Source organism: Gordonia sp. p3-SID1431, assembly GCF_025143765.1.
Classification (GTDB): domain Bacteria; phylum Actinomycetota; class Actinomycetes; order Mycobacteriales; family Mycobacteriaceae; genus Gordonia; species Gordonia hongkongensis.
Genome location: NZ_JAMBDT010000031.1, coordinates 1 through 51,772, shown reverse-complemented (window position 1 = coordinate 51,772; position 51,772 = coordinate 1). Strand labels below are relative to the sequence as shown.

At 69.4% G+C, this 51,772-nt stretch carries 41 protein-coding genes and 1 pseudogene; 35 read left to right on the top strand and 7 right to left on the bottom strand.

The annotated features are described in order from the left end of the window. Nucleotides 1-85: 85 nt before the first annotated feature. The 5 genes from secD to M4D77_RS10315 all read left to right on the top strand — a co-directional run bounded on the left by secD (nucleotide 86) and on the right by M4D77_RS10315 (nucleotide 7,819). On the top strand, nucleotides 86-1,801 hold the full coding sequence (gene secD / locus M4D77_RS10335; RefSeq protein ID WP_396266573.1) for a protein translocase subunit SecD: 1,716 nt from the start codon (nucleotides 86-88) through the stop codon (nucleotides 1,799-1,801). Then, nucleotides 1,798-2,991 carry a protein translocase subunit SecF gene (gene secF / locus M4D77_RS10330; RefSeq protein WP_226513207.1) on the top strand — a complete coding sequence of 398 codons (1,194 nt, stop codon included), beginning with the start codon at nucleotides 1,798-1,800 and terminating at the stop codon, nucleotides 2,989-2,991. Before secD ends, secF begins: the two co-directional genes overlap by 4 nt. A 10-nt stretch (nucleotides 2,992-3,001) precedes the next feature. Continuing rightward, nucleotides 3,002-4,735 carry an ABC transporter substrate-binding protein gene (locus M4D77_RS10325; protein ID WP_259936148.1) on the top strand — a complete coding sequence of 578 codons (1,734 nt, stop codon included), beginning with the start codon at nucleotides 3,002-3,004 and terminating at the stop codon, nucleotides 4,733-4,735. Nucleotides 4,736-4,751: 16 nt separating this feature from the next. After that, on the top strand, nucleotides 4,752-5,327 hold the full coding sequence (locus M4D77_RS10320; protein ID WP_058250276.1) for an adenine phosphoribosyltransferase: 576 nt from the start codon (nucleotides 4,752-4,754) through the stop codon (nucleotides 5,325-5,327). 107 nt (nucleotides 5,328-5,434) lie between these two features. Beyond that, a complete protein-coding gene (locus M4D77_RS10315; protein ID WP_259936147.1) occupies nucleotides 5,435-7,819 on the top strand; it encodes a bifunctional (p)ppGpp synthetase/guanosine-3',5'-bis(diphosphate) 3'-pyrophosphohydrolase in 2,385 nt (794 codons plus the stop codon). Nucleotides 7,820-8,004: 185 nt separating this feature from the next. On the opposite strand, the gene M4D77_RS10310 is transcribed toward M4D77_RS10315, so the two are convergent. After that, nucleotides 8,005-8,925: a peptidylprolyl isomerase gene (locus tag M4D77_RS10310; RefSeq protein ID WP_058250323.1), complete on the bottom strand. Its 921-nt coding sequence runs from the start codon at nucleotides 8,923-8,925 to the stop codon at nucleotides 8,005-8,007. 186 nt (nucleotides 8,926-9,111) lie between these two features. Between M4D77_RS10310 and M4D77_RS10305 the strand changes: the two genes are divergently transcribed. Together M4D77_RS10305 and hisS are read left to right on the top strand one after the other, a co-directional pair. Further along, a complete protein-coding gene (locus tag M4D77_RS10305) occupies nucleotides 9,112-9,852 on the top strand; it encodes an MBL fold metallo-hydrolase (protein ID WP_205334345.1) in 741 nt (246 codons plus the stop codon). Then, on the top strand, nucleotides 9,849-11,114 hold the full coding sequence (gene hisS / locus M4D77_RS10300; protein WP_205334344.1) for a histidine--tRNA ligase: 1,266 nt from the start codon (nucleotides 9,849-9,851) through the stop codon (nucleotides 11,112-11,114). The genes M4D77_RS10305 and hisS overlap by 4 nt, the downstream gene beginning before the upstream one ends. Nucleotides 11,115-11,202: 88 nt before the next feature. On the opposite strand, the gene M4D77_RS10295 is transcribed toward hisS, so the two are convergent. Next, on the bottom strand, nucleotides 11,203-12,891 hold the full coding sequence (locus M4D77_RS10295; RefSeq protein ID WP_226513212.1) for a DUF885 domain-containing protein: 1,689 nt from the start codon (nucleotides 12,889-12,891) through the stop codon (nucleotides 11,203-11,205). Continuing rightward, the gene (locus M4D77_RS10290; RefSeq protein WP_226513213.1) at nucleotides 12,888-13,745 is read right to left on the bottom strand and encodes a neutral zinc metallopeptidase; all 858 of its coding nucleotides are present in this window, start codon (nucleotides 13,743-13,745) and stop codon (nucleotides 12,888-12,890) included. The genes M4D77_RS10295 and M4D77_RS10290 overlap by 4 nt, the downstream gene beginning before the upstream one ends. 142 nt (nucleotides 13,746-13,887) lie before the next feature. On the opposite strand from M4D77_RS10290, the gene aspS reads away from it, so the two are divergent. From aspS to aroB, 14 genes and pseudogenes are all read left to right on the top strand, one after another. Continuing rightward, a complete protein-coding gene (aspS, locus tag M4D77_RS10285; RefSeq protein ID WP_226513214.1) occupies nucleotides 13,888-15,705 on the top strand; it encodes an aspartate--tRNA ligase in 1,818 nt (605 codons plus the stop codon). A gap of 169 nt (nucleotides 15,706-15,874) precedes the next feature. Then, a pseudogene (locus M4D77_RS10280) lies at nucleotides 15,875-19,359 on the top strand (DUF2126 domain-containing protein). Then, on the top strand, nucleotides 19,356-22,091 hold the full coding sequence (locus M4D77_RS10275; RefSeq protein WP_226513215.1) for a circularly permuted type 2 ATP-grasp protein: 2,736 nt from the start codon (nucleotides 19,356-19,358) through the stop codon (nucleotides 22,089-22,091). The pseudogene M4D77_RS10280 and the gene M4D77_RS10275 overlap by 4 nt, the downstream one beginning before the upstream one ends. Continuing rightward, nucleotides 22,088-22,993, top strand: coding sequence for a transglutaminase family protein (locus tag M4D77_RS10270; protein ID WP_226513216.1), 906 nt, complete (start codon nucleotides 22,088-22,090; stop codon nucleotides 22,991-22,993). The genes M4D77_RS10275 and M4D77_RS10270 overlap by 4 nt, the downstream gene beginning before the upstream one ends. Nucleotides 22,994-23,140: 147 nt before the next feature. After that, nucleotides 23,141-24,334: a hypothetical protein gene (locus M4D77_RS10265; RefSeq protein WP_068971407.1), complete on the top strand. Its 1,194-nt coding sequence runs from the start codon at nucleotides 23,141-23,143 to the stop codon at nucleotides 24,332-24,334. Nucleotides 24,335-24,341: 7 nt separating this feature from the next. After that, entirely contained in the window at nucleotides 24,342-25,727 is a 1,386-nt protein-coding gene (locus M4D77_RS10260) for a replication-associated recombination protein A (RefSeq protein WP_226513217.1), read from the top strand. Nucleotides 25,728-25,863: 136 nt separating this feature from the next. Beyond that, nucleotides 25,864-28,575 (top strand): alanine--tRNA ligase, encoded by a 2,712-nt coding sequence (alaS, locus tag M4D77_RS10255; RefSeq protein ID WP_226513218.1) that lies wholly within the window; start codon nucleotides 25,864-25,866, stop codon nucleotides 28,573-28,575. After that, the gene (gene ruvX, locus M4D77_RS10250; protein ID WP_226513219.1) at nucleotides 28,575-29,036 is read left to right on the top strand and encodes a Holliday junction resolvase RuvX; all 462 of its coding nucleotides are present in this window, start codon (nucleotides 28,575-28,577) and stop codon (nucleotides 29,034-29,036) included. Before alaS ends, ruvX begins: the two co-directional genes overlap by 1 nt. Beyond that, entirely contained in the window at nucleotides 29,023-30,948 is a 1,926-nt protein-coding gene (mltG, locus tag M4D77_RS10245; RefSeq protein WP_226513220.1) for an endolytic transglycosylase MltG, read from the top strand. The genes ruvX and mltG overlap by 14 nt, the downstream gene beginning before the upstream one ends. Before the next feature lie 17 nt (nucleotides 30,949-30,965). After that, on the top strand, nucleotides 30,966-31,835 hold the full coding sequence (locus tag M4D77_RS10240; protein WP_259936146.1) for a shikimate dehydrogenase: 870 nt from the start codon (nucleotides 30,966-30,968) through the stop codon (nucleotides 31,833-31,835). 87 nt (nucleotides 31,836-31,922) lie between these two features. Further along, nucleotides 31,923-32,327, top strand: coding sequence for an A24 family peptidase (locus tag M4D77_RS10235; RefSeq protein ID WP_259936145.1), 405 nt, complete (start codon nucleotides 31,923-31,925; stop codon nucleotides 32,325-32,327). A 51-nt stretch (nucleotides 32,328-32,378) separates the two neighbouring features. Next, nucleotides 32,379-33,587 carry a chorismate synthase gene (gene aroC, locus M4D77_RS10230; protein WP_259936144.1) on the top strand — a complete coding sequence of 403 codons (1,209 nt, stop codon included), beginning with the start codon at nucleotides 32,379-32,381 and terminating at the stop codon, nucleotides 33,585-33,587. Next, nucleotides 33,584-34,141: a shikimate kinase gene (locus M4D77_RS10225; protein ID WP_259936143.1), complete on the top strand. Its 558-nt coding sequence runs from the start codon at nucleotides 33,584-33,586 to the stop codon at nucleotides 34,139-34,141. The genes aroC and M4D77_RS10225 overlap by 4 nt, the downstream gene beginning before the upstream one ends. A 17-nt stretch (nucleotides 34,142-34,158) precedes the next feature. Next, nucleotides 34,159-35,283: a 3-dehydroquinate synthase gene (aroB, locus tag M4D77_RS10220; protein ID WP_259936142.1), complete on the top strand. Its 1,125-nt coding sequence runs from the start codon at nucleotides 34,159-34,161 to the stop codon at nucleotides 35,281-35,283. Nucleotides 35,284-35,391: 108 nt separating this feature from the next. On the opposite strand, the gene M4D77_RS10215 is transcribed toward aroB, so the two are convergent. Beyond that, nucleotides 35,392-35,898: a B-4DMT family transporter gene (locus M4D77_RS10215; RefSeq protein WP_137808793.1), complete on the bottom strand. Its 507-nt coding sequence runs from the start codon at nucleotides 35,896-35,898 to the stop codon at nucleotides 35,392-35,394. Nucleotides 35,899-36,012: 114 nt separating this feature from the next. Between M4D77_RS10215 and M4D77_RS10210 the strand changes: the two genes are divergently transcribed. The 10 genes from M4D77_RS10210 (at nucleotide 36,013) to pyrF (ending at nucleotide 47,148) form a co-directional block, all read left to right on the top strand. Further along, nucleotides 36,013-37,122, top strand: coding sequence for an aminopeptidase P family protein (locus M4D77_RS10210; protein WP_259936141.1), 1,110 nt, complete (start codon nucleotides 36,013-36,015; stop codon nucleotides 37,120-37,122). Between the two features lie 21 nt (nucleotides 37,123-37,143). Further along, nucleotides 37,144-37,707, top strand: a complete 564-nt coding sequence (gene efp / locus M4D77_RS10205) for an elongation factor P (RefSeq protein ID WP_058250342.1) — start codon at nucleotides 37,144-37,146, stop codon at nucleotides 37,705-37,707. A gap of 3 nt (nucleotides 37,708-37,710) precedes the next feature. After that, on the top strand, nucleotides 37,711-38,196 hold the full coding sequence (nusB, locus tag M4D77_RS10200; protein ID WP_058250343.1) for a transcription antitermination factor NusB: 486 nt from the start codon (nucleotides 37,711-37,713) through the stop codon (nucleotides 38,194-38,196). A gap of 118 nt (nucleotides 38,197-38,314) precedes the next feature. Further along, nucleotides 38,315-38,899: a bifunctional pyr operon transcriptional regulator/uracil phosphoribosyltransferase PyrR gene (pyrR, locus tag M4D77_RS10195; protein WP_058250344.1), complete on the top strand. Its 585-nt coding sequence runs from the start codon at nucleotides 38,315-38,317 to the stop codon at nucleotides 38,897-38,899. Next, the gene (locus M4D77_RS10190) at nucleotides 38,899-39,849 is read left to right on the top strand and encodes an aspartate carbamoyltransferase catalytic subunit (protein WP_159371899.1); all 951 of its coding nucleotides are present in this window, start codon (nucleotides 38,899-38,901) and stop codon (nucleotides 39,847-39,849) included. Before pyrR ends, M4D77_RS10190 begins: the two co-directional genes overlap by 1 nt. Before the next feature lie 31 nt (nucleotides 39,850-39,880). Next, entirely contained in the window at nucleotides 39,881-41,188 is a 1,308-nt protein-coding gene (locus M4D77_RS10185; RefSeq protein ID WP_137808796.1) for a dihydroorotase, read from the top strand. Beyond that, nucleotides 41,185-41,820: a hypothetical protein gene (locus M4D77_RS10180; protein WP_137808797.1), complete on the top strand. Its 636-nt coding sequence runs from the start codon at nucleotides 41,185-41,187 to the stop codon at nucleotides 41,818-41,820. Before M4D77_RS10185 ends, M4D77_RS10180 begins: the two co-directional genes overlap by 4 nt. Beyond that, the gene (gene carA, locus M4D77_RS10175; protein WP_137808798.1) at nucleotides 41,817-42,986 is read left to right on the top strand and encodes a glutamine-hydrolyzing carbamoyl-phosphate synthase small subunit; all 1,170 of its coding nucleotides are present in this window, start codon (nucleotides 41,817-41,819) and stop codon (nucleotides 42,984-42,986) included. Before M4D77_RS10180 ends, carA begins: the two co-directional genes overlap by 4 nt. Next, the gene (carB, locus tag M4D77_RS10170) at nucleotides 42,986-46,321 is read left to right on the top strand and encodes a carbamoyl-phosphate synthase large subunit (protein WP_159370726.1); all 3,336 of its coding nucleotides are present in this window, start codon (nucleotides 42,986-42,988) and stop codon (nucleotides 46,319-46,321) included. The genes carA and carB overlap by 1 nt, the downstream gene beginning before the upstream one ends. Continuing rightward, complete coding sequence (gene pyrF, locus M4D77_RS10165; protein WP_159370727.1) at nucleotides 46,318-47,148, top strand: orotidine-5'-phosphate decarboxylase; 831 nt, start codon at nucleotides 46,318-46,320, stop codon at nucleotides 47,146-47,148. Before carB ends, pyrF begins: the two co-directional genes overlap by 4 nt. 105 nt (nucleotides 47,149-47,253) lie before the next feature. Here the strand turns inward: pyrF and M4D77_RS10160 are convergent, their stop codons facing one another. From M4D77_RS10160 to M4D77_RS10150, 3 genes are all read right to left on the bottom strand, one after another. Beyond that, complete coding sequence (locus tag M4D77_RS10160) at nucleotides 47,254-47,829, bottom strand: hypothetical protein (protein WP_159370728.1); 576 nt, start codon at nucleotides 47,827-47,829, stop codon at nucleotides 47,254-47,256. Beyond that, entirely contained in the window at nucleotides 47,826-48,815 is a 990-nt protein-coding gene (locus tag M4D77_RS10155) for a DUF6973 domain-containing protein (protein WP_259936140.1), read from the bottom strand. The genes M4D77_RS10160 and M4D77_RS10155 overlap by 4 nt, the downstream gene beginning before the upstream one ends. 64 nt (nucleotides 48,816-48,879) lie before the next feature. Further along, the gene (locus M4D77_RS10150; RefSeq protein ID WP_159370731.1) at nucleotides 48,880-49,044 is read right to left on the bottom strand and encodes a hypothetical protein; all 165 of its coding nucleotides are present in this window, start codon (nucleotides 49,042-49,044) and stop codon (nucleotides 48,880-48,882) included. Between the two features lie 615 nt (nucleotides 49,045-49,659). On the opposite strand from M4D77_RS10150, the gene mihF reads away from it, so the two are divergent. From mihF to coaBC, 4 genes are all read left to right on the top strand, one after another. Further along, nucleotides 49,660-49,974, top strand: a complete 315-nt coding sequence (gene mihF, locus M4D77_RS10145; RefSeq protein WP_004021989.1) for an integration host factor, actinobacterial type — start codon at nucleotides 49,660-49,662, stop codon at nucleotides 49,972-49,974. Nucleotides 49,975-50,014: 40 nt separating this feature from the next. Continuing rightward, complete coding sequence (gene gmk, locus M4D77_RS10140) at nucleotides 50,015-50,644, top strand: guanylate kinase (RefSeq protein WP_137808803.1); 630 nt, start codon at nucleotides 50,015-50,017, stop codon at nucleotides 50,642-50,644. 41 nt (nucleotides 50,645-50,685) lie between these two features. Then, the gene (rpoZ, locus tag M4D77_RS10135) at nucleotides 50,686-50,985 is read left to right on the top strand and encodes a DNA-directed RNA polymerase subunit omega (RefSeq protein WP_004021987.1); all 300 of its coding nucleotides are present in this window, start codon (nucleotides 50,686-50,688) and stop codon (nucleotides 50,983-50,985) included. 12 nt (nucleotides 50,986-50,997) lie between these two features. Then, nucleotides 50,998-51,772, top strand: a 775-nt coding sequence (gene coaBC, locus M4D77_RS10130; protein WP_259936139.1) for a bifunctional phosphopantothenoylcysteine decarboxylase/phosphopantothenate--cysteine ligase CoaBC, incomplete at its 3' end; no start/stop codon positions are given.

Sequence of the window (51,772 nt, the reverse complement as noted above, 5' to 3'; positions counted from 1 at the left end):
GTGTCCCGGCCAGGAGTGGACGATGGGTCATGCCGGTCGGGCTGCTCGTCGGCCGGTTGACGCTCTCAAGGAGACCTGAACAGCTGTGACAACTCCCTCTCGGACTTCGGGGAAGGGCCGGACTGCAGGGAAGCGGTCGCGACCGGCTCGAGAGATCCCGCCGTGGCGTCCGCTCGTGGCCTTCATCGGCCTGCTCGCGGTCGTCTACGGACTGATCTTCTTCACCGGACCCCAGACCATCGAACCGAAGCTCGGTATCGACCTCCAGGGCGGTACGCGCGTCACGCTGACCGCGCGGACCGAGGACGGTCAGGCGGCGACCCGAGAGCAGCTCGATCAGGCCAAGCAGATCATCGAGCAGCGCGTGAACGGGCTCGGCGTCTCCGGTTCGGAGGTCGTCGTCAGCGGTGACAACCTGATCATCACGGTCCCCGGCCAGGACGGCGCGCAGGCCAAGTCACTCGGGCAGACGGCGCGCCTGTACGTCCGACCGGTCGTCGGGCAGCCGGCCATGGCGACTCCGCAACCGCCGAAGCCCGAGAGTGCCGACGATCAGGCCGACACCCTGCCCACCGAGGCCGCGGCAGCCGCCATCGACGAGCAGCGCAAGCTCCGTCAGGCGCCGGGGAACGCGACCCCGCAGCAGCTCGAGGCACTCCAGCAGCAGATGGCGAAGATGGACTGCTCGCCGACGGCCAACGACCCGCTTCTGGGCAACGACCGCCCCGATGAGTACCTCGTGGCCTGCTCGACGGACGGCTCGGAGGTCTACCTCCTCGGCCCGGAGATCATCGACGGTCGCGACATCAAGAACGCGAACGCCGGTACCGATCCGCAGACCGGCGAATGGGTAGTGACCCTCGAATTCGAGGGTGAGGCCGCCAGCTTCTGGCCCAGGTACACCGCCGAGCAGGCCCCCAACCGGACCCAGACCGCCTTCACGCTCGATTCGCGCGTCGTCTCGGCGCCGGCGATCAACGAGCCCATCCCGGGCGGGCAGACCCGGATCAGCGGCGGTAGCGCCAGTCCGTTCACCGAGTCGTCGTCGAACGAACTCGCCAACGTGCTGAAGTACGGCTCGCTGCCGTTGTCCTTCACCGCCTCCGACGCCGAGACGATCTCGGCGACACTGGGTCTCGCGTCGCTGCAGGCCGGTCTGATCGCCGGACTGGTGGGCCTGATCGCGGTGTTCATCTACGCCCTGGCCTACTACCGCATGCTCGGCATCCTGACGGTGCTGTCGCTCGTCCTCGCCGGGGCCATGGTGTACGGCATCATCGTGCTGCTCGGTCGCTGGATCGGGTTCACCCTCGACCTCGCCGGCATCGCGGGTCTGATCATCGGTATCGGTATGACCGCCGACTCGTTCGTCGTCTACTTCGAACGAATCAAGGACGAGATGCGCGAGGGGCGCAGCTTCCGGTCCGCGGTGCCCCGCGGTTGGGCGAGCGCGCGCCGCACGATCTGGTCCGGCAATGCGGTGAGCTTCATCGCCGCCGCGGTCATCTACATCCTGGCGATCGGTGAGGTCCGCGGCTTCGCGTTCACACTGGGTCTCACCACGATCCTCGACGTCATGGTCGTGTTCCTGGTCACCCACCCGCTGGTCGTCTACGCGAGCCGTTCGACGTTCCTGTCGAAGCCGAGCGTCAACGGACTCGGGGCGATCAGCGAGGTCGCCCGCCAGCGTCGTGTCGCCGCGCACCGGCAAGCGGGTGCGGCCACCGCCGACACGTCTGCGCCGCCGACGGACGCCGACGACACCACTGACGCCACTCGGGAGAAGGGGACCGTGCGATGACCGGGCCGTACAACAAGGCAACCGGCGACTCGGCCGTCCTCGACGCCGACAAGGCGCAGCCCGGCGCGGACGCCGACTTCGTCGCCGATCGCAACCGCTCGTTCCTGTCCCGGCTCTACACCGGTACCGGTGCCTTCGAGATCGTGGGACGCCGCCGCATGTGGTACGGCGTGACCGCGGCGATCCTGCTGATCTGCCTGGCCTCGATCGGAATCCGCGGGTTCACCCTCGGTATCGACTTCGAGGGCGGTACCCAGATGTCGGTGCCGGTCGTCTCCTCGGAGATCACCGCGGAGTCCGTCGAAGAAGTTGTCACCGCGACCCTCGGCGAGGCGCCCGAATCGGTACAGACCGCGGGAGCCGGTGGCAGCCAGACGGTCCAGGTGCGCACCGAGACCCTCGATCTCGCCCAGGCGGAATCGGTGACGCGCGCGCTCGCCGACGAATTCGGTCCCGAACTCGCGCCCGCCGAGGTGAGCATCTCGGATGTGAGCTCGACGTGGGGCAGCGAGATAACCGAGCGCATGCTGATCGCGCTGGCCGTGTTCCTGGTCATCGTCTTCGTCTACATCGCGGTGCGATTCGACCGGGAGATGTCCATCGCGGCGATGGGGTCGCTGTTCTTCGACCTGATCGTGACCGCCGGTATCTACTCGCTCGTCGGGTGGGAGGTCACCCCGGCGACCGTCATCGGCCTGCTCACCATCCTCGGCTTCTCGATCTACGACACGGTGGTCGTGTTCGACAAGATCTCCGAGAACACCCGCTCGGTGCTCCAGACCACCCGGCGCACCTACGCCGAACAGGCCAACCTGGGTGTGAACCAGACCCTCATGCGGTCGATCAACACCACCGTCATCTCGGTGCTGCCGATCATCGCGCTGATGGTCATCGCGGTCTGGCTGCTCGGCGTCGGAACGCTCAAGGATCTCGGGCTGATCCAGCTCGTCGGTGTCCTCGTCGGTACGTTCTCGTCGGTCTTCCTCGCCGCGCCGCTCCTGGCGACACTGAAGGAACGTCGCCCCGACATCGGCCGGCACACCGAGAAGGTCCTCCGGCGTCGCGCCGGGCTCCCGTCCGACGAGCCGCGGCCGGTCCGGACGCGCCGAGGGGCGTCCGCCGGGGCAGCAGTCGACACCGACGACGCGGACCGCGCGGTCCCGACCGGCAAACGCCGTCGCAACCGCTAGTCTCTGCGACGTGAGCGTTGGACGCCGGGAGTTCGTCAGGGTCCTGAGCCTCCTCGTCGGGCTCGTCACGGTCGTCGGGCTGGTGACGGCCTGCGGCGACGACGGGCCGCCGACGATCGACTACGTGGTCGACGCGCGGATCACGACCTACAACGCGAACACGGTGAGCGGCAACGCCGATGGCGTCCTCATGGCGACCACCCGGCTGCTGCCCGGCTTCAGTCTGCTGGGCCCGGCCGGCCAGGTCATCCCGGATCGCGACGTCGGCACGGTCACCCAGGTGCCCGGCCGCGTGCCGACCCTGCGGTATGACTTCAACCCCGAGGCGGTCTTCTCCGACGGGGTGGCCCTCGACTGCGACGATCTCGTGCTCGCCTGGGCGGCGATGAGCGGACGGCTGCCCGGCTTCACCCCGGCGACCACCGCCGGCTATCGCGACATCGACTCGGTGAACTGCGGGGCCGGCGACAAGAGCGCGACCGTCACCTTCGCGCCCGGACGGGAGTACCGGAACTGGCTCTCGCTCTTCGGCGCCGGGGCGATGATGCCGGCGCATGTGGTGGCCCGCGTGGCAGGCCTCTCCGACGTCATCGACCCGATCCGGGCGATGGACCGGGCCGCCGTCGGACGCATCGCGGACGCATGGAACACCGGTTTCGACCTGACGTTCGGACCGATCGATCACGCGCACTATCCGGCGTCGGGTCCGTATCGCATCGACCGGTACTCGCGCTCGGGCGGACTCGTCCTGGTGCCCAACGACGAGTGGTGGGGCGACAAGCCGGAGACCTCGCGCATCGTCGTCTGGGGGCGCGGGACCGACGCGACCCGCCGGCTCCCCGACGGGCGGTTCGACGTCGTCGACGTGACGGCCGGCCTCGTCGACGGTGACATCGCCGGTTCGGCTGGGGCCGCCGGGCCGTCCTCGCCGGCGCGCGCGCTGGGCGTCGAGGAACTCGTCCTGGCCGGCCGCGGCTTGTTCGGCGATGTCCGGATGCGCCGGGCGTTCGCCTCCTGCGTCCCGCGAGCCGACCTCGCCCGCGACTTCGGCGCCGGCGCGCAGGTCTGGAATCTCCGGGTGCTCTCCCCGGCAGACAACCTGTCCGCACAGATGAACACCGAATTCGGCCAGGCCTATCAGCGGCCGGACATCGAACGAGCGCGCGGACTCGTCCGGGCGGCCACCGGGCAGGGCGCGGTAGAGGATCCAGCCGGCGGTGAGGCGGCCGGTTCGGAGGTCGCGCTGCGACCGCGGACGGTACGCATCGGCTACGTCGCGCCGACTCCGCGGTGGCAGCAGATGACCGCGGCGATCGCGGCGTCGTGCCGCGCCGCCGGGATCGTCGTCGAGGACGCGTCCTCACCCGACCTGCGGCCCGACGCGCTGGGCCGCGATGTCGACGCACTCATCGTCGCCGGGGGCGCGTCATTCGCCGCGGCCGGCGCCGCCGACCCGAGCCGGGACGCCTACGCGTTGCGCGGCGGAGACCCGTTGAACCTGTCCGGCATCCGGGAGCCGATGGTGAGCCGGGGAGTGGATCAGCTCGCGACGACCGTCTCGGCGCCCGACCGACTCCGTCTCGCCCGGTCCATCGAGAACGCGACCTGGGCGACGATGCCGTCGGTGCCCCTCTTCGCGGCGCCGCGGATACGGCAGTGGAAGGATCGGGTGGGCAACGTGGTGGCCGGCCTCGGCCGCGACGGCACCGGATGGAACATGGATCGGTGGACGATCCGTGGTTGAGCAGGGGAGTGAAGCGATGGGTGGTGTCGTGCCCGACCGTACGGCGGAGGCGGTCTCGCGAGCGCAGGCGGCGATCGCCGAACACGCTCGCCTCGTCGACGACTTCCCGGCTCCCGGAATCGCTTTCAAGGATCTGACACCGGTCCTCGCGGACCCGGAAGGGCTGTCGACGATCGTCACCGCGCTCACGCATGGTTGTTCGTCGATCGACCTCGTGGCCGGTATCGACGCGCGCGGGTTCCTGCTGGGCGGCGCGGTCGCCCGTGAGCTCGAGGTCGGGGTGCTGGCGGTCCGCAAGGGCGGCAAGCTGCCGCCGCCGGTCCTCGCCATCGACTACAGCCTCGAATACGGACAGGCCACGCTCGAGATCCCGGCCGACGGCCTCGACCTCAGCGGCCGGCGTGTCCTGCTCGTCGACGATGTGCTCGCCACCGGCGGGACGGCGGTCGCCGCGGCCGAACTGCTCCATCGTGCGGGTGCGCACGTCGTCGGGGTCGCGGTGATCATGGAACTCGCGGGTCTCGGCGGCCGGGACACGATCGCCCGCGGCCTCGGACCGGACGTTCCCGTCCATGCGGTCGCACTTGACTGACGGCGTCGACCCGGTCGTGGGCGGGCCGCGACTAGAATCGGCTGAGCCCGCCCGGTAGGCCGGACGGGTCACCATATGCCGACAGACAACCGTGAGGAGGACCGCTGATGCCCGATGAATCCGACACGGCGCAGCGTGGCGTGACCCCCGCGGGTACCCCGGACGCCGGAGCGACGTCGGCCGAGACCGCCGACCGGCCGAACGCACCGGCCGCCGTCGGCTCCATCCAGCCGGGTGCGTCGGCCTCACGCCGGGTGCGCGCCCGCCTCGCGCGCCGCATGACCGCGACCCGCAGTCAGGTCCGGCCGGTCCTCGAACCGCTGGTCACTCTGCACCGCGAGATCTACCCGAAGGCCGACGTGGCGTTGCTGCAGCGCGCCTACGACGTCGCCGACGAGCGGCACAGCGGCCAGAAGCGCAAGTCCGGCGATCCCTACATCACCCATCCGCTGGCGGTCGCGACGATCCTCGCCGATCTGGGCATGGACACCACGACCCTCATCGCGGCGCTGCTGCACGACACGGTCGAGGACACCGGCTACTCCCTGCAGGCGCTGGAGAAGGACTTCGGACCCGAGGTCGCACACCTCGTCGACGGCGTGACCAAGCTCGACAAGGTCGCCCTCGGCAGCGCCGCGGAGGCCGAGACCATCCGCAAGATGATCATCGCGATGGCGCGCGATCCGCGCGTTCTCGTCATCAAGGTCGCCGACCGGTTGCACAACATGCGCACGATGCGCTTCCTGCCGCCGGAGAAGCAGGCGCGCAAGGCCCGCGAGACCCTGGAAGTCATTGCGCCACTTGCTCATCGACTCGGCATGGCGACGGTCAAATGGGAACTCGAGGACCTGTCGTTCGCGATCCTGCACCCCAAGCGCTACGAGGAGATCGTGCGGCTCGTCGCCGACCGCGCGCCGTCCCGCGACACCTACCTCGCCCGGGTGCGCGCCGACATCAACAACGCGCTGGCCGGTGCACGAATCAACGCGACCGTCGAGGGGCGGCCCAAGCACTACTGGTCGATCTATCAGAAGATGATCGTCAAGGGGCGCGACTTCGACGACATCCACGACCTTGTCGGGATGCGCATCCTCTGCGAGGAGGACCGCGACTGCTACGCCGCCGTCGGTGTCGTGCACTCGCTGTGGCAACCCATGGCCGGGCGCTTCAAGGACTACATCGCCCAGCCGCGGTTCGGCGTCTACATGTCGTTGCACACCACCGTCATCGGACCCGAGGGCAAACCGCTCGAGGTGCAGATTCGCACGCACGAGATGCACCGCACGGCCGAGTTCGGGATCGCCGCGCACTGGCGCTACAAGGAGAACGGCTACCGCAAGTCGGGCAAGAAGTCCGACACCGCCGAGATCGACGACATGGCCTGGATGCGCCAGCTGCTCGACTGGCAGCGGGAGGCCGCGGACCCGGGTGAGTTCCTGGAGTCGCTGCGCTACGACCTCGCCGTGCGCGAGATCTTCGTGTTCACCCCGAAGGGCGACGTCATCACGCTGCCCGCCGGGTCGACCCCGGTCGACTTCGCCTACGCGGTCCACACCGAGGTCGGACACCGTTGTATCGGCGCGCGCGTCAACGGCCGGCTGGTCGCGCTCGAGCGCACGCTCGAGAACGGCGAGGTGGTGGAGGTGTTCACCTCCAAGGCGCCGACCGCCGGTCCGTCGAAGGACTGGCAGACGTTCGTGGTCTCGCCGCGCGCCAAGGCCAAGATCCGGCAGTGGTTCGCCAAAGAGCGACGCGAGGAGGCCCTCGAGGCCGGCAAGGACGCGATCGCCAAGGAGGTCCGCCGCGGCGGGCTCCCGCTCCAGCGGCTCCTCAGCGCGGAATCGATGTCGGCGATCGCCCGCGAGTTGCGCTACACCGACGTCACCGCGCTCTACACCGCGGTCGGTGAGAACCATGTCTCCGCACGGCATGTCGTCAACCGGTTGGTCGCCTCACTGGGTGGCATCGAGGACGCCGAAGAGGCGATCGCCGAGCGGTCGACGCCGTCGACGATGCCCACCCGGGCACGCCAGGGCGGCGACGCGGGCGTCATGGTCGACGGCATCGACAACGTCGTGATCAAACTCGCCAAGTGCTGCACCCCGGTGCCCGGCGACGACATCCTCGGTTTCGTCACCCGCGGCGGCGGGATCAGCGTGCACCGCACCGACTGCACCAACGCCGAATCGCTTCGGCAGCAAGAGGAACGAATTCTCGACGTGTCCTGGGCCCCGTCGCCGGAATCGGTGTTCCTGGTGGCGATCCAGGTGGAGGCGCTCGACCGGCACCGGTTGCTGTCGGACGTGACCAAGGTGCTCGCCGACGAACGCGTCAACATCCTGTCCGCGTCGGTGACGACGAGCCGGGACCGGGTGGCCATCAGCAAGTTCACCTTCGAGATGGGCGACCCGAAGCACCTCGGGCACGTGCTCAACGTCGTGCGCAACGTCGAAGGCGTCTACGACGTCTACCGGGTGACCTCGGCGGCGTGATCGGGAGGCTCTGTTCTGATTCGCCAGCCCACTCCCTCTGCTCCCTGAGGTGCGAGCGAAGCGAGCCACGAAGGGCCGGGTGAGCTGCCTCGCCAGGCCCTTCGTGGCTTGTCGCTCGCGCTCCTCGCACCTCAGGGATCACGGGTTTCGAGGTTCTTTTGGATTAGGGATCAGAGTCCCGGCGCCTAGTTGATCGTGGCCGTCTCGATGGTCACCGGGAGCTTCGGCTCGCCGTCCCCGGGCTGACTGCCGATCGGGCCGGGGTTGATGCCGCCGGCGTAGACCTTGTCGAGCACCGCGAGTCCGGGTTCGTCGACCTTGCCGACGATCGAGTAGTCCGGGCCCAACTGGCTGTCGTTGATCACGATGAAGAGCTGGCTGGACCCGGTGTTCGGGTTCTGCCCGCCCTGGCTGCTGTTGGCGATCGCGATGGTGCCGCGCGGGTAGATGACGGGCTGCGAACCGGTCGTCGGATCCGGCTGCCCGACCGTCTGCAGATCGGTCGGCGGCTCGTCGGGGCTGGTCCAACCGGGCCCGCTCATGCCGGTGCCGGTGGGGTCGCCGCACTGCAGGATCTTCAGCGTCTCGCTGGTGGTCATGCGGTGGCAGGTGGAGTCGTCGTAGAACTTGTTCTCGATCAACGAGGTGACCGCAGCCGTGTTGCACGGCGCGCCATCGCGTTCGAGCGTGATCGGTAGGGTGCCCTGGGAGGTGACGAACGTGGCCTTCTCGGTGCCCGACTTGAGGACGCGCTCGTCGGGCTTGGGCGAGGTGCGCTCGTTCTCCGCGGCCGCCTTCAGCTCGTCGAGTTCGGCTTGGTACTGCGCTCGCTGATCGGCCGGGACGTTGTCGGGCACCTGATCGGGCAGCTGGTCGAAGCGGCTCGGGGAGTCCTCGTAGGCGCAGGTCGTCCAGCGTGCGGCCTCGCGGTCGTCCATGATCTTCTTCACCACGACGGCGGTCACGCCCGCGACCACGGCGACCACGACGGCGGTCGAGACGGAGGCGATGACGATCTTCCGCTTGCGCCGGGCGAGGCGCTCGGTCTCGAGGCGTTCTTCGAGCTTCCGCTTCGCCGCCTCGCGGCGCTCCTCATTGGTGGACACGCGGGTGGATCCTCCTGAAACCTCGGCATGGCTGTGCCGACATCGTCGTGGATGTCACTTACTCGGGGGCAAGTGTGCCAGTTGTACCTGAGAACGGGGTGCGGCGGGTCGCGAGCCATGCCGCCTACGCAACAATGGACACCGACGTGTGTGCGTCGTCCTGTCCGCGCCGACCCGAGGAGCAGCATGCTCATCACCGGATTCCCCGCCGGGATGTTCCAGACAAACTGCTACATCGTCGCCGCCGAGGCGGGATCGGAGGCGGTGATCATCGATCCGGGCCAGGATGCGGCGCCGCGGGTCCGGGAACTGCTCGCCGAACACGACCTCACCCCGGTGGCGGTGCTGCTCACGCACGGTCACCTCGACCACACCTGGAACGCGACGGAACTCTGCGACGAGTACTCGATCCCGGCCTACATCCATCCCGCGGATCGTCCGATGCTCGCCGATCCCGGTCTCGGCATCGGACGGGCGTTGGGCGCGATGATCGGCGACCAGGTGTTCACCGAGCCGGAGAAGGTGGTCGAGTTCGCCGACGGCGAGTCGGTGGAACTCGCCGGGGTCTCCTTCTCGGTCGATCTCGCGCCCGGGCACACACAGGGCTCGGTGCTGCTCGGCGTCGACGTCGACGTGCCGGACGAGGCCCGGGATCAGGCCGGGCCCGACACGCCGTCGGTGGTCGGGGTCTGCTTCTCCGGTGACGTATTGTTTGCCGGTTCGATCGGCCGGACGGATCTCCCCGGGGGCAACCATCAGCAGTTGCTCGACTCGATAGCGGCGAAACTCCTGCCGCTGCCCGCGGAGACGCTGGTCCTGCCCGGCCACGGACCCCAGACCACCATCGGCCAGGAGAGTGCGAGCAATCCCTTCCTGGCCGGCCTCGAGCACCAGAGCACGCGACCGAAGGGAAGACACGGACTGTGAGCGGAGCATTTCAGGCCCCCCGGGGCATCCCGGACTACTTCCCGCCGAACTCGGCGGACTTCCGGAGGGTCCGGGACACGCTCACCGACGCGGCGCGTCGTGCCGGCTACGGCCACATCGAACTGCCGGTGTTCGAGGACACCGCGCTGTTCGCACGCGGGGTCGGGGAGTCGACCGATGTCGTGAGCAAGGAGATGTACACCTTCGCCGACCGCGGCGACCGCTCGGTGACGCTGCGTCCCGAGGGCACCGCGGGCGTGGTGCGCGCGGTGATCCAGCACGGTCTCGACCGCGGCCAGCTACCGGTGAAGGTCTGCTACGCCGGGCCGTTCTTCCGCTATGAGAAGCCGCAGACCGGCCGGTATCGCCAGCTGCAGCAGGTCGGCGTCGAGGCGATCGGTGTCGACGACCCTGCGCTCGACGCCGAGGTCATCGCGATCGCCGACGAGGGCTATCGCCGACTCGGTCTGACAGGGTTCCGCCTCGAGATCACCTCGCTGGGTGACGACGAGAGCCGGCCGCGCTATCGAGAGGCGTTGCAGGAGTTCCTGTTCGGGCTCGATCTCGACGAGGCCACCCGGATGCGCGCCGAGATCAACCCGCTGCGTGTCCTCGACGACAAGCGGCCCGAGATCAAGGCGGCGACCGCAGGCGCACCGCTGCTCATCGACTATCTGTCCGACGACGCGAAGGCGCACTTCGACCTCGTCCTGGCGCACCTGGACCGGCTGGGTGTCGTCTACGAGATCAACCCGCGTCTGGTGCGCGGCCTGGACTACTACACGAAGACTACGTTCGAATTCGTCCACGACGGTCTCGGTGCGCAGTCGGGCATCGGCGGCGGCGGGCGCTACGACGGTCTGATGCGACAGCTGGGCGCCAAGCAGGATCTGTCGGGCATCGGGTTCGGGATCGGCGTCGACCGGACGATGCTGGCGCTGGAGGCCGAGGGTGTCGCGGGCACCGAGGCGGCCCGCTGCCAGGTCTTCGGAGTGCCGCTGGGCTCGGCGGCCAAAGCCGAACTCGTCGGTGTCGCAGGCGCTCTGCGCGCCGCCGGGATCAGTGTCGACCTGGCTTACGGCGATCGTGGCCTCAAGGGCGCGATGAAGGCGGCCGACCGTTCGGGGGCGCGGCTGGCGCTGGTGCTCGGGGAGAACGAACTCGCCGAGCGCCGGCTGGAGATCAAGGACCTGAGCAACGGCGAACAGCACCGGGTCGCCCTGGACGACTTGGTCGCCGAGGTCCGTCGTCTCCTGGGCTGAGGTCAGCGCATACATTCGCAGCTGAAAACCGCCCAGTGCAGGACCGGCGACTGCTCAAAGGCGTCGGCGAAGCTGCGGAGGGTGGTTTTCAGCGGCGCGTCTCCTGGTCCTCGCCGGCGACCTCGGCCGCGAGGACGTCCAGCGAGACACCGCCGAGAGCCAGTGCGCGCGAATGGAAGTCCTTGAGCGTCCAGTCCGGGTGCCGGCGGAGGGCGGCGGTACGCGTCTGCTCCCACACGCGCTGGCCGAGCGCATACGAGGGCGCCTGGCCGGGCCAGCCCAGATAGCGGTCGAGTTCGAAACGCAACACGGCGTGGTCCATCGCGACCGACGAGGTCAGGAACGTCCAGGCCTTGTCGGCGTCCCACATCCCGCCGACGAGGGACTCCGGCGCGGGCAGGCGGCAGTGGACCCCGATGTCGACCACGACCCGCGCGGCCCGCAGCCGCTGCGAGTCGAGCATCCCCATGCGGTCGCCCGGGTCCTCGAGCCAGCCGAGCTCGTCCATCAGGCGTTCGGCGTAGAGCGCCCAGCCCTCGCCGTGTCCGGAGGTGAACGACGCGAGCTTGCGCCAGGCGTTGAGGTCGGGGTCGACGATCGCCGATCCGAGCTGGAGATGATGCCCGGGCACGCCCTCGTGGTACACCGTCGTCTTCTCCTGCCAGGTGTGGAAGACGGTCTGGTCGTCGGGCACCGCCCACCACATCCGGCCCGGGCGGGACAGATCCTCGCTGGGCTGGGTGTAGTAGATGATGCCGGTCGACGACGGGGCGAGCCGGCACTCCAGCCGGGACAGCCGGGCCGGGAGGTCGAAGTGCGTGCCCGCCAGACCGGCGACCGCCGCGTCGGACGTCGCTTGCATCCAGTCGACGAATTCCGCGCGATCGTGGATCTGGTACTGCGGCTGACGATCCAGCCAGGCGAGCGTCGCCGCGACCCCCTGTCCGGGGAGCAGACCCTCCGCGATCTCCTGCTGCTCGGCGACGATCTGCCGCAACCGGGTCATCGCCCAGGCGTAGGCGTCGTCGGGGTCGGCGTCGGCGCCCAGGTAGGCCGGCAGGTGCAGCAGGTAGCGGTCGCGGCCGACCGCGTCGTCGTCGACGGCCTGAGCGAGAACGCCGGTGCGCAGGTAGTGGGCGAAGGTCCCGAACGAGGTCCGCGCCGCGTCGAGCGCGGTGGTGAGGGTGCCGGCCAGCGCCGGGTCGGCCGCGATCGGTGCGGTGTTGCCGGCGATGGCGTCGGCCGCGGTGTCGGCCTGCCGGGCGACCGCCGCCACCTGTCGACGGGCCGGCGGCGGACCGTGACGAAGCCGGTGGGCGAGGCCGTCGACAACGTCGGTGAGCGACGCCGGGATCGCGGTGAGGCGGGACAAGAAGGTCTCCCGCTGCTCGCGGGTGTCGGTGGGCATGAGGTCGAAGACGTCGCGCAGCGCCTGCAACGGTGACGCGATGACATTGCAGTTGCCGATGTGCTCGCCCGCGTCGGCGAGTGCGAGCTCGCGACGCAGCGAGGCGCTCATGGTCGCGACGGTGACGCGGTCGATGGCATCGACGACGTCGGCGCCGCCCAGGGCGGAGAGGGTGCCGGCGGCGACCTCGGCGCGTTCGGCGCACCCCTGCGCGGAGAAGTCGGTCAGCCGGTCGTCGTGCCCACCGCGCCCGATCTCGGTGGCGAACAGCGGATCGAGCTCGCACAACTGGTCCAGATGCGCCTCGGCGATCGCATCGACGGCGGTGGGCCTGCGCGGGCCGGTCCCGCCGGGGTCGGTGGCGTTCACAGGTCGTCGGTGGCGAAGGTGTCGCAGCGATCCGGATCGCCCGACTGGTAGCCGACGGTGAACCACCGCGTGCGTTGGGCCGCCGAACCATGAGTCCAGCCCTCGGGATTGGAGCCCGCGCCCTGGATGGTGTCGTCGCCGATGGCCTTCGCGGTCTGGATGACCGTCGCGATCTGCTCCTCGGTGATGGGCGCGAGGAGGGCGTCGGGGCCGTCGTCGGCGTGATGGGCCCACACCCCGGCGAGGCAGTCGGCCTGCAATTCGACCCGTACCGAACCCGATCGCGGTCCCTGCGACCCCATCCGCTGACCCTTGGCGAGGGCGCCGGTGAGGTTCTGCACGTGGTGTCCGTACTCGTGGGACACGACGTACTCCTGCGCGAGGGGCCCGTCGCTGCCGCCCATGCGACGCAGCTGGGCGAAGAACGTCGGATCGAAGTACGCCGTCGAATCGGCGGGGCAGTAGAACGGGCCGGTCGCCGAACTCGCCGCGCCGCACCCGGTGTTCACCGCGTCGGAGAAGATGACCGTCTGCGGTGGCTCGTACTCGGGCCACAGATCCGACCACACCGTGTCGACGCTGACGGTGGTCGCCTTGATCCGGCAGATCGTGTTCTCGTTGGCCATCTCATAGGTGCACTCTTCCAGTTGCTGCTGGATCTGCGCGGCGTCCGACGAGGTGCCGGGAGTGGGGCCGCCGGCGCCGAGCAGATCGCCGGGGTTCACCCCGAAGAACAGCGCGACGATCGTGATGAGGAGTCCCGCGCCGCCGCCCAGCGCGATCCGGCCCCCACCGCCTCCACCGCCTCCGGAGACGCTGCCGGTGTCGATCGATCCGCTGCCTTGGAAGGTCACGCGGCCATTCTGGCACGATCGTCACCCGCCCCTCGCTGCCTCGGCGAAGGTATGCGATTGACGGCCGGGGGCGCGGATACGGCACCATGGACACCTGGTCTGCGTTTCCGCCGACCGATTTCGACTCCTGGAAGGATTCTCAGTGCTCCGCACGCATTCCGCAGGTTCGCTGCGCCGCGCCGACGCGTCGCAGACCGTCACCGTCGCCGGGTGGGTCGCACGCCGACGCGACCACGGTGGCGTGGTCTTCATCGACCTGCGCGACGCCACCGGACTGGTCCAGGTGGTCTTCCGCGACGAGTCGGTCGCGCCGGCCGCCCACCGTCTGCGCGCCGAGTACTGCGTCACCGTGACGGGCGTCGTCGAGGTGCGTCCCGAGGGCAGCGAGAACCCCAACCTGAGCTCCGGCGAGATCGAGATCAACGCCGTCGAGCTCGAGGTCCTCAACGAGTCCGCGCCGCTGCCGTTCCAGCTCGACGAGTCGCCGGGCGAGGAGGCGCGCCTGCGTCACCGCTACCTCGACCTGCGGCGTGCGGGGCCCAGCGCGGCGCTCCGCCTGCGGTCCAAGGCGAACGCGGCGGCGCGCGGCGTGCTCGCCGCCCACGACTTCACCGAGATCGAGACGCCCACGCTGACCCGGTCGACGCCGGAAGGGGCACGTGACTTCCTGGTGCCGGCGCGCCTGCAGCCCGGCACCTTCTACGCCTTGCCGCAGAGCCCGCAGCTGTTCAAGCAGCTGCTGATGGTCGCGGGCATGGAGCGGTACTACCAGATCGCGCGCTGCTACCGCGACGAGGACTTCCGCGCCGACCGGCAGCCGGAGTTCACCCAGCTCGACATCGAGATGAGCTTCGTCGACCAGGACGACGTCATCGCTGTCGCCGAGGAGATCCTCGTCGCGCTGTGGAAGCTCATCGGCGTCGACATCACCACCCCGATCCCGCGGATGACCTACGCCGATGCGATGCGCCGATTCGGTTCGGACAAGCCGGATCTGCGCTTCGGTATCGAACTCGTCGAGTGTGCCGAGTACTTCAAGGACACCCCGTTCCGCGTGTTCCAGGCACCGTACGTCGGAGCGGTCGTCATGCCCGGCGGTGCGTCGCAGCCGCGCCGCCAGCTCGACGCATGGCAGGAATGGGCGAAGCAGCGCGGGGCACGCGGTCTGGCGTACGTCCTCATCGCCGAAGACGGGACCCTCAGCGGGCCGGTCGCCAAGAACCTCTCCGAGGAGGAGCGCTCCGGTCTGGCCGCGCATGTCGGCGCGGAGCCGGGTGACTGCGTGTTCTTCGGTGCGGGAGAGGTGAAGTCGACCCGCGCCCTGCTCGGTGCCGCGCGCGGTGAGATCGCCTCGAAGCTCGGGCTCATCAAGGACGGGGACTGGGCGTTCACCTGGGTGGTGGACGCGCCGATGTTCGAGCCGGTTGCCGACGCGACCGCGTCCGGCGATGTCGCACTGGGACATTCGGCCTGGACCGCAGTGCACCATGCGTTCACCTCACCCAAGCCGGAGTCGATCGACGCCTTGGAGTCCGATCCGGGTTCGGCCCTGGCCTACGCCTACGACATCGTGTGCAACGGCAACGAGATCGGCGGCGGATCGATCCGTATCCATCGGCGGGACGTGCAGGAGCGCGTCTTCGAGATCATGGGCATCGGCCACGACGAGGCGCAGGAGAAGTTCGGCTTCCTGCTCGACGCCTTCGCCTACGGCGCTCCGCCCCACGGCGGCATCGCCTTCGGCTGGGACCGCATCACCGCCCTGCTCGCCGGCGAGTCGTCCATCCGCGAGGTCATCGCGTTCCCCAAGTCGGGTGGCGGCGTCGACCCGCTGACCGACGCCCCCGCGGCGATCACCCCGCAGCAGCGCAAGGAATCGGGGATCGACGCCAAGCCCGCACCGCGGGGTGGCGCCGACCAGAAGGACGCCGACCAGAAGGACGCCGGGAGCACTGCCTGAGCCGAAAAACGGTGGGCCGACGTGACTTCGGCCACCGCGGCCCCGGTCCGGTACTAGTCACCCGGCGCCTGGAGGTCATCTGTGATGAGATCTCCACCATGGCGCACAGCGGTGGGATCGAGTCGGCTGCCGGAACCGTGGTGACGGGCGCCGGCGGGGAGTTCCGCCGGTGACGATCAAGGTTGCCCTCGAGCATCGGACGGTGTACTCGTTCGACCGGGCGACCAAGATCTACCCCCACGTCGTCCGCCTGCGTCCGGCGCCGCACTCGCGCACACCGATCGAGGCGTACTCGCTCACCGTCGACCCCGGTGAGCACTTCCTGAACTGGCAGCAGGACGCGTTCAGCAACTATCTGGCGCGCCTGGTGTTCCCGGAACCCTCGACCACCCTCGGGATCACCGTGAGTCTGGTCGCGGACCTCACCGCGATCAATCCGTTCGACTTCTTCATCGAGGAGTGGGCCGAGTTCTACGGCTTCGACTATCCGGCCGAGCTGCGGCGCGACCTCGAGATCTTCCTCCGGCCGGCCGGGGTCACCGACGGTGAATTCGCCGGTGCGCCGGTGCATCCGGAGATCGCGAGGTTCGCGGCAAAGCACCGGCCGGCCGGCCGCACGCGGGTCATCGACTTCCTGGTGCGCCTCAACGCCGCGGTGCGCGACGCCGTCGGCTACACCGTCCGCCTCGAGGCCGGCGTGCAGTCGCCGGAGTACACGCTCTCCAGTGCCATCGGTTCCTGCCGGGACTCGGCCTGGTTGCTGGTCGCCCTCCTCCGCGAACTCGGGTTCGCGGCACGCTTCGTGTCCGGATACCTCGTCCAGCTGACCTCGGACGTGAAGTCGCTCGACGGTCCGTCGGGTCCCGACGCCGATTTCACCGACCTGCACGCGTGGACCGAGGTGTACCTCCCCGGGGCCGGTTGGGTCGGACTGGATCCGACGTCGGGTCTGTTCGCCGGCGAGGGGCACATCCCCTTGGCGGCCACCCCGCATCCGGTCGGCGCCGCACCGATCACCGGTTCGACCGGCCCGTGCCACGCCACTCTGGATTTCACCAACACGGTCACGCGGTTCCACGAGGACCCACGCGTCACGCTGCCCTACACCGCGGAGCAGTGGGGCCGGGTCACCGACCTCGGCGCGCTGGTCGACGAACGGATGGAACGCAACGACGTACGCCTGACGATGGGCGGCGAGCCGACGTTCGTGTCCATCGACAACCAGACGGACCCGGAGTGGCGCACCTTCGCGGACGGTCCGCACAAACGGTTGCTGGCCGGGCGGCTGGCCGACCGCCTCATGACGGCGTACGCGCCGGGCGGCCTGATGCGGCGCAGCCAGGGCAAGTGGTATCCCGGTGAACCGCTGCCGCGGTGGCATCTCGAACTGATGTGGCGCGCCGACGGTCTGCCGATCTGGCGGAATGCGGAGTTGCTCGCCGACCCGTGGGCGACGCCGGACGACTGTGCCGCGGCGATCGACCGCGAGACCCACGGCCCGAACCCCGACGACCTCGGCGACCCCGGCCCGGCACGGGAACTGCTCACCGCCTTCGCGACGCGACTGGGACTTCCGATCGCCCAGGTCGTGCCGGCCTACGAGGACCCGCTGGTCCGGATGCGGGAACTCGCCGCGATGCCGCCCGGTGACCCCGGAACCGACCCCACCCTGCCCGCCGCACGGTCGTTCGCGCAGGCCGAGATCGCCGTCGACGCCGATTCGGCGGACGGCGACGACGACGAGAGCCTCGCTCCGACAACGGATTCCGTCCGACGCAGACGAGCCCTGATCGAGCGGCTCGACGCCGCCGTCACCCAGCCGAGTGCGCACGTGTTGCCGCTGAGCCGCTCGGAGGACCGGACCGCGTGGCAGAGCGCGGTGTGGACGACCCGGCGGGGACGGATCGTGCTGACCCCCGGCACCTCGCCGGCCGGCTTGCGGCTGCCGCTCAACTCGCTGTCGTGGGGTCCGGCCCCGACGCTGTTCGAAGCCGATCCGTCCGCACGCCACGACGACCTGCCGACCGACCCGTCGGCGGCGCTGGGGCACACCGTCCGCGAGGTGGACCCCGCGCAGTTCCTGCCCCGGACCGCCCTCGTCGCCGAGGTCCGCGGCGGCGTGGTCCACGTGTTCATGCCGCCGACCTCGACCCTGGAGGAGTATCTCGCGATCGTCGAACTCGTCGAGGACGCCGCCGCCACGGTGTCGACGCCGGTCGTCGTCGAGGGGTACGGACCGCCCGCCGATCCGCGACTCGTCTCGTTGTCGGTGACCCCGGACCCGGGGGTTGTCGAGGTCAACATCCAGCCGACCGGGAGTTTCGCCGAGCAGTCCGAGCTGCTCGAATCGCTCTACGACCATGCCCGACAGGTGCGGCTGGGCACCGAGAGCTTCGACCTCGACGGGAGCCACGGTGGCACGGGCGGCGGCAACCACATCACCCTCGGCGGCGTCACGCCCGCCGATTCGCCGATGCTGCGCCGCCCCGACCTGCTGGTGTCGATGCTGACCTACTGGCAACGTCATCCCGCGCTGTCGTACCTGTTCTCCGGCCGGTTCATCGGCACCACCTCGCAGGCGCCGCGCGTCGACGAGGGCCGGGAATCCGCGCTGTACGAGCTGGAGATCGCCTTCGCCGAGATCGATCGGCTCGCGGTCAAGGACGCCGTCGGCGGACGGTTCGACGGCGCGCCCCCGAACCCCTGGGTCACCGACCGGGCGCTGCGGCATCTGCTCACCGACATCACCGGCAACACGCACCGGGCCGAGTTCTGCATCGACAAGCTCTACAGTCCCGACTCGGTGCGCGGCCGGCTGGGCCTGCTGGAGCTGCGGGCGTTCGAGATGCCGCCCCACCACCGGATGGCGATGGTGCAGTCGCTGCTGGTGCGGAGCCTGGTGTCGTGGTTCTGGGAGAAGCCCTACCGGGCCCGGTTGATCCGCCACGGCGGCGACCTACACGGCAAACATCTGTTGCCGCACTACGTCATCGCCGACATCGCGCTGGTCGCCGAGGAGCTCCGCGAGGCCGGCTATCCGTTCGAGACCGCCTGGCTGGACCCGTTCACCGAGTTCCGCTTCCCGCGTCTGGGGACCGTCCAGATCCGGGACCAGGAGATCGAGCTGCGCGGTGCCATCGAGCCGTGGAACACGTTGGGGGAGGAGGCAACCGGAACGGGAACGGCCCGGTACGTCGACTCCTCTGTCGGGCGCGCGCAGGTGCGCGTCCTGGGTGGTGAGGACGATCGTTACCTGTTGACTGCAACGGTTTCCCGATCCCACTGCGTGCCACCGGTCGCACCGGTGAACGCGTCGCCGGCATCCGGTTCCGGGCCTGGCAGCCGCCGAGCTCGCTGCACCCGACGATCACCATCGACACCCCGCTCACCTTCGACCTGATCGACACGGTCAACGGCCGATCGGTGGGCGGTGCCACCTACCACGTCGTGCATCCCGGAGGACGTGCCTACGATCGGCCGCCGGTGAACGCGGTCGAGGCCGAGTCCCGGCGCAACGGGCGGTTCGAGGCGGCCGGTCACACGACCGGCACCGTCGACGTCGGGCTGTTGCGCGAACGACAGTCCCGGCAGGCCACCGACTTCGGGGTGCCCGGGATCCTCGACCTCCGGCGGGCACGTACAGTTCTTCGGTGACCTCTTCGCCGGGCAACGCTTCCGCGGTGTTCGACCGCTACCGCGCCGAGGGCCACACTCTCTTCGATCCCGACCGTCTGACCCGTCTGGCCGCATCCGCGGACCGGCCGGCCGACTCCTACGACGAGCTCCTGGAAGCCGACGGCGCGATCCGTCCGGCGTGGGCCGACCTGGCCCGCATCTACCAGCTGCGCGGTCCGGACCGCCTCCGCGACTCCGCGGCCCGGCTGGCCGCAGCGGTCAGCGACGACGGCGTGGTCTACAACGAGTTCGACGGGCAGCACACCGTGACCCGCGACTGGGATGTCGACGCGGTGCCGCTGGTGATCGACGGCGTCGAATGGGCCGAACTCGAGAAGGCCATCACGCAGCGGTCGATGCTGCTCGACCTGCTCCTGCGTGACCTCTACCGCGATCAGAAGACGATCGCGGCCGGTCTGGTCGCGCCCGAGATGGTCTTCGGCCATCCCGGTTACATCCGCAAGGCCGCCCGACTGGAGGTCGCCGGGCCGCACGCGCTGTTCCTGCACGCGGTCGACATCTCGCGTACTGCTGACGGCCGGTTCGTTGCCTACCGGGACCGCACCCAGGCGCCGTCGGGGATCGGATACGCGATCGTCGGGCGGCGGCTGATGTCGAAGACCTTCCCGCAGCTGTTCCAGGCGTGCGCACCGCGGCCGATGACCACCTTCGCCGGCACGATGCGGCTGGCACTCACCGAGTACGCGCCGCCCGGGGTCGACGACCCGACGGTGGCGGTCCTCAGCCCCGGCAGCATGTCCGAGACCGCCTTCGACCAGGCCTATCTCGCGTCGGTGCTCGGCTTCCCCCTCGTCGAGGGCGCCGACCTCACCGTTCGGGACGGCGCGGTCTACATGCGCTCGCTGGGTCGCTACAAGCGGGTGGACGTGCTGCTGCGACGGGTCGACGCCGCCTACTCCGATCCGCTGGACCTGCGGACGGACTCCCAGCTCGGCGTCGCCGGGCTGGTCGAGGCGATCTCGCGCGGCACGGTGACGGTCCTCAACACCCTCGGCTCGGGGGTGCTGGAGAACCCGGCGCTGCACACCGTGCTGGAACGTCTCGCGCCCGTCCTGCTCGACGAGGACCTGCGGCTGGGCTCGGTCACCACGTACTGGGCCGGAGATCCGTTGCAGCGCAGCCTGATCCGTGATCGTCTGGCCGCCCTGGTCCTGACGAACACGAGTACGGGGGAGGAGTTCATCGGCCCGTTGCTCGCCGCGACCGATCGCGCCGACCTCGCCGCCCGGATCGAGGCCCAGACCTGGCAGTGGGTGGCCCGCGAGCTCGAGGCGTTCTCGGTGGCCCCGACGATCATCCCCGGCAGCGGTTCCGGTGGACCGATCGCGACGCTGCGGGCGGCGCCGGTGTCGGTGCGCGCGTTCAGCGTGGCGCAGGGTCCCGGGTACGCGGTCATGCCGGGCGGCCTGGGGGCCGTTCTCGCCGACGGGGTCGCCGGCGCCGCCCACCACGTGGTGGCCGCCAAGGACGTGTGGGTCACCAGCACCGAGGTGGGCGGGCACGTGTCGCGGCGGTCGGAGACCCGCGGTGAGCCGGCCGGGGAGGTCGTCGCGGGCACGTCGGCGGGTCGCCCGGTGACCCGGGAGTACTCCGACGTCGCGGCCGCGGCCAGTCCGCGCGTCCTGGCGGACCTGTTCTGGCTGGGCCGCTACGGGGAGCGGACCGAGCTCGTGACCCGCCTGGCCAAGGTGTCCCGCGAGCGTTATCAGGACTTCCAGTACCGGCCGTGGATGTCGGGCACGCCGGCGGTACCGCTGCTGTTGCACGCGGTCGCCACGGTGACGGGCACCGCGCGCTACCTTGACACCGCCGACCTGCTGTTGCCGGGTTCGGACCGGCCGCCGTCACCCGATCAGGTCAACGAGGCGATCGAGAAGATCGCCGACCTGACCGTGTCGCGATCGGTGTCCGGGACCATCGCCTACTCGGTCGACCGGCTGATCAGCACGGTCCGGGCGGTCCGGGACCAGATGTCCACGAGCACCTGGATGGTGCTCGCGCCGGTCGAACGGATCATGGCGAGCACGACCCGGCTGGTCCTCCGGTCGCGCGCGGACGCCGGGGCGGGCGCCGCCGCGCTGGACCTCGGACCCGATCTGGCCCGCGCGCACGACGAGATCCTGCACGGTGTCCTGGCGCTGACCGGGCTGCAGGCCGAGTCGATGGTGCACGACCCCGCCTGGATGTTCATGGACGTCGGCCGACGCATCGAACGGGCCGTCACCCTCGCCGACCTCACGCTCGCGATGTTCGCCGACGCGCAGGACACCGACGTCGAGCAGGCGCTGCTGGAGTCTTACCTGGTGGCCAACGAATCGTCGGTGATCTACCGTCGCCGCAACCGCGGGCTGTATCAGGCGGCCAGTGTCGCCGAGCTGCTGCTGTTCGACCCGACCAATCCGCGATCGATGATCTTCTGCCTCGACAAGATGAACGCCGACCTGTCGTCCGTTCCGGAGACCCTGCGGTCGGCGGGCGCCGAACGGGCCGTGCAGGACATGATCGCCGAGTTGCGCCGCGGCGACCCCGCCGACCTCGTGCGGGTCGACGCCGACCGGAGGCGCCCGGAACTCGTCGAACTGATGACGACCCTGCGCACCGGGGCGCGTGAACTCTCCGACCTGCTCACCCGCACACGCTTCGCCACCCCGCGCCAGGCGCGACCGATCTGGGCCGGTGGGGAATCGTGACCACGCGCGTCTACCGTGTGCTGCACCGGACCAGCTACACCTACGACGACGACGTGTCGTCCTCGTACGGGCGCTGCCATCTGACCCCGCGCGACCTCCCCGGCCAGCGCGTGCACTCGACGTCGGTCGAGATCGAACCCGAACCCGACGACCGGTCGACGGGGCTCGACGTCTACGGCAACCACGACAGCTATTTCCACGTCCGGACTGCGCACCGCGAGCTGACCGTGACCGCGCGGTCGGTCGTCGAGGTGGATCCCGTGGACCCCGGCGTCCTCCTGAGTCCGGCGGCCCGGGGTCCGTGGGAACAGGCGCGACCGTGTGTGGTCGACGGGCGGGACAGCGCCCTGGCCGCCGAGTTCGTCCTCGATCTCGACCCGCCGGAGATCACCCCCGCGGTGCGCGACTACGCCGCCGGCATCTTCACCCCCGGTCGGCCGCTGGCGGAGGCGGTCATCGATCTGACGTCGCGGATCTTCACCGACTTCACCTACCGGTCCGGGTCGACGGCCATCTCCACCCGGGTCGACACCGTCCTGCAGCGTCGCGAGGGCGTCTGCCAGGACTTCGCCCGGATCGCGATCGCCTGTCTGCGGTCACAGGGTCTCGCCGCGCGGTACGAGTCGGGATATCTCGCGACCGAGCCGCCGCCCGGCAAGGAAAAGGTCTTCGGTGCCGACGCCAGTCACGCCTGGGCGGCCGTCTGGATGCCCGACGGCCGCTGGCTGTCGTTCGATCCGACCAACGACAAGCTGGTCGACGAACGCCACGTCACACTGGCGTGGGGGCGGGATTACGACGACGTGCCGCCTCTCCGAGGGGTCATCTACACCGATTCCACGAAGAGCCGGATCGACGTGTCGGTCGACGTCCGGCCGACAGATGACCTCACCGCGGGCTGAACCGGGCACATCGGACTCGCTTGCTCGGTAAGTCGCTGTGCCACAGTGTTTTCGTCGCACGTTTTCGGGCTATACCGGTAACGACGTGGTACAGATGGACGAACGCGCTGTTGCGACAACGTTGCAACGGGTAGGTTGGTTGGCGACATGACGGTCATTACGGAAAGCCGCATCACCAGCGTGGTGCGGGCGGCAGAGGCGCTGCTGTCACACCGCGCCGGATCAGCAGTGGTTCTCGACGATCCCGAGGACCTCGGCGGCAGCGGACGCACCACGGTCGTGCGGGTCCGCGTCGCCCAGAACCCCCTCAGCCTGGACCGCTCACTGGTGATCAAGGCCCTTCCCGAACACGAGGACCCACAGGCCTTCCACCGGGAGATCGCGTCGTACAAGTACGCGACCGCACTCCCGAACGAATCGCGCCCGGGGCCGCAGCTGATCGCCTCCGACACCGATCTCCGCATCATGGTGCTCTCCGACCTCGGCCACGGCCGGACGATGCTCGAGTACCTGGCCGGCGTCGACCCGGTCGAGACCTCACGTGCTGTCAGTGCCTGGGGCCAGGCACTCGGCCGGATGCACGCGGCGACGGTCGGTGGCGAGGGCGACTTCCTCGCGCTGCTGCGGCGCGGACCGTCGGGGATGCAGGGACGCGACATCCTGCGCGACGAGGCGTTGCGGTCGATCGACTCGGTGGTGGGGCACGCGGCCGCGCTCGACGTCGAGGTCCCCGAGCAGGTGGTGGAGTCGTTGCGTACCGCGGCGACGCTGTTCGACGAGGGCGATCACCGCGCATTCAGTCCGTCGGATGTCGGGCCCGAGAACATCCTGCTCAACGACGACGGCGTGCAGTTCATGGACTACGAGTGGGGCGGCTTCCGCGACGCCACCCTCGACATCGCCTACGCGCTCGTGACCATCACCGCGCAGCTTCCGCCCCGGACCACTGCCCGGGCCACCGACCTCGAGGTCTCGATGGTCGACGCCTGGCGCTCGGAGGTGCACTCGATCTGGCCGGCGCTCGCCCATGAGCGGGAGATGCAGCGCAAGGTGCTGCTCGCCCGTCAGCTGTGGGTGTGGCTGTCGACGGTGTGGATGCTGCCGAGCGACCCGCTGGCTCCCACCGGCCCGGACGCGGACGTCGAAGCGCCCGACTTCGAGCCGGCCGACGTCACTGCCGCCGGCTTCACGCATGACTGGGCGCTGCACACGAACGACCCCCGCGTGATCGTCAGCCGCTGGACCGACCTCGCCGCCGCCGCGGGACGCGCGGGCGACGAGGAGATCGCGGTGTTCGCGACCGCGATGGGCGTCGCGCTGCAACGCATCTGGCTGGCCTGACACGCTCGTGGACGGACTGTTCGACCCACCCGACCATCCTCGGGCCGGCTCCGACGGGCATGGCAGCGCCGGTGGTCTCACCGCGCCGCCGGCTCCGACCGCACCCCTGGCGGTCCGCATGCGGCCGCAGGCCCTCGACGAGATCGTCGGACAGCAGCACCTGCTTGGTACCGGTTCGCCGCTGCGCAGGCTGATCAGTGGCTCGGGCGCGGCGTCGGTGCTGCTCTACGGGCCGCCCGGAACCGGCAAGACCACCATGGCCTCGCTGATCGCGCGCGCCACCGGCGGCCGCTTCGAGGCCCTGTCCGCGCTGTCGGCGGGGGTCAAGGAGGTGCGCGCGGTCATCGACGTGGCCCGGCGCCGGCTCATCGGTGACGGCAAGAACGGCGGTCAGCAGACGGTCCTGTTCATCGACGAGGTCCATCGGTTCTCGAAGACCCAGCAGGACGCGTTGCTCGACGCCGTGGAGAACCGGATCGTGCTGCTCGTCGCGGCCACGACCGAGAACCCGTCGTTCTCGGTGGTCGCGCCGCTGCTGTCGCGGTCGCTGGTCCTGCAGCTGCGGTCGCTGACCGATGCCGACATCCGGGAGGTGCTGACCCGTGCGGTCGCCGACCCGCGTGGGCTCGACGGCAGGGTCGAGGTGACCGACGCCGCCTACGACCACCTCGTCGCGGTGTCCGGTGGGGACGCGCGCCGGGCGCTGACGGCGCTGGAGGCCAGCGCCGACGCCACCGACCGGATCGACCTCGCCGACGTGGAGACCGCGATCGACCGCGCCGCCGTCCGGTACGACCGGGACGGCGACCAGCACTACGACGTGACGAGTGCGTTCATCAAATCCATCCGGGGTTCCGACGTCGACGCCGCCGTCCACTATCTCGCCCGCATGATCGCGGCGGGGGAGGACCCGCGGTTCATCGCGCGGCGCCTCATGATCCACGCCAGCGAGGACATCGGCATGGCCGACCCGACGGCCCTGCAGACCGCGGTCGCGGCCGCTCAGGTCGTGAACCTCGTCGGGATGCCGGAGGCCAAACTCGCGCTCACACAGGCCACCATCCACCTCGCGACGGCACCGAAGTCGGCGGGCGTGGTGTCGGCGATCGGCGCGGCCCTCGCCGATGTCGGGTCGGGCAAGGCCGGCGCGGTTCCGGCTCATCTGCGTGACAGTCACTATCCGGGGGCCAAGAAGCTCGGTAGCGGTGTCGCATACCGCTATCCGCACGATGATCCCGACGGGGTTGTGCCACAACAGTATCCGCCCGACGACCTGGTCGGTCGGGACTACTATGAGCCCACCGACCATGGGCTGGAACGCGAAATCGGGCCGCGGGTCGCGAAGTTGCGATCGATCGTGCGTGGCGCGGTGTCGCGGCGCCGGTCGCGCTGACCGTCCGTGCTGGGCGTTTTCCCAGTGCAGAGTCCCTGCGCCCCCGGCGACTCGCCGACGGTAGGCTGGGATGTCGCGACAACAACGGCCGCTACCCGAACGGCTGGGACCACCAACGGCTAGGACGAAACCCACAGTGCAGACGCATGACATCCGGAAGCGCTTTCTGGACCACTTCATCAAGGCCGGGCACACCGAGGTGCCGAGCGCTTCGCTGCTCCTCGACGACCCCAATCTGTTGTTCGTCAATGCCGGCATGGTCCCGTTCAAGCCGTTCTTCCTGGGTGAGCAGACGCCGCCGTACTCGCGGGCGACCAGCGTGCAGAAGTGCGTCCGCACCCTCGACATCGACGAGGTCGGCATCACCACCCGCCACAACACCTTCTTCCAGATGGCGGGCAACTTCTCGTTCGGCGACTACTTCAAGCGCGAGGCCATCACCTTCGCCTGGACGCTGCTGACCAACAGCGTCGACGACGGCGGTTTCGGTATCGACCCGCAGAAGCTGTGGCCGACGGTCTATCTCGACGACGACGAGGCCGAGGCCATCTGGCGCGACGAGATCGGCGTGCCGGCCGAGCGCATCCAGCGACGGGGCATGAAGGACAACTACTGGTCGATGGGCGTCCCGGGCCCCTGCGGGCCGTGCTCGGAGATCTTCTACGACCGCGGACCCGAGTACGGCGTCGAGGGTGGGCCGGAGGCCGACGAGGACCGCTACATCGAGATCTGGAATCTCGTCTTCATGCAGAACGTCCGCGGTCCGGGGGGCGGCAAGGACAACTACGAGATCCTGGGCCCGCTGCCCAAGCAGAACATCGACACCGGCATGGGCGTCGAGCGCGTGGCCTGCATCCTGCAGGGCGTCGACAACGTGTACGAGACCGACCTGTGCAAGCCGATCATCGACCTCGCCGCGGAACTGTCCGGACGTGCATACGCCGCCGGTTCGCATGCCGACGACGTCCGGTTCCGCGTCGTCGCCGACCACGCGCGGACCTCGGCGATGCTGATCGGCGACGGCGTGCTGCCCGGCAATGACGGCCGCGGTTACGTCCTGCGCCGCCTGCTGCGTCGGGTCGTCCGGTCGATGCGGCTGCTCGGCGCCGGGAGCGAAGCGAGCGGGCCGGATCGGATCGGTACCGCCGACAACCAGCCGACCATGGGCACGATCATCGGCAAGGTCATCGACCTGATGTCACCGTCGTACCCCGAGCTGGAGACGCAGCGCCGGCACATCGTCGACGTGGCCGTGGGCGAGGAGACCTCCTTCTCCAAGACCCTGGCCGCGGGGTCGAAGCTGTTCGCCGACGCGGCGACCGCCACCAAGAGTGCGTCGCGTACGACCATCACCGGTTCCGACGCCTTCACGCTGCACGACACCTACGGCTTCCCGATCGACCTCACCCTGGAGATGGCCGCCGAGGCCGGTCTCTCGGTGGATCAGGAGGGCTTCACCGCCCTGATGGCCGAGCAGAAGCAACGCGCCAAGGCCGACGCGACCGCCCGCAAGACCGGGCACGCCGACCTGAGCGTCTACCGGGACTTCCTCGATCGCGGGCCGACCGAGTTCACCGGCTTCGACGAGCTGGTGTCGGAGGCGCGGGTGCTCGGCCTCGTCGCCGACGGCGCACGGCTGCCGGCGGCGTCGGCCGGCCAGGAACTGACGGTCGTCCTCGACCGCACCCCGCTCTACGCCGAATCCGGTGGCCAGATGGCCGACGTCGGCACCATCACGACCGGGTCGGGAGTGCGCATGTCGGTCACCGACGTGCAGAAGGTCGGCAAGTCGGTGTGGCTGCACAAGGTCCGCATCGACGAGGGGGAGATCGAGGAGGGCGACGAGGTCCTCGCAGCGGTCGACACCGCGTGGCGTCACGGCGCCACGCAGGGCCACTCCGGCACCCACATGGTCCACGCCGCGCTGCGCGAGGTCCTCGGCCCCGGCGCGACGCAGGCCGGTTCGCTGAACCGGCCCGGTTACCTGCGCTTCGACTTCAACGCCAGCGGCCCGGTGACCGAGGCCCAACGACGCGAGATCGAGGAGATCAGCAACGCCGCGGTCGAGGCGAACTATCAGGTCAACACGTTCGAGACGGGTCTGTCCGAGGCCAAGGCGATGGGCGCGATGGCGCTCTTCGGCGAGAACTACGGTGACGTCGTCCGCGTGGTGGAGATCGGCGGGCCGTTCTCCATGGAGCTGTGCGGAGGCACGCACGTGGCGTCGTCATCGCAGATCGGACCCATCACGCTGATCGGGGAGTCCTCGGTCGGGTCGGGTGTCCGGCGCGTCGAGGCCTACGTCGGCATGGACTCGTTCCGGTTCCTGTCGAAGGAGCGTGCGCTGCTGGCCGGCCTGGCGTCGTCGCTCAAGGTGCCGTCGGAAGAGGTGCCCGGCCGCGTCGAGCAGCTCGTCACCAAGCTGCGTGACGCGGAGAAGGAACTCGAGCGGGTACGTGCCGAGGCGGCCCGGGCCGCGGTGTCCGGTCTCCTCGACACGGCGACGACCGTCGGTGCCACCCTCGTCGTCGAGGGACGGGTGCCGGGCCTCGACGCCAACGGGTTGCGCTCGGTGGTGACCGACCTCCGCGGCCGGGTCGCCGACCGCCAGGCGGTGATCGCGCTGTTCTCGCCGAGCGGTGACGGACCAGATGCCAAGGTGCCGTTCGTGATCGCCACCACGGCGGCCGCCCGCGACGCCGGGATCAAGGCCGGTGACCTCGTCAAGGAGGTCGCACCGCTGGTCGGCGGTCGTGGCGGTGGCAAGCCGGACCTGGCCCAGGGCGCGGGCACCGATCCCGCGGGGATCGACGCGGCACTGACGCGAATCCGCGAGTTCGTCGCCTGATGCCGGATCCGCAACCCCGGACCGCCGGTCACCAACGGACCCGCGGGCGACTCCTCGGGATCGACGTCGGGAGCGTCCGCATCGGCGTCGCCGTGTGCGACCCGGACGGCATCCTCGCCACACCGGTGGAAACGGTGCGCCGAACCCCGTCGCGCACAGACGATCTCGACCGGATCGCGGCGCTGGTCGCGGAGTACGAGGCCGTCGGCGTGGTCGTGGGGCTGCCGAAGACGCTCAAGAACACTGCGGGGGCGGCGGCCGAGACCGCGCAGGATTTCGGGGACCGTCTCGCGACCCGGATCGACCCGGTGGCCGTGCACTGGCACGACGAACGTTTCACGACGGTGACCGCACAGCAGGCACTGCACGCCAGCGGGCGGACGGTGAAGTCCTCGCGCGCGGTCATCGACCAGGCCGCGGCGGTCGCTATTCTGCAGGGGTGGTTGGATGCGCGACGGTGAGTCAGGGGAGCCTCCGGTGACCGATGATCGGCGTCGCACCCGGCACCGAGACGGCCAGGGACGCCGTGCCGAGGGCATGGATCCCGAGCGTCTGCGGTATTTCACGCAGTCGGCCGACGGGTCGCCCCACACGCGGCACCGCCGCCGGCGTGCCGGTGGCGAGAATGCCGAACCGGCTCCCCGGCGCCCGGCCCCGCCGAATGTCCCGCCCGCCGAACAGGCGCGGCCGGTGTCCGGCACGCCCGGCCCCCGCGCGACGCCGGTCCGCATCCCGCCGGGGCAGCCGCCCACCCCGCCGCCGCCGGTGGCACCACCGCGGCCCGCTCCGCCGCAGCCTGGTCAGCCGCAGCCCGGTCCATCAACGGCTGCCGGGGGTCCGGTCGAAGACGACGTCGACACCGACTTCACCATGGCCCGTCCGGCCGCTCCGGCGCCTGCGGCCCGGGGTCCTCGCCCCGACGAATCTCGTCCTTTCCCGGACGATCACGCCGCGGAGGAGTTCACCGCTGCCGACTACGAGTCGGCGGGTTACGCGGCAGAACGCCACGACGCCGAGCTGTACGACACCGGTGGCCACGAGACCGGGCGCTACGAGACCGGGCGTTACGAGACGCCGGGCATTGCGCGCCCGATCCGCGACGACGATCGCGTCGCCCGACGAGACCGGCGGATCGACGAGCACGACGAGCACGACGACTGGTGGCCCGGCGCCGACGACACCGAACCCGACCAGCAACAGCGCCGTACGCAGCGCCGCAAGCGCAGCCGGGGCAAGCGTCGTGCGGTCCTCGCCGTCGCGATCGTCTTCATGCTCGCGCTGATCACCGGGGTCGGCTACTACGGTGTGCGCGCCACCGGCCTGCTCGAGTCGCGCAAGGACTACACCAACGCCGCCGGTTCCGGCGATGTCGTCGTCGACATCCCGGACAACTCCACGCTCGCCGACTTCGGCCGCATCCTCGTCGACGCCGACGTGGTGGGCAGCGTGCGGGCGTTCGTCGACGCCGCCGGTGGACAGCCGATGTCCGGCGGCCTCTACAAGATGCGCACCCAGATTCCGGCCACCACGGCCGTGGAGATGCTGACCGCCGACGGCGCCGTGCACCGCGTCGGGCGGGTGGTGATCCCGCCGGGGCTGCAGCTCGATTCGAAGACCGGTATCGACGGCAAGGTCACCCCGGGCATCTTCCAGCTCATCGAGAACGCCACGTCGTTCTCGTTCAACGGGCAGCAGGAGGGGGTGACGGTCGCCGACCTCGAGAAGGCCGCCGCCGAGACCACCCCGGCCGAGCTCGGTGTGCCCGAGTGGGCCGAACAGAACGTCGCCGAGATGACGGGCGATCACCGCCGGATCGAGGGGCTCATCGCGCCGACCACCTGGGAGCGCATCGAACCCGATCACACCGCCACGCAGATCCTGCGGGAGATGATCTCCAGCAGCGCGACGATGTTCGAACAATGGGGACTGCTCGACCGCAACAACTCCGGACTCGAGCCGTACGACACCCTGATCGCGGCGTCGATCGTCGAGCGCGAGGTCCGGCATGTCGAGGATGCGCCGAAGGTGGCGCGGGTCATCCGTAACCGCCTCGACCGCGACCAGCTGCTGCAGATGGACTCGACGCAGAACTACACCGCCGACATCACGAACATCGATGTCCACGGCGAGGCGTACAAGAACGACAACGAGTGGAACACCTACCGGTACAAGGGGTTGCCGCCCACGCCCATCGCGGCGGTCGGGGTGCCCGCCCTGGAGGCGATGCTCGACCCGGCACCGGGCGGATGGCTGTACTTCGTCACCGTCGATACCGCCGGGACCACGTTGTTCGCGAACACCTTCGAAGATCACATCCGCAACCGCCAGGTCGCCTGCCGCAACAAGCTGGTGGCCACCGGCTGCAGCCAGTGAGCAGCAGCGGACCCGCCATGAACACCGTGCCCGCCGGCATCCGCTCACCGCACGGTGACCACCGTCGGGCCGCGGTTCTGGGGTCGCCGATCACGCACTCGCGCTCGCCGCGTGTCCATCTGGCCGCCTACCGGGCACTCGGCCTCGTCGACTGGCGGTACGACCGGATCGAGTGCACCGCCGACCGTCTGCCCGAGATCGTCTCGGGAGCCGACGCCGACTTCATCGGGTTCTCGGTCACCATGCCCAACAAACGCGCTGCCCTAGAGTTCGCCACCGAACGCACCGAACGCGCCGAACTGGTCGGGTCGGCGAACACCCTGGTGCGCGTGGGGACCGGCTGGCGCGCGGACTGCACCGACATCGACGGCGTGTCGGGAGCGCTCACCGACCTCGCGGTCGACGTGGACCTCGCCGCCGGGACCTCGCCGGTCGCCGTGGTCGTCGGAGCGGGCGGCACGGCACTTCCGACCATCATGGCGCTCGCCGAGACGGGCATCACCGACGTCACGGTGGTCGCCCGCGACGCCGGCCGGGCCGCGCCCGTTCTCGAACTGTGTGAGCGGTTGGGGATGAACGGAGACGTCGTCCCCTTCGAACCCGCCGAGGCGCTGGACCGCCGGTGTCGCGAGTCCGCCGTCGTCGTGTCGACGGTGCCGGCCGACGCGGCCGCGGTCCTGACGCCGGCCGTGGCGCGGGCACGCAAGGTCGTGGACGTGATCTACGACCCCTGGCCGACTCCGCTCGCGTCCGCGGTCGACGCGGCCGGTGGAACCGTGGTCGGTGGTCTGGTCATGCTCGTCAACCAGGCATTCCGACAGGTCGAGCAGTTCACCGGGCTGCCCGCACCCCGCGACGTGATGGTCGCGGCACTCACCGCCGACTGATTCGGGCGAGCTCCGACTCCGTCCACAGGACGTGCCGGTTGTGGACGGGCGAACGGTGCCGGTCGATCACCCCGACATGCTCGACCGATGGCCGAGTGCGTGATCCTGATCTGGCTGTCGGTCATCGCGGTGACCGACGCCGACACCCGCCGGATCCCGAACGTGCTCGTCTGGCCCGGTATCTGCGGTGCGGTGGGCGCGTGCGCAGTCCACCCCGGCGCGGCGGTGGCCGCGCTCGTCGCCTCGGCCCCGTACGCGCTCGCCTTCGGGATGCGATGGTGCGGCGGTGGGGACGTCAAGCTCGCCATCGCGTGCGGTGCGCTCGCCGTACGGTGGGACGCCGCCCTGCTCGTGGTGGCGCTCGCCTCGGTCATCGCGGTGGGCACGGTGGTCGGCGATCGCGTGGGTCGCCGGGACCCCGCCGGCCGCGGGTCTCATCCGCACGGACCCGCGCTCGTCGTCGCCACGATGGTCGTCGCCGGTCTGTTGTGACGCGTGCGACGCGAGGTTCGGCGGCGCCGCCGTCGGTCCGTGCTCGGCAGCATGGAACAATCGATCACTGTGTTGCGCTGGATAACTGCCGGAGAATCCCACGGTCCCGCCCTGGTCGCCATCGTCGAGGGCATGGTGGCCGGTGTCGAGGTCACCTCGTCCGACATCGCCGGGCAACTGGCACGCCGCCGGCTCGGCTACGGCCGCGGTGCGCGGATGAAGTTCGAGGCCGACCAGGTCACCGTGCTCGGCGGGGTTCGTCACGGCCAGACCATGGGCGGCCCGGTCGCGATCGAGATCGGCAACACCGAGTGGCCCAAGTGGGAGACGGTGATGGCGGCCGATCCCGTGGACGCGGCCGAACTCGAGGGGAGTGCCCGTAACGCACCGCTGACGCGTCCCCGCCCCGGGCACGCCGACTACTCGGGAATGCTCAAGTACGGCTTCGACGACGCCCGTCCGGTGCTGGAGCGCGCGAGCGCCCGCGAGACCGCCGCGCGTGTCGCCGCGGGCACGGTCGCCCGCAACTTCCTCCGCCAGGTACTGGACGTCGACGTCATCTCCCATGTCATCTCCATCGGCGCGAGCGATCCCTACGTCGGCCCGCCGCCGCGCATCGCCGACCTCGAGGCCATCGACGCCAGTCCGGTCCGGGCCTTCGACGCCGACGCCGAGAAGTCCATGATCGCCGAGATCGAGGCGGCGAAGAAGGACGGCGACACCCTCGGCGGCGTGGTCGAGATCGTCGCCACGGGGGTGCCCGTGGGCCTCGGCTCGCACGTGAGTGGCGACACCCGCCTGGACGCCAAGCTGGCGGCCGCCCTGATGGGCATTCAGGCGATCAAGGGTGTGGAAGTCGGCGACGGCTTCACCACCGCCCGCCGGCGTGGCAGTGAGGCCCACGACGAGATGGTGCCCGGTGCCGACGGCGTCCTGCGATCGACCAACCGCGCGGGCGGACTCGAGGGCGGCATGACCAACGGCGAGGACCTGCGCGTCCGCATCGCGATGAAGCCGATCTCGACGGTGCCGCGTGCGTTGTCCACGATCGACATGTCGACCGGGGAGACGGCCAGCGCCATCCATCAGCGTTCCGACGTCTGTGCCGTGCCCGCGGCGGGCGTCGTCGCCGAGGCGATGGTCGCGCTCGTCGTGGCCCAGGCCGCTCTCGAGAAGTTCGGCGGCGACTCGGTGACCGAGACCGGCGCGAACCTCGCCGCCTACCGGGCTGCCGTCGACGCGCGTCCGCCCCGGGCATGACCCAGCCCCCGGCACCCCCGACCCCGACGCGTCCGACGACCGGTCGCCGCCCGGCGGCCGTACTGATCGGTTTCATGGGAGCCGGGAAGTCCACCGTCGGTCGCATGCTCGCCGACCGACTCGGCGTCGACTTCATCGACACCGACATCGAACTCGTCCGGCGCACCGGCCGCAGTATCCCGGAGATCTTCGAATCCGACGGTCTCGAGGGATTCCGGACGATCGAGGCGAACGTCGTCACCGATGTCCTGGACAACCACGGCGGGGTGGTGTCGCTCGGCGGCGGCGCGGTGACGACCGCCGGGATCCGCGAGGTACTGGCCGACCAGCGCGTCGTGTACCTGCGGGTGTCGGCCGAGCGCGGGTACGAGCGCGTGTCGGGTACCGACCGTCCGCTCCTGGCGACGGCCGACCCTGCCGCTCGGTACGCCGAACTGCTCGCCGAGCGGACACCCGTCTACGAGGCGGTCTGCACCTTCGACGTCGACGCCGACCCCGACCCCGACGCGGTGGCCGACGCCGTGGTCGTCCAACTCGCCCGTGAACTGATGTGAGGAAGCCGAGTATCACCGTGAACGAACAGGCAGCGAACGAACCCATCGCCATCCGGGTCAACGCCGGCGCACCGTACGACGTGACCATCGGCCGGGGACTCCTCGGTGAGGTGGCCGCGGCCGCGCAGGGCGCCGACCGCATCGCGATCCTGTATCAGCCGCCGCTGGCCAAGACCGCCGAACAGATCCGAGAGTATCTGGCGGACAAGGGGTTCGACGCCCATCGCGTCGAGATCCCCGACGCCGAGGCCGGCAAGGACCTCTCGGTCGCGTCGTTCTGCTGGGAGGTGTTCGGCCGGATCGGCCTCAAACGCAACGACAAGGTCATCAGCCTCGGCGGGGGAGCCGCCACCGACCTCGCCGGGTTCGTCGCGGCGACCTGGATGCGCGGCATCGGGGTCATCCACATCCCGACGACCCTGCTGGCGATGGTCGACGCCGCCGTGGGCGGCAAGACCGGCATCAACACCGAGGCGGGCAAGAACCTCGTCGGCTCGTTCCACGAACCCGACGCCGTCCTGATCGACACCGGCACGCTGGAGACCGTCCCGCGCAACGAGATCGTCGCCGGACTCGCCGAGGTCATCAAGACCGGGTTCATCGCCGATCCGACGATCCTCGACATCATCGAGACCGACCCCGAGGCCGCACTCGACCCGACGTCGCCGGTACTGCCCGATCTCATCCGGCGCTCGGTGCAGGTCAAGGCCGACGTGGTGTCGGCCGACCTCAAGGAGTCGTCGCTGCGCGAGATCCTCAACTACGGGCACACTCTCGGCCACGCGATCGAGCGCCGCGAGCGCTACCGCTGGCGTCACGGCGCGGCGGTGTCGGTGGGCCTGGTGTTCGCTGCCGAACTTTCCCGACTGGCGGGCCGCCTCGACGACGCCACGGCGGATCGGCACAAGGCGATCCTGGATCTCGTGGGGTTGCCGACGACCTATGACCCGGATGCGTTCGCCGATCTCCTGCAGGGGATGGCGGGGGACAAGAAGAATCGTTCCGGGGTACTGCGTTTCGTCGTCCTGGACGGTCTGGCCAAGCCCGGCCGCCTCGAGGGCCCCGATCCCGGACTGATCGCGGCCGCCTACTCCGCGGTGGCGGGCGGCCCCGCGGCGAAGAGCACGTCGGTGCTGCTCTAGTCAGCGCTGCACAAACCCACCCCTTTTCCACAAACCCAGCCCAGTCCGAGCGTGGTGACTTTGTGGAAAGGGGGTGGGTTTGCGGGTAGACGGCCGGTCAAGACAACGTCAGCGGATCTCCCGAGTCGGGGCATCCGTGTCGGCATGACGATCCTCGTGCACCGACCAGTCGTCGTCGGCTGCGCCCTTGTTCTGGTCGCGCCGGACGAGGAAACGGCCGATCGCCGCGCCGACGAAGGCCGGGACGAAGACGAGCAGTGCGGTGAACGACGCCCCGGCGATCAGCTCGATGAACAGGCTGGCCTGCCCGATGCCGGCCAGGACGACCGTGCCGAGGATCCAGGAGATCAACCCGGCGACGACGCCGGCGAGGACACCGGCCTGCAGCCAGCGCACGGTCAGATCCTCGTAGTCGTCGGGATCGGGGTTGGCGCGGGCGTCGCGGATGCCGTCGTAACCACCCCACACCAGGGCGATGAGCACGACGACCGCGATCGCGATGGTGCGCCAGATCGTCGAGTTCAGCGGCGCCTGCACCACGGCGAATCCCAGCAAGACGCGGGCGAGGACGTGAACTGCGGTCATCGTCAGACCGCGCACCAACCACGAAGACATGCGCGTCATCTTACGCACGGGGGTGGTGACAGCGGACACACCTGGTCGAAGTGGCCGGGTTTCGCGGGTCGGGCGGGTTCGCGCGGCTGGGGCGCCGGCCGTAGCGTGGCCAGGGTGCCGATCAACCATGACACCGCAGGCCGCCGCGCCCGGCTGCGTGCCGAGCTGCGTACCGCGGACGACCCGGTCTCGTTCCTCGTCGTCTCCGACCTCGTCAACGTCCGCTACCTGACCGGGTTCACCGGCTCCAACGCCGCCGTGCTGATCGACGTCGACGATCCGGCCGGCGACCGGATCGCCACCGACGGCCGGTATCTCACCCAGGTCGCCGAACAGGTGCCCGACGTCGAGCCGATCATCGAACGCTCGGCGGCGCGTGCCCTCGTCGACCACGCCCGGGCCGCCGGGGCGGGTCGCGTCGGCTTCGAAGCCGACACCGAGACCGTGGCCGGGCACCGAGCGCTGTCCGCGGCTGTCGGGGACTCCGGGATCGAACTCGTCAGCACGACCGGTGTCGTGCGGAACCTGCGCGCGGTCAAGGAACCGGGGGAGATCGAGCTGCTCCGGGCGGCGTGCGCGATCGGGGATGCGGCCCTGGCGCAGATCATCGCCGACGGCGTCCTGCGGGCCGGGACGACCGAGCGGCAGGTCGCGCGAGCGCTCGAGTGGGAGATGTACCGCCTCGGGGCCGACGGGATCGCGTTCGAGACCATCGTGGCCGCCGGCGCGCACTCGGCGATCCCGCATCACCGGCCCACCCACACGGCTCTGGCGGACGGCGATCTGGTCAAGATCGACTTCGGCTCGGTGGTCGGCGGGTATCACTCCGACATGACCAGGACCTTCGTCCTGAGGCGCGCGGCGTCGTGGCAGCGGGACCTCTACGAACTCGTCGCCACCGCGCAGGCCGCCGGCCGCCGGGCCCTCACGCCCGGGGCCGACCTGCGGGCGGTCGACGCCGCGGCCCGCGACGTGATCGCCGACGCCGGCCACGGCGAGAACTACGTGCACGGTCTCGGTCACGGAGTGGGACTGGAGATCCACGAAGCGCCGGGAATCGGCAAACTCGCGGCGGGTACACTGCCATGCGGTGCTGCGGTCACCGTGGAGCCCGGTGTCTACCTACCCGGATGGGGTGGGGTCCGGATCGAGGACACATTGGTGGTCACCGACGGCGACCCCGACCTGCTGACCGCCACCGACAAGACATTCACCGTCATCTGACTGCAAGGGAACGAAAACCACATGGCATCCACCGCCGACTTCAAGAACGGCCTCGTGCTGCGCATGGACGACCAGCTCTGGCAGATCATGGAGTTCCAGCACGTCAAGCCGGGCAAGGGTCCCGCGTTCGTGCGCACCAAGATCAAGAACGTGCTGAGCGGCAAGACCGTCGACAAGACCTTCAACGCGGGCGTCAAGGTCGAGACCGCGACGGTCGACCGTCGCGACATGACCTTCCTCTACAACGACGGCACCGACTACGTGTTCATGGACGCGCAGGACTACGAGCAGTTCTCCCTGCCCCCGGCCACCGTCGGCGACGGCGCCCGCTTCCTGCTGGAGAACATGACCGTGCAGGTCTCGCTGAACGAGGGCAACCCGTTGTTCGTCGAACTGCCGGTCACGGTCGAGCTGATCGTCGCCCAGACCGATCCCGGACTCCAGGGCGACCGTTCCACCGGCGGCACCAAGCCCGCCACGCTCGAGACCGGCGCCGAGATCCAGGTTCCGCTGTTCATCAACACCGGTGACAAGCTCAAGGTCGATTCGCGCGACGGCAGCTATCTCGGCCGCGTCAACTCCTGACCTGTGAAACAACCCGGAACCCGACACAAGGCGCGGCGGCGCGCGGTGGACCTGCTCTTCGAGGCCGAGGCCAAGAAGGTCAGTCCCGCGCAGCTCGTCGCCGAACGTCGTGAATACGTCCGCTCGGACGAGAGCGTCGGCTCGATCCACGACTACACCGCGACCGTGATCCAGGGACTCGCCGAGGACCAGGGTCAGGTCGACGCGGTCATCTCGTCGTATCTGCGCGACTGGACCCTCGAACGTCTCCCGGCCGTCGATCGCGCCATCATGCGACTGGCGACGTGGGAGCTGTTCAACTCTCTCGACGTCGACACGATCGTCGTCGTCGACGAGGCGGTCGAACTCGCCAAAGAACTTTCGACCGACGACTCGCCGGCCTTCGTGAACGGCGTGCTGGCCAAGATCGCCGAGCTCGCGCCGCAGGTCCGCGCAGCCGCTTCCGCCGAACCCGGTGGGGCCGCACCCGGACGGCCGGAGCCCAACTGATCCGCACCGGGTGTGGCGTACGTCGCGGGAATTCGTCGGCGTCGCCGCCCGGTGTAGAGTGTCGCGAGACAGACATCCTTTAACGATCCGTCCTGCGAGGCGGAGAAGGAGGTCGGCCTTGGCCAGCCCCGCTCCCAGGGTGCTGCTCGATGCCGCCGACGTGTCGCGCACGATTGCCCGTGTCGCACATCAGGTCATCGAGAAGACTGCTCTGGACTCGCCCGACGCACCTCGCGTCGTCCTCATCGGAATCCCCACTCGCGGAACATCTCTCGCCACCCGGCTGGGTGCCAAGATCAGCGAGTTCGCGGGGGTCGACGTGCCGGTGGGTTATCTCGACATCACGCTCTACCGCGATGATCTGCGCGGCAAGCCACACCGCCCGCTCGAGCGGACGATGGTGCCGGCCGGTGGCGTCGACAGCGCCATCGTCATCCTCGTCGACGATGTCCTCTACTCCGGACGGACGGTCCGTGCCGCGCTCGATGCACTGCGTGATCTCGGTCGTCCTGCGGCCGTGCAACTCGCGGTCCTCGTCGACCGTGGCCATCGCGAACTCCCGTTGCGCGCAGACTATGTCGGCAAGAACATCCCGACGGCCCGCGACGAGCAGGTCTCGGTTCACCTCGTCGAACACGACGGCATCGACGAGGTCGTCCTCGCTTCCGCGTCGAGTTCGGTTGCCGCGGAGAGTGATTCATGATGCGGCATCTGCTGTCTACGCAAGACCTCAGCCGTGACGATGCCACCGCCCTCCTCGACGACGCCGAACGTTTCGAGCAGGCCCTGACCGGGCGTGAGGTTCGCAAACTGCCGACGCTGCGCGGTCGGACTGTGATGACCGTGTTCTACGAGAACTCCACCCGCACCCGGGTCTCCTTCGAAGTCGCGGGCAAGTGGATGAGTGCCGACGTCATCAACGTCAGTGCCTCCAGTTCCTCTGCGGGCAAAGGGGAGTCGTTGCGCGACACGGCCAAGACCCTGCACGCGGCGGGCGCCGACGCGCTGATCGTCCGGCATCCGGCGTCGGGTGCGCCGGCCCAGATCGCCGACTGGACGACCACGCCCGACGGTGACGGTCCCGCGGTGATCAACGCCGGCGACGGAACGCACGAGCATCCCACGCAGGCGCTCCTCGACGCGCTGACCCTGCGACAGCGGCTCGGTTCGCTCGAGGGCAGGCGGATCGCGATCGTCGGCGACATCATCCACTCCCGCGTCGCTCGGTCGAACGCCCACCTGCTCTCGACGCTCGGCGCCGAGGTCGTACTGGTGGCGCCCCCGACGCTGCTGCCGGTCGGGGTGGACCAGTGGCCGGTGAGCGTCTCGGGAAGTCTGGACGCCGAACTGCCGGCCGTCGACGCCGTCATGATGCTCCGCGTCCAGGCCGAACGCATGAACGGCGGGTTCTTCCCGAGTGCCCGCGAGTACTCGGTCCGCTTCGGGCTCAACGACCGGCGACTGGGATTGCTGCACGACGACGCCGTGGTCCTGCATCCCGGACCGATGTTGCGCGGTATGGAGATCGGCTACTCGGTGGCCGATTCGCCGAAGGCGACCGTGCTGGAGCAGGTCCGCAACGGCGTTCACGTCCGCATGGCGGTTCTGTTCCGGCTGCTGGTCGGTTCCGATTCCGCGGGTGCCCACCTATGACCGCCCATGACATCGTGTCAGGAGATGTGAAGTGACCGCCCGCACCGGATCCGTTCTTCTCCGCGCCGTTCGTCCATACGGCGAGGGTGACCCGATCGACGTCCTCGTAGTCGACGGCATCATCAGCGAGATCGGCCATCAGGTCACCGCACCCGAGGACACCGACGTCCTCGACGGCAAAGGTGGCGTGCTGCTGCCGGGGTTCGTCGACCTCCACACCCACCTGCGGGAGCCGGGCCGCGAGGACACCGAGACCATCCGGTCGGGTTCGGCGGCCGCCGCGCTCGGCGGTTACACCGCGGTCTTCGCGATGGCCAACACCAGCCCGGTGGCCGACAACTCGACCGTCACCGACAACGTGTGGCGGTCCGGACGTGAGGTCGGACTCGTCGACGTGTACCCGGTCGGCGCCGTGACCGTGGGTCTGGCCGGCAAGCAGCTCGCCGAGATGGGCATGATGGCCGCCGGTGCCGCGGGCGTACGGATGTTCAGCGACGACGGCAAGTGCGTCGACGATCCGCTCCTGATGCGCCGCGCGCTCGAGTACGCAACCGGGCTCGGCGTCCTCATCGCACAGCACGCCGAGGAGCCGCGACTGACCGTCGGAGCCGTCGCCAACGAGGGGCCCACGGCCTCGCGCCTCGGGCTGGCGGGCTGGCCGCGTGCGGCCGAGGAGTCGATCGTCATCCGCGACGCCCTGCTCGCACGCGACGCGGGTGCGCGCATCCACATCTGTCACGCCTCGACCGAGGGCACCGTCGAACTGCTGCGCTGGGCCAAGGACCAGGGGATTGCGATCACCGCCGAAGTGACCCCGCATCACCTGCTGCTCGACGACTCGCGGCTCGAGACGTACGACCCGGTCAACAAGGTGAATCCGCCGCTGCGCGAGGTCCGCGACAAGCAGGCATTGCGACAGGCGCTGGCCGAGGGGATCGTCGACTGTGTGGCCACCGACCACGCCCCGCACGCCGCGCAGGAGAAGTGCTGCGAGTTCGCCCAGGCCAAGCCCGGGATGCTCGGCCTGCAGACCGCATTGCCGATCATCGTCGAGACCCTCGTGAAGCCCGGCCTGCTCGACTGGCGCGGCGTCGCGCGTGTGATGAGCGAGCGGCCCGCGCAGATCGTCGAACTGACTGATCAGGGCCGTCCGATCGAGGTCGGCGAGCCGGCGAACCTGGCCGTCGTCGATCCGGACACGTCCTGGGTGGTGCACGGTCCCGAGCTGGCAAGCCTCTCGGACAACACCCCGTTCGAGTCGATGACCATGCCCGCCACCGTCACCGCGACCGTGCTGCGTGGCGTGGTGACGGCCCACGACGGGCAGGTGACCCCATGACCGCGAGACCCAGGCGTGGACTGGTACCGGCGATCCTCGCGGTGCTGGTGGTCGCCTCGGTGGTCGCGTCGCTGCTCGGATACGGCAAAATCGTCTTCAACGCCTGGTTCATCGGCGTGGTCGCACTGCTCGCCCTCGGGGTGGCGTCGGTGTTCTACCTGCTGGCAACCGGGAATCGGAAGAAGACCGCGGCGCAGGCCGACGTGATCGGCACGCTTCCGACGATCCCCACCGAGCCGGGCGCGGTACTCAGAGGTCCAGATACCGGCCTCTACCTCGGCAGCACCATCGCGCCGAGCTGGCAGAACCGGGTGACCGTCGGCGACATCGGCGACCGGGCGTCCTCGGTGCTGACCGAGTTCGAGAGGGGCATCCTCATTGCGCGTCAGGGAGCCAGTGACCTCTGGATTCCCCGGGAATCGATCACCGCGGTCCGGACCGAACGCGGCATCGCGGGCAAGGTGATGACCGCCGACGGCGTCCTCGCCATCCGCTGGGTCCTGCCCAGCGGCACCGAGATCGACTCCGGGGTGCGCGCCGACGACAAAACGATCTACCCCGGCTGGGTGAGCGCCTTCGCCGGGACGCATGACAGTGGCCACGGGCCACAGGGACAAGGGGCACAGGAATGAACACAGCGGTCTTGGTGCTGGAGAACGGCCAGGTGTTCACCGGCCGGAGCTTCGGCGCAGTCGGCGAGACCCTTGGCGAGGCGGTGTTCTGCACCGCGATGACCGGCTATCAGGAAACCCTGACCGATCCGAGCTACCACCGGCAGATCGTGGTCGCCACGGCGCCGCAGATCGGCAACACCGGCTGGAACACCGAGGACGGCGAGAGCACGGGCAGCGCCGGGAGCACCGGAGTCGACGGTGACTCGGGCAAGATCTGGGTCGCGGGGTATGCGGTTCGCAACCCCACCCGACGCGTCTCCAACTGGCGCGCGACGACCTCTCTCGAAGAGGAGCTGGACCGTCAGGGCATCGTCGGGATCGGCGGTATCGACACCCGCACCGTGGTGCGCATCCTCCGCGACCACGGGTCGATGAAGGCCGGGATCTTCTCCGGCCCGGCGCTCGCCGACACCGACGAACTCGTCGCCCGCGTGCGCAACCAGCCGGACATGAAGGGCGCCCGGCTGGCCGACGAGGTCACCACCGACAGCGGTTACGTGGTCGAACCCCTCGACCAGCATCGGTTCACGGTGGCCGCCATCGACCTGGGCATCAAGACCAACACGCCGCGGATGTTCGCCGAACGCGGCGTCCGCACCCACGTGCTGCCCGCGACCGTCGCGCTCGACGCCATCGCCGACCTCAAACCCGACGGGGTGTTCCTCTCGAACGGTCCCGGCGACCCGGCCACGGCCGACGACATCGTCGAACTCACCCGCGGGGTGCTCGGCCAGGACATCCCGCTCTTCGGCATCTGCTTCGGCAACCAGATCCTGGGCCGCGCGCTCGGCCGGTCGACCTACAAGATGAAGTTCGGCCACCGGGGCATCAACATCCCGGTCGTCGACCACGCCACCGGCAAGGTCTCGATCACCTCGCAGAACCACGGCTTCGCGCTCGAAGGCGAGGCGGGCGAGGAGTTCGACTCCGACTTCGGCCGCGCCCGGGTCAGCCATGTCTGCGCCAACGACGGCACCGTGGAGGGCGTCGAGCTGCTCTCCGGTCGCGCCTACTCGGTGCAGTACCACCCCGAGGCGGCCGCCGGTCCCCACGACGCCGCGTATCTGTTCGACAAGTTCGTCACCCTGCTCGAAGGGGACAAGTCCCAAGGAGCGAGTGCCTGATGCCGCGCCGCGAAGACATCAACCACGTCCTGGTCATCGGGTCCGGGCCGATCGTGATCGGTCAGGCCTGCGAGTTCGACTACTCCGGCACGCAGGCCTGCCGGGTCCTCAAGGCCGAGGGCCTGCGGGTCAGCCTGGTCAACTCGAACCCGGCCACGATCATGACCGATCCGGAGTTCGCCGACGCCACCTACATCGAGCCGATCACGGCCGAGTACGTGGAGAAGGTCATCGAGGCCGAGCGCGACGCCGGGCATCCCATCGACGCCGTGCTGGCGACCCTCGGCGGTCAGACCGCGCTCAACACCGCTGTCGCACTGCACGATCGCGGCTCGCTGGAGAAGTACGGCATCGAGCTGATCGGCGCCGACTTCGACGCCATCCAGCGCGGCGAGGACCGGCAGATGTTCAAGGACATCGTCGAGAAGGTCGGCGGGGAGAGCGCGCGGTCCCGCGTCTGCCACACGATGGACGAGGTGCGGGACACCGTCGCCGAGCTCGGGTTCCCGGTCGTCGTCCGGCCGTCGTTCACCATGGGCGGTCTCGGCTCGGGCATGGCCTACGACGACGAGGACCTCGACCGGATCGCGGGCGGCGGTCTCGCCGCCTCCCCGACGGCGAACGTCCTCATCGAGGAGTCGATCCTCGGGTGGAAGGAGTACGAGCTCGAGCTCATGCGCGACAACCGCGACAACGTGGTGGTCGTCTGCTCGATCGAGAACCTCGACCCGGTCGGCGTCCACACCGGTGACTCGGTGACCGTCGCCCCGGCGATGACGCTCACCGACCGCGAGTACCAGATCATGCGCGACCTCTCCATCGACATCCTGCGCGAGGTCGGCGTCGACACCGGCGGTTGCAACATCCAGTTCGCCCAGGACCCCCGCGACGGCCGCCTCGTCGTCATCGAGATGAACCCGCGCGTGTCGCGGTCGTCGGCGCTCGCGTCGAAGGCCACCGGCTTCCCGATCGCCAAGATCGCCGCGAAGCTCGCCATCGGGTACAGCCTCGACGAGATCGTCAACGACATCACCAAGGAGACGCCGGCCTGTTTCGAGCCGACGCTCGACTACGTCGTGGTGAAGGCTCCGCGGTTCGCGTTCGAGAAGTTCCCGGGCGCCGATGACACGCTGACCACCACGATGAAGTCGGTGGGCGAGGCCATGAGCCTCGGCCGCAGCTTCGCCGAGGCGCTCGGCAAGGTCATGCGGTCGCTGGAGACGAAGGCCGGCGGCTTCTGGGCCGAGCCCAACCGCCCTGACCCGGCGACCGTCGACCTGCCCGCACTGCTCGAGGACATCAAGACCCCGCGCGACGGCCGGTTGTACAAGCTGATGCTCGCCTTCGAGGCCGGCGCGACGATCGAGGACCTCTACGAGGCCACTGCGATCGATCCCTGGTTCCTCGCCGAGATCGGCGGGATCGCCGCGCTCGGAGCGGAGATCCGCGACGCCGACACACTGGACGAGCCGTTGCTGCGCGAGGCCAAGTCCACCGGCTTCTCCGACCGTCAGATCGCCGCTCTGCGTTCGGATTTCGCCGACGAGGCAGCCGTTCGCGCCCACCGGATCGGGCTGGGCGTACGGCCGGTCTACAAGACCGTCGACACCTGCGCGGCCGAGTTCGAGGCGAAGACGCCGTACCACTACTCGAGCTACGAACTCGACCCCGGGGCGACCAGTGAGATCGCGCCCCAGACGGAGCGCCCCAAGGTCCTGATCCTCGGTTCGGGCCCCAACCGCATCGGTCAGGGCATCGAGTTCGACTACTCGTGCGTGCACGCCGCATTGACCCTGTCGGACGCCGGATACGAGACCGTCATGGTCAACTGCAACCCGGAGACGGTGTCCACCGACTACGACACCGCCGACCGTCTCTACTTCGAGCCGCTGACGTTCGAGGACGTCCTCGAGGTCTACCACGCCGAATCGGAGTCGGGCACCGTCGAAGGTGTCATCGTCCAGCTCGGCGGCCAGACGCCGCTCGGTCTCGCGCACCGTTTGGAGGAGGCCGGGGTGCCGATCGTCGGCACCAGCCCGGCGGCCATCGACCTCGCCGAGGATCGCGGCGAGTTCGGCAAGGTGCTGACCGCCGCCGGACTACCGGCCCCGGCGTTCGGTACCGCGACGAGCTTCGACGAGGCCCGCGACACCGCCGCCCGGATCGGGTACCCGGTGCTCGTCCGGCCGTCGTACGTCCTCGGTGGACGCGGCATGGAGATCGTCTACGACGAGAAGTCCCTGGAGGACTACATCTCTCGCGCGACCGAGCTGACCCCGGACCACCCGGTACTGGTCGACCGGTTCCTCGAAGACGCGGTGGAGATCGACGTCGACGCCCTCTGCGACGGCGACGAGGTCTACATCGGCGGCGTGATGGAACACATCGAAGAGGCCGGAATCCACTCCGGAGACTCGGCGTGCGCGTTGCCGCCGGTCACTCTCGGCCGCGCCGACCTCGAGATGGTGCGGACCTCGACCGAGGCGCTGGCCAGGGGCATCGGCGTCAAGGGTCTGCTCAACGTCCAGTACGCGCTCAAGGACGACATCCTCTACGTGCTCGAGGCCAACCCGCGTGCGAGCCGGACGGTCCCGTTCGTCTCCAAGGCCACCGCGGTGCCCCTGGCCAAGGCGTGTGCGCGCGTCATGCTCGGCGCGTCGATCGCCGATCTGCGGGAGCAGGGCATCCTGCCCGCCACCGGCGACGGCGGAGAGGCTCCGGCGACGGCGCCGATCTCGGTGAAGGAAGCGGTCCTGCCGTTCAATCGGTTCCGTCGCCATGACGGCAGCGGGGTCGACAACCTGCTGAGCCCCGAGATGAAGTCGACCGGCGAGGTCATGGGCATCGACGCCGACTTCGGTCGCGCATTCGCCAAGTCGCAGACCGCCGCCTACGGCTCGCTCCCGACCAGCGGCAAGATCTTCGTGTCGGTGGCCAACAAGGACAAGCGGGCGCTGATCTTCCCGGTGAAGCACCTCGCCGACCTGGGGTTCGACATCCTGGCCACCGAGGGGACCGCGGACGTGTTGCGCCGCAACGGGATCAAGTGCGAGACGGTGCGCAAGCACTTCGAGGCCGCCGAGGGTCAGCGCACGATCGTCGACATCATCCGCGCCGGCGAGGTGACGATGGTGATCAACACCCCGTATGGCAACTCGGGGCCCCGCGTCGACGGCTACGAGATCCGGAGCGCCGCGGTGTCGGTGAACATCCCGTGTATCACCACGGTGCAGGGTGCCTCGGCCGCCGTGCAGGGCATCGAGGCCGCGTTGACCGGCGACATCGGGGTGCGGTCGCTGCAGAACCGGCACGCCGACCTGGCCGGCCGCTCGTGACGGACGCGTCCGGGTTCGGCGGCCGCTACACGAAGGCGGTCGCCGAGCGCGGGCGTCTGTGCGCCGGGATCGATCCCCACGCCGCGTTGCTCGAGGAGTGGGGCCTCTCGGTGGACATCGACGGCCTGTCGGCGTTCGCCGACATCTGCGTCGAGGCGCTGGGTCCGGTGGCCGCCGTCATCAAACCTCAGGTCGCGTTCTTCGAGCCGTTCGGTTCCGCGGGTTTCGCGGTACTGGAACGCGTCATCGCGGGCTGCCGCGAGGCGGGCGCCCTCGTCATCGCCGACGCCAAGCGCGGTGACATCGGTTCGACGATGGCCGCCTACGCGCAGGCCTGGTTGTCCGAGTCGTCGCCGCTGTGCGCCGACTCGGTCACCGCGTCTCCCTACCTGGGATACGAATCCCTGCGCCCTGCACTGGATCTCGCGCGGTCCGGCGAGCGCGGCGTCTTCGTGCTGGCGCGGACGTCGAACCCGGAGGGCGGCGAGCTCCAGCGGGCGCAGGTGGGGGAGCGGACGGTCGCGCAATCGATCGTCGACGCCGCGGCCGCCGAGAATACGGACGGGACCGCGACCGTCGGTCTGGTCGTCGGGGCGACACGTGAGCACGGGCTCGATCTCGCCGGCCTCCGCGGCCCGATCCTGGCCCCCGGGCTGGGTGCCCAGGGTGCGACGGCCGCCGACCTGCCGATTGTGTTCGAGGGGGCCGACCCGGCCTGGGTGCTGCCCGCCAGTTCGCGCGGCGTGCTCCGAGCCGGGCCCGATCCCATCGCCCTGCGCGACGCTTTCGTCCGCGCCCGGGACGAGGTCGAGGCCGCGCTGGGCTGAGGTGCGGTCAGGAGTCGCGGGTTCGGGAGACAACCGGCGGTCGCCACGGCGAGGCCCGCTCCGGCGACCGCCAGTATCGACGACGATCGAATCGATCGATGCGGATCACTGCCCACCGGCGATAACTCTCCGCAGCACCGGCCGTTTGATCGACGTATCCGAATAGAGGGTTTCGTCACGACCGAGCGCTGCGATCTCATCGGGCGCGATGACAGGCTGAGATCCCGCACCTGCCGTTTGTACCGGATTCGGTCCGTTGAAGAAGACGTAGTAGCCGTCCGAGCCGCGGTCGGGATCGCTCGTACTGAACCCTCGGTAGCAGATGTTGGTCGTACCGGCCGCGGCGTTGAGCACTGAGCTGTCACTGGACATTGCGATGTAGATGAGGCGGTCCCAACGTCCGGATGGGGACCAGCCCGCGCGTCGGGCTATGTCGTCCAGACTTGTCGTGATGCCGGCGGTCGCTGCGAGTTCGTCAGCCACCCTGAAGAAGTCGGCCGACGGACCCAATGGGGCATCGTTGCTCCACAGGAAGAACTCGCGCGAGCACTCCTCCTGGGGCTTTTCGCCGAGCCTCGGGATCGGAAGGCACGCGGCCGCACCCAGGGCGGTCATCACAATGACGACGACGAGTGTCACACTGCGGATGCGTTGTGCAGTGAGCGTAATCTGCCCGGTCACGTGGTCGGCGCCGGCAACGGGATGTCTGTCTTCAACGCAATTCCTGTCTCATGTTTCGCGACCTTGTCGCTCCACTCGATCTCTCCGTTCTCGTCCAAGACGACCGTGCGGCCTTCGGTTATGGCTTTGTCCACCAGCTCGGCGAGCCTTTGCGGGTCTGCGTCCGGATTCTCGGTCGCGATCCGTCGTCCCACCTCGTTGTTGTAGAGATCCATGGCCTCACGGCTGGCTGGGTTTCCGCCTAGGCCTTCATGAGCAGTCGCGAACCTCGTCGTCCACTCCTGACCGAAACGGTCGGTCATGAGCGCGTTCCAATACGTGTGGCGGAACGCGTCACCGTGGCCGTCTGCCAGTGAGTTCTCCCGCCTGTCACGATTCGGATGCCGTGCGGTGGCAACGGCATCCGCCTTCCACTGGATCTGGAAGAAGTCGTAGACGGCTCGCCAGCCCGTCACCGGTGTCGCCCCCATCTCGGCGAGCATGGTGACTTCCTCGGGCGTCATGAGGGTGGGCTTGCACGTCGGATCGAACCTGCGGATCGTGTCGAGCAGGTCGCCCGAGGGCCACAGTCGCGCTCCGCCCTTGGACGCGTCGACCTGATACTCGCGCAGGATCTCGGCGAGCCGGGGATCGGAGTGGTGACCCGCCGCTCCTGCTTTCATGGAGTCGGGGAGTTTCTCGAGGATCCGTCGCAGCCCTTCGGACCCGACCTTGTCGATCTCGTCGATGCGCCGCAGAGAACCGCGGATCTCCTTAATGAGGTAGCTCTCCAGTGACTCCTTCTGCACGATCTTGACCTGGTAGGCCAACTTCCAGGTCTTCAGCCATTCGAGGTTCGACTTCGTCGAGTAGACCTCCCCGTCACCGGCGACGGCGAGTTCGAACTCCGAGCCGAGTGCCTCGGCCTTCTTCGACCTCACGTTGGCGATCTCGCCCTCCATCGACGCCAAGAGGGAATCGAACTTCCCGGCCAGCGACTCGATCACGGTGGCACTGCGATCGGCAGCGTCCGCGTGCGCGTTCGACGACTCCCGGGCGTCCCGTCCGCCGTCACTGCGCCAGGTACTCCAGTGAGCCGTCGAAGGTCGTTGCAGCTGCTCTGGCCGTACCCCTCAAGTCGGCGGACTTCGACGTCAACCGGCCACTGACCGTCTTCGCGCTGCCGAAGTCCCACGCCAGCACCTTCTCGACGGTGTACGCGACTTCATCCGACACCGCTCAGCCTCCCGCACGCATCTTCTCGCCCAGTTCGCGCACCCGCGCCGGAACCACCTTCATCAACCGCCCCCGATCAGCTACTTCCCCGAAAGTCAGATCATGCTAGCCGCGTGCACCGACGACGGCGGGCAGCTCTCCCCAGGGATGCCGTGGGACCGCCCGCGACACGCGCGGTGCCTCGGCCCAATCCCAGAATTTCCGGCCACATCACTGGTGTCACACGCGTCTCAGTCGAGGGACGTCCGGGCGAGAGGTCGTTCGCTTTGCTATCGACCACCTTGTCGCACGATGTTGCCCTGACCTGCGAGAATGTCACGAAACACGTAGTCAGCGCGGTGGGGGAGGCACTGAATCGGTGCTGTGCTCCCGTAAACGCACACGAGGCCCTACAACATGAGAAAACGCTCCGAAAACGGGGGGTCGCACTCGCAAATGCCTGCTCACGTGGGTACGGTCGCATTCGCCGCCAACATTTTGATGGCGTCGGCCGGGTGCAGACCCGGCTGACAGGCCGGCGATGGCGATCCAGCCGCGGTCGCACGGCAACAGAGCCTCGGACGCCCCCGGGCGAACGATGCAGTCCCACTCGAGAACGAAAGACGGAGGAACCCCGTGGCCCTTCCCCAGTTGACCGATGAGCAGCGCGCCGCTGCGTTGGAGAAGGCAGCTGCCGCTCGTCGCGTCCGCGCGGAGCTCAAGGAGCGCCTCAAGCGCGGTGGCACCGATCTCCAGCAGGTGCTCAAGGATGCCGAGAACGACGAGATCCTGGGCAAGATGAAGGTCTCGGCCCTGCTCGAGGCCCTGCCCAAGGTCGGCAAGGTCAAGGCGCAGGAGATCATGACCGAGCTCGAGATCGCCCCGACCCGCCGCCTGCGTGGTCTCGGCGACCGTCAGCGCAAGGCTCTGCTCGAGAAGTTCAGCTCCTGAGCGTGAGCAACCGAACCGGATACGGCAGCGGAACGAACCCGTGGACGCGGCGGTGAACCACCGCCCGGACCACGAGGGAACCGGACGCACGAGGGGTCGACTGATCGTTTTGGTCGGCCCCTCGGCCGTCGGCAAGTCCACCGTGGTCGCGAGGGTCTGCGCCGCGGTACCCGATGTCTACTTCAGCGTCTCGGCGACAACCCGGGACCCACGGCCCGGCGAGGTCGACGGCCGCGACTACCACTTCGTGTCCGCGGGCGACTTCGACAAGATGATCGCCGCCGACGAACTCCTGGAATGGGCCGAGATCCACGGCGGGCTGCAGCGCTCGGGCACCCCCATCGCCCCTGTGCTCGCCGCTCTGGAAGCCGGCAAACCGGTTCTGGTCGAGGTCGACCTGGTCGGTGCGCGCAACGTGGTGGCCCGGCTCCCCGAGGCGATCACCGTCTTTCTCGCGCCGCCCAGCTGGGACGAACTCGTCGCCCGCCTGACCGGGCGGGCCACCGAGACGCCCGAGGCGATCGAGCGCCGACTCGCCACCGCGCGCACCGAGATGGCCGCGCAGGACGAGTTCGACCACGTCATCGTGAACAGCGAAGTCGACCGCGCCGTCGATGAGTTGGTATCCTTGCTGGTCGGACCTGAACAGCCGGCCGCATCCGCGACCTGACCGGCCCTTTCCGACACCCAGACCTCGACGCAGGAGTTCGTGTGAGCACCCCGACCAATTTCGACATCACCGAGATCGCCGACGCACCGGCCTACGACACGCCGCTGGGGATCACCAATCCGCCGATCGATGATCTCCTCGACCGCGCGTCGTCGAAGTACGCACTCGTCATCTACGCAGCCAAGCGTGCGCGCCAGATCAACGACTACTACAACCAGCTCGGCGACGGCATCCTCGAGTATGTCGGCCCGCTGGTCGAGCCCGGCCTCCAGGAGAAGCCGCTGTCGATCGCGATGCGTGAGATCCACTCCGACCTGCTCGAGCACACCGAGGGCGAATAGTCGTCGTCGGTGATGACCAAACCGACCGGAACCCGGCGACGCATCCTGATCGGCGTCGGCGGCGGGATCGCGGCCTACAAGGTCTGCTCGGTGATCCGACACTTCACCGAGCCCGGCCATGACGTCCGCGTCGTGCCGACCCCGGCTGCGCTCGAGTTCGTCGGCAAGGCGACCTTCGAGGCGCTGAGCGGTAACCCCGTCTCCACGACCGTGTTCGACGACGTCGACGAGGTCGCGCACGTCCGGCTCGGGCAGGGGGCGGACCTCGTGGTCATCGCCCCGGCCACCGCCGACCTCATGGCCCGCGCCGCACAGGGGCGTGCCGACGACCTGCTGACCGCGTCGCTGCTGACTGTGCGGTGCCCGGTGCTGTTCGTGCCCGCGATGCACACCGAGATGTGGGAGCACCCCGCCACGCAGGCCAACATCGCAACGCTGCGGTCGCACGGCTCGGTCGTGATGACACCCGCGTCGGGCCGTCTCACCGGCACCGACTCGGGCCGCGGTCGTCTACCGGATCCTCAGGAGATCGCCCTGGTGGGCGAGCTGTTGCTCGATCGCGCCGACGCACTCCCGTACGACCTTGCCGGCGTCCGCGTGCTCATCAGCGCCGGCGGCACCCGGGAACCGCTCGACCCGGTCCGGTATCTCGGCAATCACAGCTCCGGCAAGCAGGGCTTCGCGCTGGCCCGCGCCGCGGCCCCCCCCGGCGCGCGCGGCACCCTCGTGGCGCCGGGGCCCCCCCCCCCCCGGGCCCCCGCCCCCGGGGGCCGCGCCCCGGGGAAAC

Coding starts and splice junctions, on each gene's coding strand:
- M4D77_RS10305 (WP_205334345.1), top strand. CDS start 9,112: ATGCTCATCACCGGATTCCCCGCCGGGATGTTCCAGACAAACTGCTAC.
- M4D77_RS10315 (WP_259936147.1), top strand. CDS start 5,435: ATGCCCGATGAATCCGACACGGCGCAGCGTGGCGTGACCCCCGCGGGT.
- M4D77_RS10225 (WP_259936143.1), top strand. CDS start 33,584: ATGACCCAGCCCCCGGCACCCCCGACCCCGACGCGTCCGACGACCGGT.
- efp (WP_058250342.1), top strand. CDS start 37,144: ATGGCATCCACCGCCGACTTCAAGAACGGCCTCGTGCTGCGCATGGAC.
- ruvX (WP_226513219.1), top strand. CDS start 28,575: ATGCCGGATCCGCAACCCCGGACCGCCGGTCACCAACGGACCCGCGGG.
- M4D77_RS10180 (WP_137808797.1), top strand. CDS start 41,185: ATGACCGCGAGACCCAGGCGTGGACTGGTACCGGCGATCCTCGCGGTG.
- carA (WP_137808798.1), top strand. CDS start 41,817: ATGAACACAGCGGTCTTGGTGCTGGAGAACGGCCAGGTGTTCACCGGC.
- M4D77_RS10235 (WP_259936145.1), top strand. CDS start 31,923: ATGGCCGAGTGCGTGATCCTGATCTGGCTGTCGGTCATCGCGGTGACC.
- secF (WP_226513207.1), top strand. CDS start 1,798: ATGACCGGGCCGTACAACAAGGCAACCGGCGACTCGGCCGTCCTCGAC.
- mltG (WP_226513220.1), top strand. CDS start 29,023: ATGCGCGACGGTGAGTCAGGGGAGCCTCCGGTGACCGATGATCGGCGT.
- M4D77_RS10215 (WP_137808793.1), bottom strand. CDS start 35,898: ATGTCTTCGTGGTTGGTGCGCGGTCTGACGATGACCGCAGTTCACGTC.
- aroC (WP_259936144.1), top strand. CDS start 32,379: ATGGAACAATCGATCACTGTGTTGCGCTGGATAACTGCCGGAGAATCC.
- M4D77_RS10190 (WP_159371899.1), top strand. CDS start 38,899: ATGCGGCATCTGCTGTCTACGCAAGACCTCAGCCGTGACGATGCCACC.
- M4D77_RS10265 (WP_068971407.1), top strand. CDS start 23,141: ATGACGGTCATTACGGAAAGCCGCATCACCAGCGTGGTGCGGGCGGCA.
- M4D77_RS10240 (WP_259936146.1), top strand. CDS start 30,966: ATGAACACCGTGCCCGCCGGCATCCGCTCACCGCACGGTGACCACCGT.
- carB (WP_159370726.1), top strand. CDS start 42,986: ATGCCGCGCCGCGAAGACATCAACCACGTCCTGGTCATCGGGTCCGGG.
- M4D77_RS10320 (WP_058250276.1), top strand. CDS start 4,752: ATGGGTGGTGTCGTGCCCGACCGTACGGCGGAGGCGGTCTCGCGAGCG.